The sequence below is a fragment of the Actinoallomurus vinaceus genome, assembly GCF_039542055.1.
Lineage (GTDB): Bacteria > Actinomycetota > Actinomycetes > Streptosporangiales > Streptosporangiaceae > Actinoallomurus > Actinoallomurus vinaceus.
In genome coordinates, this window is the sequence record NZ_BAABHK010000008.1 from 1 (window position 1) to 53164 (window position 53164).

At 68.2% G+C, this 53164-nt stretch carries 65 protein-coding genes, 1 tRNA gene and 2 pseudogenes (1 of these 68 cut by a window edge); 30 read left to right on the top strand and 38 right to left on the bottom strand.

What is annotated here, in order from left to right; genetic code table 11:
• Positions 1-382 (bottom strand): annotated as a pseudogene (locus ABEA24_RS26485) (hypothetical protein); the annotation flags it as partial.
• A 209-nt stretch (positions 383-591) separates the two neighbouring features.
• Between ABEA24_RS26485 and ABEA24_RS26490 the strand changes: the two are divergent.
• Complete coding sequence (locus tag ABEA24_RS26490; RefSeq protein WP_345433782.1) at positions 592-1290, top strand: response regulator transcription factor; 699 nt, start codon at positions 592-594, stop codon at positions 1288-1290.
• A 132-nt stretch (positions 1291-1422) separates the two neighbouring features.
• Here ABEA24_RS26490 and cphA read toward each other — a convergent pair whose 3' ends face one another.
• Complete coding sequence (gene cphA / locus ABEA24_RS26495; protein ID WP_345433783.1) at positions 1423-4077, bottom strand: cyanophycin synthetase; 2655 nt, start codon at positions 4075-4077, stop codon at positions 1423-1425.
• 3 nt (positions 4078-4080) lie between these two features.
• Positions 4081-4911, bottom strand: coding sequence for a cyanophycinase (locus ABEA24_RS26500; RefSeq protein ID WP_345433784.1), 831 nt, complete (start codon positions 4909-4911; stop codon positions 4081-4083).
• Positions 4912-5578: 667 nt separating this feature from the next.
• Here ABEA24_RS26500 and ABEA24_RS26505 point away from each other — a divergent pair.
• Positions 5579-6271, top strand: coding sequence for a hypothetical protein (locus ABEA24_RS26505; RefSeq protein ID WP_345433785.1), 693 nt, complete (start codon positions 5579-5581; stop codon positions 6269-6271).
• Positions 6272-6313: 42 nt separating this feature from the next.
• Here ABEA24_RS26505 and ABEA24_RS26510 read toward each other — a convergent pair whose 3' ends face one another.
• From ABEA24_RS26510 to ABEA24_RS26525, 4 genes are all read right to left on the bottom strand, one after another.
• Positions 6314-7519 carry an RNA polymerase sigma factor gene (locus ABEA24_RS26510; protein ID WP_345433786.1) on the bottom strand — a complete coding sequence of 402 codons (1206 nt, stop codon included), beginning with the start codon at positions 7517-7519 and terminating at the stop codon, positions 6314-6316.
• Positions 7520-7699: 180 nt separating this feature from the next.
• Positions 7700-8818, bottom strand: a complete 1119-nt coding sequence (locus ABEA24_RS26515; protein ID WP_345433787.1) for a glycerophosphodiester phosphodiesterase — start codon at positions 8816-8818, stop codon at positions 7700-7702.
• 119 nt (positions 8819-8937) lie between these two features.
• Positions 8938-10263, bottom strand: a complete 1326-nt coding sequence (locus ABEA24_RS26520; RefSeq protein WP_345433788.1) for a LuxR C-terminal-related transcriptional regulator — start codon at positions 10261-10263, stop codon at positions 8938-8940.
• 11 nt (positions 10264-10274) lie between these two features.
• On the bottom strand, positions 10275-10532 hold the full coding sequence (locus tag ABEA24_RS26525; protein WP_345433789.1) for a hypothetical protein: 258 nt from the start codon (positions 10530-10532) through the stop codon (positions 10275-10277).
• A 10-nt stretch (positions 10533-10542) separates the two neighbouring features.
• Here ABEA24_RS26525 and ABEA24_RS26530 point away from each other — a divergent pair, with 10 nt between their 5' ends.
• Both ABEA24_RS26530 and ABEA24_RS26535 read left to right on the top strand, forming a co-directional pair.
• Positions 10543-10785: a hypothetical protein gene (locus ABEA24_RS26530; RefSeq protein ID WP_345433791.1), complete on the top strand. Its 243-nt coding sequence runs from the start codon at positions 10543-10545 to the stop codon at positions 10783-10785.
• Positions 10786-10951: 166 nt separating this feature from the next.
• Positions 10952-11024 (top strand) — tRNA-Arg (locus ABEA24_RS26535).
• A 94-nt stretch (positions 11025-11118) separates the two neighbouring features.
• Here the strand turns inward: ABEA24_RS26535 and ABEA24_RS26540 are convergent.
• Together ABEA24_RS26540 and ABEA24_RS26545 are read right to left on the bottom strand one after the other, a co-directional pair.
• Positions 11119-12276 (bottom strand): tyrosine-type recombinase/integrase, encoded by a 1158-nt coding sequence (locus ABEA24_RS26540; protein WP_345433792.1) that lies wholly within the window; start codon positions 12274-12276, stop codon positions 11119-11121.
• 149 nt (positions 12277-12425) lie between these two features.
• Complete coding sequence (locus ABEA24_RS26545; RefSeq protein ID WP_345433793.1) at positions 12426-13196, bottom strand: helix-turn-helix transcriptional regulator; 771 nt, start codon at positions 13194-13196, stop codon at positions 12426-12428.
• On the opposite strand from ABEA24_RS26545, the gene ABEA24_RS26550 reads away from it, so the two are divergent.
• Both ABEA24_RS26550 and ABEA24_RS26555 read left to right on the top strand, forming a co-directional pair.
• Complete coding sequence (locus ABEA24_RS26550; protein ID WP_345433794.1) at positions 13123-13290, top strand: helix-turn-helix transcriptional regulator; 168 nt, start codon at positions 13123-13125, stop codon at positions 13288-13290. The genes ABEA24_RS26545 and ABEA24_RS26550 overlap by 74 nt on opposite strands.
• Positions 13287-13535, top strand: a complete 249-nt coding sequence (locus tag ABEA24_RS26555) for a DNA-binding protein (RefSeq protein ID WP_345433795.1) — start codon at positions 13287-13289, stop codon at positions 13533-13535. The genes ABEA24_RS26550 and ABEA24_RS26555 overlap by 4 nt, the downstream gene beginning before the upstream one ends.
• A 37-nt stretch (positions 13536-13572) precedes the next feature.
• Here the strand turns inward: ABEA24_RS26555 and ABEA24_RS26560 are convergent, their stop codons facing one another.
• Entirely contained in the window at positions 13573-13812 is a 240-nt protein-coding gene (locus ABEA24_RS26560) for a hypothetical protein (RefSeq protein WP_345433796.1), read from the bottom strand.
• An 18-nt stretch (positions 13813-13830) separates the two neighbouring features.
• Here ABEA24_RS26560 and ABEA24_RS26565 point away from each other — a divergent pair, with 18 nt between their 5' ends.
• The 9 genes from ABEA24_RS26565 to ABEA24_RS26605 all read left to right on the top strand — a co-directional run bounded on the left by ABEA24_RS26565 (position 13831) and on the right by ABEA24_RS26605 (position 18689).
• Positions 13831-13992, top strand: coding sequence for a hypothetical protein (locus tag ABEA24_RS26565; RefSeq protein ID WP_345433797.1), 162 nt, complete (start codon positions 13831-13833; stop codon positions 13990-13992).
• Positions 13989-15428, top strand: a complete 1440-nt coding sequence (locus ABEA24_RS26570; protein WP_345433798.1) for a DUF3631 domain-containing protein — start codon at positions 13989-13991, stop codon at positions 15426-15428. Before ABEA24_RS26565 ends, ABEA24_RS26570 begins: the two co-directional genes overlap by 4 nt.
• Before the next feature lie 202 nt (positions 15429-15630).
• Positions 15631-16188, top strand: coding sequence for a hypothetical protein (locus tag ABEA24_RS26575; protein WP_345433799.1), 558 nt, complete (start codon positions 15631-15633; stop codon positions 16186-16188).
• Positions 16109-16687, top strand: a complete 579-nt coding sequence (locus ABEA24_RS26580; protein WP_345433800.1) for a hypothetical protein — start codon at positions 16109-16111, stop codon at positions 16685-16687. Before ABEA24_RS26575 ends, ABEA24_RS26580 begins: the two co-directional genes overlap by 80 nt.
• A gap of 69 nt (positions 16688-16756) precedes the next feature.
• Entirely contained in the window at positions 16757-16942 is a 186-nt protein-coding gene (locus tag ABEA24_RS26585) for a hypothetical protein (protein WP_345433801.1), read from the top strand.
• Between the two features lie 189 nt (positions 16943-17131).
• Positions 17132-17482 (top strand): hypothetical protein, encoded by a 351-nt coding sequence (locus tag ABEA24_RS26590; RefSeq protein ID WP_345433802.1) that lies wholly within the window; start codon positions 17132-17134, stop codon positions 17480-17482.
• Entirely contained in the window at positions 17479-17721 is a 243-nt protein-coding gene (locus tag ABEA24_RS26595) for a hypothetical protein (protein ID WP_345433803.1), read from the top strand. Before ABEA24_RS26590 ends, ABEA24_RS26595 begins: the two co-directional genes overlap by 4 nt.
• Positions 17722-17737: 16 nt before the next feature.
• Positions 17738-18319 carry a sigma factor-like helix-turn-helix DNA-binding protein gene (locus ABEA24_RS53710; RefSeq protein WP_425551240.1) on the top strand — a complete coding sequence of 194 codons (582 nt, stop codon included), beginning with the start codon at positions 17738-17740 and terminating at the stop codon, positions 18317-18319.
• A gap of 4 nt (positions 18320-18323) precedes the next feature.
• The gene (locus tag ABEA24_RS26605) at positions 18324-18689 is read left to right on the top strand and encodes a helix-turn-helix domain-containing protein (RefSeq protein WP_345433805.1); all 366 of its coding nucleotides are present in this window, start codon (positions 18324-18326) and stop codon (positions 18687-18689) included.
• A 312-nt stretch (positions 18690-19001) separates the two neighbouring features.
• On the opposite strand, the gene ABEA24_RS26610 is transcribed toward ABEA24_RS26605, so the two are convergent.
• Together ABEA24_RS26610 and ABEA24_RS26615 are read right to left on the bottom strand one after the other, a co-directional pair.
• Positions 19002-19163, bottom strand: coding sequence for a hypothetical protein (locus ABEA24_RS26610; RefSeq protein ID WP_345433806.1), 162 nt, complete (start codon positions 19161-19163; stop codon positions 19002-19004).
• A complete protein-coding gene (locus ABEA24_RS26615) occupies positions 19160-19486 on the bottom strand; it encodes a hypothetical protein (protein ID WP_345433807.1) in 327 nt (108 codons plus the stop codon). The genes ABEA24_RS26610 and ABEA24_RS26615 overlap by 4 nt, the downstream gene beginning before the upstream one ends.
• Before the next feature lie 153 nt (positions 19487-19639).
• On the opposite strand from ABEA24_RS26615, the gene ABEA24_RS26620 reads away from it, so the two are divergent.
• On the top strand, positions 19640-20383 hold the full coding sequence (locus ABEA24_RS26620; RefSeq protein ID WP_345433809.1) for a helix-turn-helix domain-containing protein: 744 nt from the start codon (positions 19640-19642) through the stop codon (positions 20381-20383).
• Positions 20373-20867, top strand: coding sequence for an NUDIX hydrolase (locus ABEA24_RS26625; RefSeq protein WP_345433810.1), 495 nt, complete (start codon positions 20373-20375; stop codon positions 20865-20867). The genes ABEA24_RS26620 and ABEA24_RS26625 overlap by 11 nt, the downstream gene beginning before the upstream one ends.
• A 156-nt stretch (positions 20868-21023) precedes the next feature.
• Here the strand turns inward: ABEA24_RS26625 and ABEA24_RS26630 are convergent, their stop codons facing one another.
• From ABEA24_RS26630 to ABEA24_RS26665, 8 genes are all read right to left on the bottom strand, one after another.
• Positions 21024-23252 (bottom strand): FtsK/SpoIIIE domain-containing protein, encoded by a 2229-nt coding sequence (locus ABEA24_RS26630; protein WP_345433811.1) that lies wholly within the window; start codon positions 23250-23252, stop codon positions 21024-21026.
• A gap of 79 nt (positions 23253-23331) precedes the next feature.
• Positions 23332-23574 (bottom strand): hypothetical protein, encoded by a 243-nt coding sequence (locus ABEA24_RS26635; protein WP_345433812.1) that lies wholly within the window; start codon positions 23572-23574, stop codon positions 23332-23334.
• A gap of 179 nt (positions 23575-23753) precedes the next feature.
• Entirely contained in the window at positions 23754-24998 is a 1245-nt protein-coding gene (locus ABEA24_RS26640) for a DUF2637 domain-containing protein (protein ID WP_345433813.1), read from the bottom strand.
• Positions 24995-25195: a hypothetical protein gene (locus ABEA24_RS26645; RefSeq protein WP_345433815.1), complete on the bottom strand. Its 201-nt coding sequence runs from the start codon at positions 25193-25195 to the stop codon at positions 24995-24997. Before ABEA24_RS26645 ends, ABEA24_RS26640 begins: the two co-directional genes overlap by 4 nt.
• On the bottom strand, positions 25192-25356 hold the full coding sequence (locus tag ABEA24_RS26650; protein ID WP_345433816.1) for a hypothetical protein: 165 nt from the start codon (positions 25354-25356) through the stop codon (positions 25192-25194). The genes ABEA24_RS26645 and ABEA24_RS26650 overlap by 4 nt, the downstream gene beginning before the upstream one ends.
• On the bottom strand, positions 25353-25631 hold the full coding sequence (locus ABEA24_RS26655) for a hypothetical protein (RefSeq protein ID WP_345433817.1): 279 nt from the start codon (positions 25629-25631) through the stop codon (positions 25353-25355). Before ABEA24_RS26655 ends, ABEA24_RS26650 begins: the two co-directional genes overlap by 4 nt.
• Complete coding sequence (locus ABEA24_RS26660) at positions 25628-25927, bottom strand: RNA polymerase sigma factor (RefSeq protein WP_345433818.1); 300 nt, start codon at positions 25925-25927, stop codon at positions 25628-25630. Before ABEA24_RS26660 ends, ABEA24_RS26655 begins: the two co-directional genes overlap by 4 nt.
• A complete protein-coding gene (locus tag ABEA24_RS26665; protein WP_345433819.1) occupies positions 25927-26481 on the bottom strand; it encodes a hypothetical protein in 555 nt (184 codons plus the stop codon). Before ABEA24_RS26665 ends, ABEA24_RS26660 begins: the two co-directional genes overlap by 1 nt.
• A 211-nt stretch (positions 26482-26692) precedes the next feature.
• On the opposite strand from ABEA24_RS26665, the gene ABEA24_RS26670 reads away from it, so the two are divergent.
• Both ABEA24_RS26670 and ABEA24_RS26675 read left to right on the top strand, forming a co-directional pair.
• Positions 26693-26917 carry a helix-turn-helix domain-containing protein gene (locus ABEA24_RS26670; protein ID WP_345433820.1) on the top strand — a complete coding sequence of 75 codons (225 nt, stop codon included), beginning with the start codon at positions 26693-26695 and terminating at the stop codon, positions 26915-26917.
• A gap of 1006 nt (positions 26918-27923) precedes the next feature.
• Complete coding sequence (locus ABEA24_RS26675; protein WP_345433822.1) at positions 27924-28532, top strand: hypothetical protein; 609 nt, start codon at positions 27924-27926, stop codon at positions 28530-28532.
• 228 nt (positions 28533-28760) lie between these two features.
• Here the strand turns inward: ABEA24_RS26675 and ABEA24_RS26680 are convergent, their stop codons facing one another.
• The 6 genes from ABEA24_RS26680 to ABEA24_RS26705 form a co-directional block, all read right to left on the bottom strand.
• Positions 28761-29342, bottom strand: coding sequence for a DUF6461 domain-containing protein (locus ABEA24_RS26680; protein ID WP_345433823.1), 582 nt, complete (start codon positions 29340-29342; stop codon positions 28761-28763).
• A gap of 242 nt (positions 29343-29584) precedes the next feature.
• Positions 29585-30715, bottom strand: a complete 1131-nt coding sequence (locus tag ABEA24_RS26685; RefSeq protein ID WP_345433825.1) for a hypothetical protein — start codon at positions 30713-30715, stop codon at positions 29585-29587.
• A 619-nt stretch (positions 30716-31334) separates the two neighbouring features.
• On the bottom strand, positions 31335-31682 hold the full coding sequence (locus tag ABEA24_RS26690; protein ID WP_345433827.1) for a hypothetical protein: 348 nt from the start codon (positions 31680-31682) through the stop codon (positions 31335-31337).
• A gap of 64 nt (positions 31683-31746) precedes the next feature.
• Positions 31747-32073, bottom strand: a complete 327-nt coding sequence (locus tag ABEA24_RS26695; protein WP_345433828.1) for a hypothetical protein — start codon at positions 32071-32073, stop codon at positions 31747-31749.
• Positions 32074-32481: 408 nt separating this feature from the next.
• Entirely contained in the window at positions 32482-34008 is a 1527-nt protein-coding gene (locus tag ABEA24_RS26700) for an alpha/beta fold hydrolase (protein WP_345433829.1), read from the bottom strand.
• Positions 34009-34231: 223 nt separating this feature from the next.
• Positions 34232-34933 carry a hypothetical protein gene (locus ABEA24_RS26705; RefSeq protein WP_345433830.1) on the bottom strand — a complete coding sequence of 234 codons (702 nt, stop codon included), beginning with the start codon at positions 34931-34933 and terminating at the stop codon, positions 34232-34234.
• A gap of 214 nt (positions 34934-35147) precedes the next feature.
• Between ABEA24_RS26705 and ABEA24_RS26710 the strand changes: the two genes are divergently transcribed.
• Positions 35148-36410: an acyl-CoA thioesterase/BAAT N-terminal domain-containing protein gene (locus tag ABEA24_RS26710; RefSeq protein WP_345433831.1), complete on the top strand. Its 1263-nt coding sequence runs from the start codon at positions 35148-35150 to the stop codon at positions 36408-36410.
• A gap of 67 nt (positions 36411-36477) precedes the next feature.
• Here ABEA24_RS26710 and ABEA24_RS26715 read toward each other — a convergent pair whose 3' ends face one another.
• From ABEA24_RS26715 to ABEA24_RS26725, 3 genes are all read right to left on the bottom strand, one after another.
• A complete protein-coding gene (locus ABEA24_RS26715; protein WP_345433832.1) occupies positions 36478-36618 on the bottom strand; it encodes a hypothetical protein in 141 nt (46 codons plus the stop codon).
• Positions 36619-36736: 118 nt separating this feature from the next.
• Positions 36737-37681: a hydroxymethylbilane synthase gene (hemC, locus tag ABEA24_RS26720; RefSeq protein ID WP_345433833.1), complete on the bottom strand. Its 945-nt coding sequence runs from the start codon at positions 37679-37681 to the stop codon at positions 36737-36739.
• 380 nt (positions 37682-38061) lie between these two features.
• A complete protein-coding gene (locus ABEA24_RS26725; protein ID WP_345433834.1) occupies positions 38062-38649 on the bottom strand; it encodes a hypothetical protein in 588 nt (195 codons plus the stop codon).
• A 156-nt stretch (positions 38650-38805) separates the two neighbouring features.
• Here ABEA24_RS26725 and ABEA24_RS26730 point away from each other — a divergent pair, with 156 nt between their 5' ends.
• The 3 genes and pseudogenes from ABEA24_RS26730 to ABEA24_RS53715 form a co-directional block, all read left to right on the top strand.
• The gene (locus tag ABEA24_RS26730; RefSeq protein ID WP_345433836.1) at positions 38806-39435 is read left to right on the top strand and encodes a TetR/AcrR family transcriptional regulator; all 630 of its coding nucleotides are present in this window, start codon (positions 38806-38808) and stop codon (positions 39433-39435) included.
• 572 nt (positions 39436-40007) lie between these two features.
• Positions 40008-40478, top strand: coding sequence for a VOC family protein (locus tag ABEA24_RS26735; RefSeq protein WP_345433837.1), 471 nt, complete (start codon positions 40008-40010; stop codon positions 40476-40478).
• A gap of 327 nt (positions 40479-40805) precedes the next feature.
• A pseudogene (locus ABEA24_RS53715) lies at positions 40806-41222 on the top strand (class IV adenylate cyclase); the annotation flags it as partial.
• A 54-nt stretch (positions 41223-41276) separates the two neighbouring features.
• Here ABEA24_RS53715 and ABEA24_RS26740 read toward each other — a convergent pair.
• The 3 genes from ABEA24_RS26740 to ABEA24_RS26750 form a co-directional block, all read right to left on the bottom strand.
• Entirely contained in the window at positions 41277-41882 is a 606-nt protein-coding gene (locus ABEA24_RS26740) for a hypothetical protein (protein ID WP_345433839.1), read from the bottom strand.
• A 79-nt stretch (positions 41883-41961) separates the two neighbouring features.
• A complete protein-coding gene (locus ABEA24_RS26745) occupies positions 41962-42459 on the bottom strand; it encodes a cell division protein SepF (RefSeq protein ID WP_345433841.1) in 498 nt (165 codons plus the stop codon).
• Positions 42460-42497: 38 nt separating this feature from the next.
• Complete coding sequence (locus tag ABEA24_RS26750; RefSeq protein WP_345433842.1) at positions 42498-43166, bottom strand: class I SAM-dependent DNA methyltransferase; 669 nt, start codon at positions 43164-43166, stop codon at positions 42498-42500.
• Between the two features lie 214 nt (positions 43167-43380).
• Here ABEA24_RS26750 and ABEA24_RS26755 point away from each other — a divergent pair, with 214 nt between their 5' ends.
• Positions 43381-43644 (top strand): hypothetical protein, encoded by a 264-nt coding sequence (locus ABEA24_RS26755; protein ID WP_345433844.1) that lies wholly within the window; start codon positions 43381-43383, stop codon positions 43642-43644.
• 87 nt (positions 43645-43731) lie between these two features.
• Here ABEA24_RS26755 and ABEA24_RS26760 read toward each other — a convergent pair whose 3' ends face one another.
• Both ABEA24_RS26760 and ABEA24_RS26765 read right to left on the bottom strand, forming a co-directional pair.
• Positions 43732-44106, bottom strand: coding sequence for an STAS domain-containing protein (locus tag ABEA24_RS26760; RefSeq protein ID WP_345433846.1), 375 nt, complete (start codon positions 44104-44106; stop codon positions 43732-43734).
• A gap of 38 nt (positions 44107-44144) precedes the next feature.
• Positions 44145-44531 carry an ATP-binding protein gene (locus ABEA24_RS26765; RefSeq protein WP_345433847.1) on the bottom strand — a complete coding sequence of 129 codons (387 nt, stop codon included), beginning with the start codon at positions 44529-44531 and terminating at the stop codon, positions 44145-44147.
• Positions 44532-44880: 349 nt separating this feature from the next.
• On the opposite strand from ABEA24_RS26765, the gene ABEA24_RS26770 reads away from it, so the two are divergent.
• Positions 44881-45309: a hypothetical protein gene (locus ABEA24_RS26770; protein WP_345433848.1), complete on the top strand. Its 429-nt coding sequence runs from the start codon at positions 44881-44883 to the stop codon at positions 45307-45309.
• Positions 45310-45410: 101 nt separating this feature from the next.
• Here ABEA24_RS26770 and ABEA24_RS26775 read toward each other — a convergent pair whose 3' ends face one another.
• From ABEA24_RS26775 to ABEA24_RS26790, 4 genes are all read right to left on the bottom strand, one after another.
• A complete protein-coding gene (locus tag ABEA24_RS26775) occupies positions 45411-46574 on the bottom strand; it encodes an FHA domain-containing protein (RefSeq protein WP_345433849.1) in 1164 nt (387 codons plus the stop codon).
• Positions 46562-47233 carry a 4Fe-4S single cluster domain-containing protein gene (locus tag ABEA24_RS26780; RefSeq protein WP_345433850.1) on the bottom strand — a complete coding sequence of 224 codons (672 nt, stop codon included), beginning with the start codon at positions 47231-47233 and terminating at the stop codon, positions 46562-46564. Before ABEA24_RS26780 ends, ABEA24_RS26775 begins: the two co-directional genes overlap by 13 nt.
• Positions 47230-49041 carry an AAA family ATPase gene (locus tag ABEA24_RS26785; RefSeq protein WP_345433851.1) on the bottom strand — a complete coding sequence of 604 codons (1812 nt, stop codon included), beginning with the start codon at positions 49039-49041 and terminating at the stop codon, positions 47230-47232. Before ABEA24_RS26785 ends, ABEA24_RS26780 begins: the two co-directional genes overlap by 4 nt.
• Before the next feature lie 99 nt (positions 49042-49140).
• A complete protein-coding gene (locus tag ABEA24_RS26790; protein ID WP_345433852.1) occupies positions 49141-49698 on the bottom strand; it encodes a hypothetical protein in 558 nt (185 codons plus the stop codon).
• A gap of 177 nt (positions 49699-49875) precedes the next feature.
• Here ABEA24_RS26790 and ABEA24_RS26795 point away from each other — a divergent pair, with 177 nt between their 5' ends.
• From ABEA24_RS26795 to ABEA24_RS26815, 5 genes are all read left to right on the top strand, one after another.
• A complete protein-coding gene (locus ABEA24_RS26795; protein ID WP_345433853.1) occupies positions 49876-50574 on the top strand; it encodes a hypothetical protein in 699 nt (232 codons plus the stop codon).
• A gap of 30 nt (positions 50575-50604) precedes the next feature.
• Positions 50605-50820: a hypothetical protein gene (locus ABEA24_RS26800; RefSeq protein ID WP_345433855.1), complete on the top strand. Its 216-nt coding sequence runs from the start codon at positions 50605-50607 to the stop codon at positions 50818-50820.
• 33 nt (positions 50821-50853) lie between these two features.
• Entirely contained in the window at positions 50854-52170 is a 1317-nt protein-coding gene (locus tag ABEA24_RS26805; protein WP_345433857.1) for a flotillin family protein, read from the top strand.
• Between the two features lie 132 nt (positions 52171-52302).
• Entirely contained in the window at positions 52303-52977 is a 675-nt protein-coding gene (locus ABEA24_RS26810) for an NUDIX hydrolase (RefSeq protein ID WP_345433858.1), read from the top strand.
• Between the two features lie 35 nt (positions 52978-53012).
• A protein-coding gene (locus tag ABEA24_RS26815) for a DUF6401 family natural product biosynthesis protein (RefSeq protein ID WP_345433859.1) crosses the window boundary here: on the top strand, positions 53013-53164 show its 5' end (the start). The gene runs 154 nt beyond the window's last position; only the first 152 of its 306 coding nucleotides appear in the window; it begins with the start codon at positions 53013-53015; its stop codon lies beyond the right edge, outside the window.

Consider the following 53164-nt stretch of genomic DNA (forward strand, 5'->3'; position numbering starts at 1 on the left):
CGGGGTCGGCGTCCGCCCCGGCGCGGGCCGCGTCCGCCCGGGCACGGGCCGCGTCTGCTCCGGCGGGGGCGGCGTCCACCGCTCCGGGGTCGGCGTCCGCCCCGGCGCGGGCCGCGTCCGCCCGGGCACGGGCCGCGTCTGCTCCGGCGGGGGCGGCGTCCACCGCTCCGGGGTCGGCGTCCGTCCCGGCGAGGGCCTCCGGGGGTGCCGTGCCGCCTGAGCCGGCCGCCGCAGGAACGTCTGGCGCGGCGTCCGCTCTCGCCCGGCCGATGGGCGGTCCGGGACGAGGGAGCAGGGTGAGGTGGCCACTCCGCGTACGGCGGACCGTACGCACAAGCCGGACCCGCATGTCCCAGTAGAGGACGGGCCGGAGGACGTCCACGTCTACGGCCGGTCGACGAGGGCGCCTTCGACCGGCCGTAGACCGACGTGGCGGGCACTCCGGCGACCGTGCCCGAGGGGCCGCCGCGAGGTTCCGCCGGAGGCGCCGGGGCGTTCCGACGTCCGCCTTTACACGACATCACGCCATGTGCGGTTCATTTGCGATGTAGTGGGCAAAGTGCGGTCACGGCTGCCGTCAGGGGCGAAAAGATGAACAGACACGATCGCGGTTCGGAGCGATGGTCGGGTTCGCGGCATGGGCGGTGGGTCGCGCCGAGAAAGGACCCGCACCAGCCGGCCATCCGGACGCTCGTCGCCGAACACGTGCACATCCTCCGGTTAGGGCTGTCCGCCTGCCTCGACGACGAGCCTGACATCCAGGTCGTCGCCGACCCGCGGGACGCGGACGCTCTCGCGGCGGCGGTGGCGGAGCTACGGCCCGCGGTGGCCGTGATCGACGTGGACCTGCCCGGTACGGACGCGACGACCCGGTTCCATGGCGTGGCGTCCGAATGCGCCGTCGTGATGCTGGCCGACCAGGCCGATCCCGGCGGTGTGCGCCAGGCGCTGGCCGTCGACCCGCTCGGCCTGATCAGCAGGCAGGCGCCGACGGAGCGGTTGACGCGCTGTGTCCGCCACGTCGCGACGGGACGACGGGTGATCGATCCGGAGCTGGCGCAGACCGCCCGCGCCGTCGGGGAGAACCCACTGACACCCCGCGAACTGGAGGTCCTGGGGATCGCGGCGAACGGAGCCACGACCGCGGAGATCGCCGACATGCTGTCGCTGTCGGTCAAGACGGTCCAGAACCACCTGTCGAGCGCCATCACCCGGACAGGGGCCCGCAACCGGATCGACGCGATCCGGATCGCCAGCGAACACGCCTGGCTGTCGACTTCTCGGCAGTGAACGACTGAGCCGACAGGCTCAGTCGGCCACAGACGGGCGGTCTCCCGGCCGCCCGCCGACATGTCGGTCGCCGCCTGGACGGCCGGACCGCCGGCGAGGTGATGGTGCCGCCGGCCGGCCGCTCGTCGACGGTCACCACGTGCTCGACGCGCGGACCGCGCCGAGCGTGTGCAGCAGGTCCATCACCGGCTGGAGCTTCTCGTACAGCAGCAGGATCGGCTCGCCGGGCGCGGCGACGCCGAGGGCGATGCCGGCGGCGTCCTTGAGATCCCCCGCCGGGTGGCAGCGGACGTCCGGGCGGGCGTCGACCAGCCCTCGTACGATCAGCCGTGACATCTCGCCGGGCCGGCGACCGCGCAGGTCCTCGTCCTCGTACACGACGACGCGGCCGAACGACCGGGCGATCGCGCGGGCGGTGTCGATGACGAGTTCGTCGCAGCGGTCTCCGGGCAGGGTCACGGCGGCGACGCCGTCGCGTCCCCAGACCTGCCGCAGGAGTTCGCCGGCGGCGGCGACGGCCGCCGGGTTGTGCGCGTAGTCGACCACGACCGGGCGGTCGTCGATCAAGAAGGCGCAGCCGCGCCCGGGGTTCAGCTCGTGCGGTTCGAACGACCGGAGACCACGGGCCACCAGGTCGATCGGCACGCCGAGGGCGCGTGCGGCCGCCGCGGCCGCCAGCGCGTCGCCGATCACGTGCCGGGCCCTTCCCCCGAACGCCCCGGCCACGTCGGCGACCGGCAGTAGCGCGCGCCGCCGCGTCCCCTCGCCCTCCGTCAGCGCCCCGTCCTCGACGAAGTACGCGACGCCGCCATCGCCGAGGTGCCGGGCGAGGCACGGTGCGGTCGCCGACATTCCGAAGTAGCGGACGACCGGTTCGCGATCCCGTACGCGCGGACGCTCGGCGAGCGCGGCGGTCCGCGGGTCGTCGGCGTTCAGGACGAGGTGCCCGCCGCGGCGGATCTCCTCGGCGACCAGCGCCTTGATCTCCACGAGGTCGTCGACCGTGGTGATGTCATCGACGCCGAGGTGGTCGTCGGTGATGTTGGTGAGGACGGCGACGTCGGCGCGGTCGTAGCCCAGCCCGCGCCGCAGGATGCCGCCGCGCGCGGTCTCCAGCACCGCCGCGTCGACGGTCCGGTCCCCAAGCACCATCGCGGCGGAGCGGGGACCCGACGCGTCGGCCTTGTGGACGAGTTCCCCGCCGACGTACACGCCCTCCGTGGTGGTCATGCCGACGCGCCGGCCGTCCTGCGCCAGGATGTGGGCGATCATGCGTACGGTCGTGGTCTTGCCGTTGGTGCCGGTGACGGACACGATCGGCACGCGCCCGGACCTGCCGGGCGGATACAGCCGGTCGATGATCTCGGCGGCGACGTCGCGGGGCCGCCCCTCGTACGGCGCCAGGTGCATGCGCAGGCCGGGTGAGGCGTTCACCTCGATGACGCCGGACGCGCCGGCGTCGGCGGGCAGCGGTGCGGTGATGTCCGGTAGGCGCAGGTCGATGCCGCAGATGTCGAGGCCGACCGTCGCCGCGACGCGGCGGCAGAGCCGTACGACGTCGGCGTGGACGGAGTCGGTGATGTCCTTGCTGGTACCCCCGGTGGACAGGTTGGCGTTGCGGCGCAGCGTCACGGCCTGGCCGGCGTCCGGCACGGAGTCCGGCCGCAGCCCCTGCCGGGCCAGGTGGCCCAGCTCCGTGGGGCCGAGCGCGAGGCGGGTGAGCGGACGGTCGTGGCCCTCGCCGCGCGCCGGGTCGGCGTTGGCCGCGGCGACCAGCTCGGCGATCGTCGAGGTGCCGTCGCCCGTCACCCGGGCCGGGCTGAGCTCGGCGGCGGCGACCACCCGATCCCCCACGACGAGCACCCGGTGGTCCCGGCCGGGCACGTACGCCTCGACGAGCGCGGCCTCCCCCTCGGCGGCGGCCGCGCGGAACGCGGCGGCCACCTCGCCGGGGTCGGTCAGCTCGATCGAGACGCCGGCCCCGTGGTGACCGGCCGCCGGCTTGACCACGACCGGGGCGCCGATCTCGTGGAAGGCCGCGATCGCCTCCTCGGCGGTCGTCACGACGAGGCCCTCCGGCACCGGCAGCCCGGCCCCTTCCAGCAGCCGCTTGGTGAGCATCTTGTCTCCGGCGGCCTCCACGCCGATCGCGGAGGTCCGGTCGGTCATCGCCGCCCACACCGTGCGCCGGTACCGCCCGTACCCGAGGTGGAGCAGGTTGAGGTCGCCGACCCGGCGGACGGGGATGCGCCGACGCCGGGCCGCGGCGGCGAGCGCCGCGGTGCTGACGCCGAGTCGGGTCCGTTCGTGCTCCCCGGCGAGGGCGGCGAGCTCGGCATGGAAGGAGCCGCCCACCTCGCCCTCGTTCACCAGACCGGTCACCGTCCGGATGGCGAGGTCGATGAGGCCGCCGACGAGTGGCGTGTCCGCGGGCTCGTGCCAGGGGCGTTCGAGGATGACGTCGTACCATCCCGGCGCTCCGGCCCAGACCGTACGGCCGAAGCAGACGTCCCGGCCGATCATCGCGGACAGCTCGAGCGTCACGTGCTCGGTGACGTGCCCGAAGTACGTACCCCGGGCCATCGCGGCCAGCAGCCCGCCCGGCCGGCCCGCGGAGCAGTGGTGGTCGGCCAGGCCCGGCAGGACCGACTCGAGCCGCTCGGCGAAGCCGGAGACGTCGGTGGTCTCCCGCTCGGTCAGTTCTCCTAAATCGAGATGAGCGATCACCACCGGTCGCGCGGTGTACACGTTGGGACCGTTCAACCAGCGCAGATGCTCGAGGTGCACGGTTCACTCCTCTTCTGCGGGTAGTGGGCCGAACCACGGTTTGCGCTGTTCCATGTCGAACCAGCAGCCGGCCGGAAGGAGGTGGAGGCGTACCTGGAAGAGGGCCATCGGATCGTCGTCGCAGTCCGCGTACCCGACGGTCGCCTGATCGGCGTCCACGACGGTCACGACGCCGCTGCCGATCACGTCGAAGCGGCACTTGCGGACGACGATCGCGGTGTCCTCGTCGATGCCGACGCCCAGCCGCCGGGTGTCGAGCGCGATGCCGCTGAGCAGCCTCGGCAACCGGCCGCGTTCGGCGAAGTGCATGTCGATGAGCACGTCGTCGAGCAGCCCGAGGCCGGGGCCGAGCCGTACGGCCGAGGCGGAGACCTCGTGACCGTCACCGCCGAGGATCATCCAGCGGCCCATCGCGGTGGCGCCCGCACTCGTGCCCGCGATGACGAGCCCGTCGCCGCGGAGCCGTCGCCGGAGCAGGGCGTTGACCTTCGACCCCACGAGGCCGCGGATGCGCGACTGGTCACCGCCGCTGAACAGGACGCCGGTGGCCCGCCGGAGCACGTCGAGCGCCGCCTGGCTGTCGGCGGTGGCGCGGTGCGGGAGCCGGAGTTCGGTGACGGAGGAGACGCCGAGCCGCCGGAACACCCGGGTGTAGTCGGCGGCCACCTCCTCGGGCATCTCGGTGGCCGTGGTCACGACCACGATGCGCGAGTCCCGTGCGCCGGAGAGGGCGACGAACTCCTCGAGAGGCCCGGTGCCGCAGGTGCGGTCCTCCGCGCCGCCGATGACCAGGAGCCGGCCATCGCGGGGGCGCTCCTCCCCTATGTCGGTCACGACAGCTAGTTACCCTATTGTCACTTCAAGTAGTCGGATGGAGATGCTGCTCGTCCACGCTGTCCTGCGCCGATCGGACGAGGCCCCCGCCCGTCCGGGCGTCATCGACGTGTGGCGGGACGGCGGAATGGCGTCCCGAGGGCGACGAGCCGCCGGGAGAGAAGCGGCCCCGGAGCGTAAGGGGCAAGTGCTGGAGCGTAAGACCGGTGTAAGGGAGTACGGGGATGTAAGGCCGATGAAGGCCAGTGTGCGGGGACGCAAGGCCGATGGGGCCGGGTGTGCCGGGCGGTAAGGTCACGCGAAGAATTACCCTAAACACCGTAAAACCGGGACCAATGTGTAGCGCCCTTCACCGCCCTGACTGCCGCGAGCCCCTCCTGTCGAGACCGGCGGGCGGTCGTCGGCGACGTCGGCCACCTGACCAGCAAGAACAGATCCGGCCGCCGTCATGATCCGACAGGTCGCCTGCCTCTTCGGTAAGCTTTTTCTTACCTCGAGGATCCCCCTCCGGCCGTCGTGCGTCTAAGAGGCCGCTGGATTGACCGCACACCGGAAGGACATCGGGAAGGTAAGAAAAAGAGGCGCGCTGGTCCTCCTCTGAGAGGCACACTCTCTCCGGCAGTGGAGCGAATGGGGGCGCAAAGCCCGGTTTGCTTTGGAGGTGACCATGCCGCACACGGACGTTTATGCCGACGTTCGCCTTATCTACCGTCTTCTTCTGGCGGTCGACGTTGAGAAATATAGTGCGCGCGACGCGCGGGGACAGCTGCGCGCGCAGACCGATCTCCGCAACATCCTCAGCCTGGCCGCGCAGAACGTCGGCCTCGACCGCAGCCTGTGGTACGAGCAGGTCAGCGGCGACGGCGAGCTCGCGGTCCTGCCTGAGGACGTCGACGTCTCCCTCGTCGTCGGCGACTTCACGCACCAGCTCGAGACCGTCCTCGGCGAGTTCAACCACGAGCGGACCGGGGGGCGGCGGCTGCGACTGCGCGTCGCACTCCACCACGGCACCCTCACGCCCGGTCCGTTCGGGCCGGCGGGCGACGCCCCCATCGTCGTCAGCCGCCTGCTCAACGCCAAGCCGCTGCGCCGCGTGCTCGCCGACCAGCAGCACCGCGACGTCGCGCTGATCGTCTCCCAGACGCTCTACCAGGACGTCGTACGGACCGGGTTCTGCTCCCTCGATCCGCAGGACTTCCAGGCGGTGCGGGTCAACGCCAAGGGTGTGCTCTACCACGGCTTCGTGCAGCGGCGCGCGGTCGAGGAGGAACTCGTCCAGCCGGTGCTCCGGGCGATCGGGGAAGGCGGCGGAGGAGGGCACGGCGCGAAGCTCGTCGCTCTTCCCGGCGGCGGAGGCTGACCGGCCGCGGCACGGCACCCCGACGCAGGGCGGGACCGGTGGTCAGAACAGGGACAGGTCCCAGGTGACGGTGACCGGCGTGGAGTGGCCCGCCCCGTCGGTCACCGTCACCACGGTCTGACCGGGGGGCGTGATGCCCTTCCGGTCCAGGATGACCTGGACCGTGGCGTGCTCACCGGCCGAGATCTCGCCGGTCACGTTGGAAAGGACGATCTTCGGGTCGGAGTTGGAGGCGTTCCAGGAGACCTTGCCGTTCTTCGCGCTGAGGTCGATGTCGGCGATCTTGGTCATCGCCTGCAGGTGGACCGACACCGGGTTCACCACCAGCGTGCCCTTGGGCGGCTTCGGCGACTTCCTCGGCCGGGTCTTCGTCGGGCCGGGCGACGGGACCAGCTCCGGTCCCGGGAGAGCCGGCCTCGGCTGTGAGGTCCGAGGCTTGGCGACGACGGGAAACTCGGACCGATGCGTCCGGGAGGTCGGGGTCTTCGGCCGCGGCCTGCCCTGGCCGGGCCACTGCAGGTCAGGGATTGGCACGCCGGGGCCGATGAACATCATCACGACGATCGCGGTCGCCACCGCCGCGACCGATCCGCCGCTCGCGAACGCCCACCGCCGCGCCAGCCGGGACGGCGCGTCGGGCTGCCGGGGCATCCCTTCGGGGGTCAGGGCACCGCCACGCGCGGCGATCTCCGTCCGGTATCCGGCGAGCTCCGGATCGGTGCCCGCGTGCAGCACCCGATGCCGCAGCGCGGAGGGAGGTTCGGGCACCGGTACGGCGTCCACGACCTTCTCCCCGTCGGAGAACTGCCGGGTGGCGCGGTTCAGCCGTTCCTGGGCCCGGCGCGCCGTGACGCCGAGCGTCGCCGCCAGGTCCTCGCCGGTCAGGTCGTGGCGGTGAACGAGGAAGAGCACCTCACGGTGGAAGAAGTCGAGCCGGGCGAAGGCCTGGTCGTCCGCCATCGCGGCCGGTCGTTTGCGGAGGAGGCAGCGCCGCCGCGCCGAGGCGTACAGCCAGGCGCGGAGCTGCTCGCGTTCGCGCAGGCGGGGGGCTCGGCGCGCCGCGTCGATGAAGGTGTCGTGCACGACGTCCGCGGCGGCCTTGTCGTCGGCGAGAAGCGCCGAACAGTAGTCGTACAGGCGCTCGGCGTAAACGTCGTACAGCGTCGCCAGCGCCTCCTCGTCCCCCTCATGCAACGCCTTGACGAGACGCTTGTCGGCGGTGGGGGCGAACCGTGACCACCTTGCCATGCACGTGCTCCACGTATCGGACCGGACGGCGCGCTCCTGATTTACACCAGTGTCAAGGATAGGTCACAAGATCACCCGAATTACCGCAAAAGCCGTTAGGTAGTGCCAGGCCGGATCGGGCCTCCTGTCGCGGATGCACGAACGCCCCGTACCGACGGGCACGGGGCGTCCACGCGAGGGTCAGCGGCCGAATACCCGGTGCCGGGTCGACACCGCCAGCGCCGAGTCGTCGGAGAAGATCCCGTCCACGCCCAGCTTGTACAGGTCCGCCAGGAGCCGCGACGCGTCACCCTCCGCCCGCTTGAAGTTCGGCGAACTCGGGTTGCCCTGCTGGTACTCCACGGGCAGGAAGTTGTTCTCCGGCCGCACCGTCCACGGGTGCACCTTCAGCCCCACCCGGTGCGCGTCCCGTACGAGCGTCGTCGGCGCACCGGCATGGTTCGTCGCGTCCACCGGAATGATCCGCGTCGTCGAAGGCCCGATGCCGTCCGCGTACGACGCGATCCACTTCAGCCCGTCCGGCTTGACCAGATCGTCGTACGTCCGCGGGTCGTTGTTCGCCACGAAGTCGTACGGTTTGTTGCCCTGCGTGTCGATCAGCTGGATCAGCCGGATGCTGGTCTTCTTGCGCAGTTCCCGCAGGTTCGCCGTCTCGAACGACTGGATGAACACCTTGTCGTTCCGGCCCTTGAACCCGTACTTCGCCAGGTCCTTCAGCAGCTCGTCCTCCAGCGGCAGCCCGATCGACCGGAAGTACGTCGGGTGCTTCGTCTCCGGGTAGACGCCCACGTGGTGGCTGTGCGCGAACGCCAGCACCTCCTCCAGCGTCGGGATCGGGTCCAGGCCGTCGAACGCGCTGCTGCCCGGCCGGATGTCCGGCAGCCGCTCCTTCGTCCGCAGCGTCCGCAGCTGCGCGATCGTGAAATCCTCGGTGAACCAGTCCGTACGCTGCACACCGTCGACCGTCTTGGTCTTCTTCAGACCCGCGAACTCCGGATGGCTCGCCACGTCGGTCGTGTCGTTCAACCAGTTGTCGTGACGGGCGACCAGCACGTGGTCCTTCGTCGTGACGACATCCGGCTCGATGTAGTCGGCGCCCATCTCGACGGCGAGCTCGTACGCGTGCAGCGTCTCCTCCGGCCGGTACGCGCTCGCGCCACGATGCGCGATCACGATCGGCTCCCGCGTCCGCGGCTGCGCCGGGGCGGCGGCACTGCTGCTCGTAGCGGCCACGGCGAACGCCGTACCCGCCGTGGCGAGCGCCAGCCCACCGGCCAGCAGTCGTCGGGACAGTGACATCGGTTACCTCCTGAGTCGGAACGTGCGGAGGCTACTTCCGAGACATGACGACGGGGAGACCTCCCGCTTGCGGGAAGCCGTCCGGAACAGGCCGTACGCTCCCGGCTCAGCCGAATCCGTCAGCCGTCCACGCCGTTGATGAGCCTGCCGTCCGTCGACAGGGGAGGATCCGTCAGCTGGGGAAAGTAATGGTGGAAGAACAGATTCGCGGTGAGCTCCCGGCGGCTTCGCACACCCGCCTTGTCGAAAACCGACTTCAGATGATCCTGGACCGTGTACGGAGAAAGGTGCAGGCGCCGCGCGATCTCATTGGTCGAGTTGCCCCGGAGCACGTGCTGGGTTATCTGTCGTTCGCGGGCGGACAATCCGTAGACATCGAGGATGATGGCCGTGAGATCTCGCGCCTCCGCGGGCGCGATGGAAATGGCGGTCGCGGGCTCGCCGCCCTGATCGACCGTCCAGGCGTGCAACGTGAGCCAGCGGCCCGAGCCGATGGGCGCACGGGACCGTACCGGCGTGCCCGGCGTCGTCGTACGGGCGCGCGTGGCCAGCGCCTGAACGGCATAGGGGCAGGTGCCCTCGTCGGCCGATCCGCTCTCCTGGAGCCGGCCGACCCAGTGCCGGGCGGTGTCCGAGAGCGACCGGATCCGCAGGTCGGCATCGAGCATGATCAGCCCGGGCGCGTCGGGAAGGTCGCCCCGGTCGAGGCCCGACAGGAGCAGTGAACGCCGCAGCGCGTCCGAGGCGGGCCGGCTGACGGCCTCCGCCAGAGCCACGTCACCGGCGTCGAACGGCCGGCTGCCCTCGCCCCGGCACAGGACCAGCAGACCCCAGACCCGGTCGCCGTCGCGGAGCATCACCCGTAGCTCGTCCGAGAGTCCCAGCGGTTCGAGGATCTCCCGGTAGTACTTGCTGGTCGTCAGGTCATGGTGGGTGGACTCGCTGAGCACGCTGACCCGGGCGGCCCGCTGGGCCAGCGCGCGAATGTTGTCGACGTCATCCTGCTCGACGTGCTCGATCTGGAAGAGACGGCTCATGTACTCCGGCGGGAAACCGTGCGTGTGCTCGCCCCCGGTGTCCAGCATCGTCGACGGATCGAGCAGGACCCCACACCACACGTCCGCCGGCATGACCTCCGCCAGCGCACCGACGGCATGGTCGATTATCTCGACGGCCCCGGTATCGGACCGAAGCTTCGACCCAAATCGCCGGACCGAATCAGGTATAGATCGATTTCGGCGTGCTTTTGCCACGGTGGCATTGTAGTCAGCCATCCCACAAATCTGGGATGTTCTGCTTTCTGCCGCGAACCTACCCTGACAGCAATGGGGGTGAGATCGAACGATCTCTCTCGGGTGGGTTTCCGGAAAGAGGCATGTCCTATGGTTCAGTCGACGGGGAACACGCGAACCGAACAGCCGCCGCCTCGCGACCAGAGAAAGCATCCCTATCTCTCCTACTGGCTTACCGGCGGCATCGCATCCGTCATCGTCGCGATCATCGGAGTGGTCGCGAACTTCGCCTCAGGCTCGAGCTCAGGAACCGGCTCCGCCCAGGTGCCACTGCCGGTGTACGTCTCCTCGCCGTCGTCCCCGCTGTCAGCCTCGTCCCCGTCGTCACCGGAGTCATCACCGGCCTCATCGCCCGCCTCGTCCCCGTCGTCACCCGCCTCGGCCCCCGCCACGCCGGTGGTCGACAGCCCGGCGCCCGCCATCGGGACGATCATGGTGCCGGCGGGGTACACCGTGGCCCTGGTCCACGAGGGGCAGTGGCTCAGCACACCGGTGACCGCCAGACTGGTCCGGGGAACGAGAGTCCGGATCTACTGCACCGTCGAAGGAGGCACGGTCACGGGACCCACCGGTCACCAGAGCGGCCTCTGGGACAAGATCGACGGCGGCTACATCCCCGACGTCGACGTGAACACCGGAACACAGCAGCCGGTCCGCGGCAACTGCGGTCAGTGAGGGTCGCCAGACCCTGGCTCACGCGCGACGCCCGAAACGGCGCGTACCCCGCCGGATCGAGCGACGGCGGCCTCCGGCGCGAGCCCGCAGCCTGCCCGGCCCTCGGCGGGCGGACGGGCATTCGATTCGCGCGCTGAGGTCAAGTCCCGTACACTCTTGCAAGCCAGCAGCCGTAGCTCAACGGATAGAGCATCTGACTACGGATCAGAAGGTTGGGGGTTCGAATCCCTCCGGCTGCGCAGATAGAACGCAGGTCAGGGCCCTGATTCACTTCGGTGAGACGGGGCCCTGAGTGCTTTCAGGGGCCGTTTGTCTCACAATTTCTCACACGAGCTAAGCGATCTTGTAAATCTTGGCGAGCTTGACGGAGCCCTGGGCGAGGTCCTCGTCACCCGCGTGGACGTAGGTCTTCTGCGTGAACGCGGAGTCGTAGTGCCCCGCCCACTTGCTGATGACCGAGATCGGGACGCCGGCCTTCTCCATGAGGCTGAGCGTCGTGTGTCGCGAGTCGTGGAGCGTGATCCGGCGGAGCTTCGCGCAGCGGAGAATGCGCCCGAACTCGTCGGAGTACCACTCCGGATGCACCGGCCGGCCGAGCTCGTCGGTGACGACGTACTCGCTTCCCTCATACGCTTCGCCGGCTTCTTCGGCCTCGACCGCCTGCCGCTTCCGCAGAGCCCGCAGAGCGTCAATCAGCTCGGCGTCGAGCGGCAGCGTCCGGTTGCCGTTCCGAGACTTCGGTGGCTCGATGATGACCTTGTAGTCGACCAGGACCCTTGTCTGTACGACCTTCAGCGTGCCCGCGGTGAGGTCGATGTCCGACCAGCGCAGGCCGAGGACCTCGCCGCGTCGTAGGCCGTACAGCGACAGGCGCCATGCGACCTCAAGCCGATCGCCGGTGATCGCACGCAGGAACGTGTGGACCTCCGTTTTCGACCACGGCTCGCGCTCGGCCTGCTGGTAGGACACCGGATCGACGAGCGCGACGACGTTCCGCACGAGCTTGCCCTCCTTCACCGCCAGCTCGAACGCCGCCTTAAGCCGGCCGAGCGTGAGGTTCACCGACCGGCCCGACAGGGGAGTGCCGGGCTTGCCGCCGCGCTTCCGGCCGCGAGTGAGCATGTAGTCGACGAGGTCCTCGATGTCGTCCTTGCTGACGGTCTGGGCGACACGGTTGCCGAGCTGTCCGCGCACGCACCGGAAGGCGTCTCGGTAGTTCCGCGCGGTGTTCGCGCGCTTCCCGCGGGTCGCTCCCTTGAGGTAGCTGTCGATGACCTGGTTCACCGTGGCCTTCGACGGCTTCACATACGTGCCCTCGCCGGTCTGGTGACGGATCCGGTCGTACTCCCTCCGTGCCTCGCGCTGCTTGTCGAACGTCCGCGTGAGTTGCTTCCGCTTGCCAGTCTCCGGGTCGCGACCGATGTCGACGACGAACCGGTATCGGACCGAACCGTCCTTAAGCTCGATCCGCTTGATGGGATCTTTGGCCACTGGCGTCTCCCTTCTTGTTGGATGGAATCGGGCCGTCCCGGCGTGTGAGATCGCGTGAGACGGCCGTCTATCTGTGCTGGTCAAGGTGGGTACAAAACGCTGGCATCTGATCGAATGTCAGAGGGTTTCGAGGGCTATGTGTGTCCTTCCTACCGCTCAGGGTCGGCGGGCCCGGTGGCCGCGTCTACATGCTGTAGCTCGGGTGGGAGGTCTGGGGGTGTAAGCCCACGCTGTCGAAACCTCTCCCGGTACTTGCGTAGCGACTCACGTAGCACCCGTCCCGATCCCGGTGCGCTCTCGCGGATGGCTAGCTGAACGCCCTCGACGAGCCGGTCATGCTCTCGGTACAGCGCAATCGGCTTGGAAGCCTCGATCCATGCGTTGACCTCGTCCTGGTCTCCGCCAGGGAACGGCATTTCACCAGCGAACCACTTCACCGCCTCCCAGGTGTCGAGTTCGTGACCGGGCACCACCTCGACCCGATCCGCCTCACCAAGTGGGAAGACCAGCAAGATGGGCGGGGCCTTGAGTGCCCTAGCCAGCACGAGCAGTTCGGAGAGGTTCAACGTCGGTCGCCGGCCGTTCTCCAGGTTCGCCAGTACCGACCGCTGTAGCGGGAAGCCCAGCGTGGCGCATGCGTCAGCGAGCTGCTGAGCGCTCATGCCCCGGCGCTGACGATGACGTCTGATCTCGGCAGCAGACACCCGCACCAGGCGAGCAGACCAATCGACTTGTGTCACCGGAGCACAGTATGGCCTCCGCTTGACACCGCACAACCCCCTCTGACACCTTGTGCTTGTGACTACCGAAACAACCGCTACTTGTGATCCTGGAGCACATCTCTGGATGACAAGGCGCGAGTGGGCAGCGCTCGCGCGCATCAGCATCGCCACGGCGAAGCGGTGGTCCCGGCAGGGCATCGGGCCGGAAGCCGTCAAGGTCGGCCCGCGACTGGTGCGTTACCGCCGGGCGGACGTCGAGGCGTGGCTCTCACAGTCTGAGGAGACGCCGTGACCTCCGATGAGATCCGGGAAGACCCCACGCTCGACGAGATCCGGCGCTGGCCGGCGACCGTGTCCCCCGCGGTCGCGGCTACCGCGCTCGGTATCTCCCGCTCGTATTGCTACGAGCTCGTCCGACGCGGCCAGTTCCCCGTGAAGGTGCTCAGGGTGGGCGGTAAGACCCGCGTGGTCACCGCCGCCATCATCGCCGCCCTTGAGGCCGACAATCCCGCCACGGGGGGCGTCGATGCCGCCTAACAGAAACGGCCTCCCGGTCACCACACCGGAAGGCCGCTCAAACGATCAGGTAGCCGCGACAGCCACCAACACCACGAACAGGGTACAGCGCGGCCCTGTCGACGAGCGGCTGATCCACCTCGCCCGCGAGCTCGCCGAGGACATCGGCAACCGGGCTGCAGCCGACAAGGCAGCGTTCGAGCAGGCGTACCGGCTCGGCTTCGAGTCCGGCGTCATCGTCGGTCGAGGACAGCTTGAAGCGGAGATCCTCGCCGAGGAAGCACGCTTCAAGCAGCACATGAGCAGCATCACGAGGATGCGCAGCCACGCAGAGCTTGAGGCGCTCCGCTGGGGTCCGGGAGGCCGCGAGCACTTCGGCGACCCGCGACCCGGTGACTTCGAAGGGTTCGGCGCCGAGTACGAGCCGCCCACGACCAGCGACCGCGTCCGCGTCCGCGACGAGCGGGGGGCCGCATGAGTCGTCACCTCAAAGCGGTCAACGAGAAGAAGGCACCCGAGCCGCTCACTGCCGAGCAGCGCGCCGAGGGCGAACGTGTCCTCAACCAGGTAGCCGGCTTCATCGGCCAGTACGTGCGGTTCCCTTCGGACCACTGCCTGCCGGTCGTGGCTCTGTGGGCCGCGCACACGTGGGCCGCTGACAAGTTCTACGTCACCCCCCGTCTCGTCGCGGACTCCGCCGAACCGCAGAGCGGCAAGACCAGGGTGTTGGAGCTGCTTAACCTCGTATGCCGCAAACCCGAGATGGTGCTGTCACCGACTACGGCCGCGATCTTCCGCATGATCTACGACGACCACCTCACCCTGTTGTTTGACGAGGTTGACGCCGTCTTCAACCCCAAGAACGCGGGCAACTACGAGGATCTTCGCGCGCTGCTGAATGCCGGGTACAAGCGCGGCGCGACGATCCCGCGATGCGTCGGTGACGCCGCCAAGATGCAGGTGCAGCGGTTCAAGGTGTTCGCCCCCGTCGCCCTCGCCGGGATCGCCGGAAACATGCCCCCGACGATCACGACGCGCGCCATCACGATCCACATGCGCCGTCGCGCCATCGGTGAGCACGTCGAACCGTTCTACGAGGAGGACGCCGAAGAGGAAGCAGCACCGATCGCTGCGGCTCTTGAGAAGTGGGTCGTCTCGATCGCTGACCACCTGGGTAAGGCCCGGCCGGAGACACCCGCCGGCGTGGTCGACCGGCCCGCCGAAGTCTGGAAGGCCATCCTCGCCGTTGCTGACGCCGCCGGAGACGAATGGGCAAAGCGAGCACGGGAGGCGTGCAAGCACTTCGTTCTCGGACCCGGACAGGCGTCTCTGTCGCTCGGTATCCGCCTGCTGTCTGACCTCCGCGAAGCGTTCACTGTGCGGCGCCCGGACGGAACGATCGCCGAACACCGTCAACGCATGTCGACCGTCGACATCATCGACGCCCTGGTCGAGCTGGAAGAGGCGCCTTGGTCGGATCTCCGCGGCAAGCCACTCGACGCCCGCCGGCTGTCGTTCGAGCTGAAGAAGTACGACGTTTTGCGCAAGACCTTTAAGGACGGCAAGGCGACCGTAAAGGGATACATGGTCGCCGGTCACGAGGACAGCGAGGGCGTCAGTGCGGGACTCGGCGACGCATGGAGCCGCTACCTGCCACCGCAAGCCGAGAAAGTCGGTAACCCCGGTAATCCCGGTAACCCTGCAGGTCAGGCGGTTACCGAGCAAATGGCGGTTACCGATGAATCGGTAACCGGAAAATCTGCGGTAACCGCTCTGAGCAGGGAAGTTACCGAGGTTTCCGAGGTTACCGGTATCTGCGCGGGCTGCGGCGAACCGATGCGCATCAGCACTCCCGGGCAGACCTGTCACCCGAACGACGAGTGCGAAGCACGAGCAGCGCAGGGGGCGTCATGACCCGCGCGACCCGCGTGATGAAAGCCAGACGGTGCGGCGGCGTCTGCCCGGCCTGCCGGACGACGCTCATCCGAGGAACCTTGATCGCCCTCGTCGCCGGCCGATGGTGGCACGCCACGTGCGTCGTACAGCGGTCACGGGAGTCAAGGGCAAGCCCCAACCGGGCCGCCGCGGCAACGACCAACGCCAATCCGGAGACCCCATGACCACCCCCGGCAGACAACGCCCGCAGCCCCAGACCATCGCCACGCCGGGTGTGCTCATCCCCGCTGATGACGTCGCCCAGGTCGCCGGATGGCTCATGCTTCTGTGTGACTACCTCGCCGGCCGAGTCCCGCCCGGCACCGCTCGGCAGCCCCAGGTGGGCAGGGCGCTACTCGCGTACATCGACGTGATGAGCGAAGCAGCCCGCGAACACGAAGCTGCACAACACCGCGCCGCCGCGCGCTTGGGGACAACCAAAACGATCGTTGTTGGTCCCGCCCAAATCGCCGGATCGTGGATCTCGCAAGAGGAAACGATCACGACGACGGAAGCCGGCGCAATGCTCGGTGTTACTGCCGAGCGGGCCCGCCAACTCGCAGTCTCCGAAGAGATCCGGGGCTACAAGGACGACAGCGGGAGACGCCGCCTGTACCTCGTCGACGTGATCGCCTACCGGACCAAGCGGAGAGGCGCACATGACGGTGACGGACCCGGAGACGACGGATCTCGGGACGCGGCTATCGATGGCGCAGGCGGCGGTTGCCCCGCTGCGTGAACGCGTCTCGCAGCTCGAGCAAGACCTGAACGCCGCCCTCGAGCGTTCCGACTACGACACCGCGAGCAACCTTCAGGCCGAACTCGGCCCGGCCCGCCAGGAATACGGAGTCGCCGAAGCGACCGCGCGTGTCCTCGCCGAGATGCAGCAAGAGATCGAGAACACGCGGCAGGCCGAGCAGCGACGGATCGCCGAGCAGCAGCGCCGCGAAGAAGTACACCGCCAGGTCGAGGACATGCGAGCGACCGAAGCCGAGAGCATGGACGAGATGAACCGGCACCTCGCCGCCGCCCGCGCCGGCGTCGACGCCGTCAAGCAGAGCCTGCAAACCGCGCTGTCCCATCAGGGCGCTGTCGGTGTCGCCCGGCAGGAGATACAGAACCTCCTCGTCAGCATCGGCGAGGCGGAACCCGCCCGCGTGTTCGGGCCGAGCGAGGTGAGCGCCGTTCTGGAAGGCCGCAACCCGATCTTGCGTGCCATCTACTACGGCCAGATATGACCCGTGGACCAGCCGCGCGAACCGCGAAACCGGACAGAGGAGAACACCCCCATGAGCAGGAATTGCACCATGACACTCAGCGAGTTCGCCAACGCCGGCGCCGACGCACACAGGCCCGTGATCGAGAACACCGAGCCGAAGCCCACCGGCACGCCGGTCACGCTGCCCGACGGCGAAACGCTCCGCCGCATGGACCGGAGAGAACTCGCTGCACTGTTCGACGCCGCGACCCAGACCGGTTCGCCCGCCGCATGACCACCGGGCCGCGCGCCATCGGGCGTCAACGTCACCCGCACGCCGAATGTCTGGGTGGATTCCGCAGGCGTCGCGGGAGCTAAGGACGACGAGCCGAGGGCCTTCTCCCCGGCGGAGACCCGTCCTGCGCGCGGTGGCGCCGCGGCCCGGAACCCATCACCCAAACCAACCCCCGGAAGGACACGAACCATGGCGCAACTCTCCGAGAACTACCAGCGCGGCCTAGCCGAACGGAAGGCATGGCTGAAAGCCAACCCCGGGAAGACCTGGGCGGACGCCATCGAGGCATACAAGGCACGTCGCCTCGCTGAAACCACCACACCGCGGACCCACATCACCGAGACCACGCCGCAGCCCGCACAGCCGAGCCCTCCCACCGAGCCCGCCGTGCCGCTCCACAAGATGGATCCCGCCGAGTTCGCCAACCACTCCGCACAGCACTGGGCGGGCGTCTTCGACGACCTGAACAACCGCCGCCCCGACCGCGCCCCGTTCTTCGACGGATGGGACAGCCCCCTCACCCGAGGAGACACCCGATGAGCCGCCCACAGGAACAGATCGTCAACCCCCACACCCTCGCCGTACCAGCCGACAGCCACGACGCCACCACCACGCCCGCCTGGCAGGCCGCCCGCACCATCCGGCACCTCGCCGAAAGCGGAGACGTCGCCGCCGCACACCGGCACATCAACGGCCTGGTCCCCGCGGGCGTCGACCCCCTCGTCGTCCTCCGGAACCTTGCCGAACAACTCGCCAACCCGCCGGCGCCCGTCAACTAGCCACAGAGGCCCCTTGATGAGCCGATCCTCCGTCAGCGGCGACCTCGCCGCCCTCACAGCAGCAGAACGCCGCGCCAAAGTCGTCGCGTTCCGTCGACAGCGCCTCAGCTTCGCCGAGATCGGACGCCGTCTCGGTGTCAGTCCGCAGCGCGCACACCAGCTCTACACGCGCGCTCTCGCTGAGGTACCGGCCCGGCACGTCGACGAGCACCGTGCCGAGGAACTGATCCTCATCGACGACGCCATCGCCGACCTCCTCGACATCGCCCACGACCACACGCGGCCCCGTCCGGCTGTCGATGCCTGGAACGCCATCCGTGGATGGGCAGAGCGGAAAGCGCGGCTCCTTGGCCTCGACGCGCCCACTCGGATGCAAGTCATCACCATGGACGCCATCGACGCCGAGATCGCACGCCTCAACGCCGAACTCGCTGCCGACGACGCTGCGGAGATCGGTAGCGACCCCATGGAACCCCGCCAGATCGAGCAACCCCATGGAGAACAGCGCAACAGCGCCGCCGGCTCCACCCTTGGAGAACGCCGCAACAGCGCCACCCAAGGAGAACACCACGACGACGCGCCCGACAGGGAGCGGTGACCGCATGGCCATGGAGAACACCATTTCCGCTCGGGGCCGTGGCGAACGGCATCACGAGCCGCGCCGCACCCTCGATTCGGACACGGCGGCAATGCTTCGCCGCTACCGGCAGGCCCGGCGCTGGTCATACCGCCGTGCGAGCAAAGAGACCGGCGTCGCATACGGATACCTGGCCGAGCTTGAGGCGGCCCGGAGGGCTCCCTCAACGGTTGTCGCCGAGACACTCATCCGCGCATACCGGCTGAACCCTGCTGACGCCGGAGCGCTGCGGAGCGAGGCGCTGTCGGGCGTCGGGCGTGACTGGCGCCCCGGAAGAGGGGTCTCCGCATCTGACTTCCCATCCGATGCGACCATTCCGCATGGGGCGTGACCTGCAGCGGAGCGACGCTGTCTCACGCCGTCTCACCGGCCCGAGAGCTACAAAATCAGGACCAAGAGAAGGGGCCGCAGCGCTGGGATTCCCGTTCCGACGCTGCGGCCCCCGTCGTGCCCGCACGGCCGGCCATTGCTGGGGGCGCCGGACCGGCCGTGCGGAGTCTGGTGGTCGCGGCAGCGTCCCGCCTGATACTGCCGCGACCGGTCCCCGCATGGCCACCACGGAGCGAGGTGACCACACGGAGCATGGTGGGCGCGCCGCACCGGCCGGACCTTCCCCAGTAGGACAGGGACGACGCGCCCGGCTCTAGAGCGGCCCGAACAACTCCGAGTAGATCTGCTCGGACTCGTCTACGTACTCCTTGACGAGGTGCCGCAGCCGGTCGAGGTCGCCGGCCTGGCGGAGTCGTCCGACCGTGGGTAGCTCAAGCGCTTCGCGGAGGCCCTCGAGCTCTTCGGAATAGCTCATGCGTCGATCACCGAAAGCACGTTGCTGATGCGGCGCGCCGCTTCCTCGACGTCACCGACCGGCACCATTGGCTCGTGTTCCGGGGGTCCGTCGCGGGTCGGCCCCGACCATTGCCAGTGCCACCACGGGCCGCCCTGGTGCTCCCGGACGACGAGGGGCTGTGTCATGCGAGTGTCGCCGGGGTTGCGTACCTCGACGACGCCATCTCGGCGAACGGCGACGTTCAGGCCGGCGCGGATGAGCAGCGGGGCGAGCTGCAGCGTTAACGCCCGGACCTGGTCGAAGGTTGGTGCCGTCTCGGTGTTGGCCTGCTGCTGATCCATGACGTGTCCGCCGATTCACTCGGAGTCACCTGCAATCGCGGGATTAGCTTCGCCGCAGCTCACAGGGCAGGGCGATGACACCGCAAGACATCTACCGACATCTGTCCCGCATGTGTATGCCGCTAGGTGTCGGTAGATGGCACGCTGCCGGACATGGTGAATGAGCGTCTGCGCCGCGCGATGCTACGGGCCGGCTTCGACATTGACTCTCTCGCTGGCTCTGCGGAGGTCAGTGCCAAGTCGGTCGAGCGCTGGATCCGCGGCGACGTCGTGCCCTACCCGCGCACCCGGTACCGGGTCGCGGCGATTCTGCAGGAGGACGAGAGCTATCTGTGGCCGCAGTCCGTCGACCGGGCGTCATTAGCAGGCGCCGAACTGGTCGCCACATGGCCGCGCCGAAGCGAGGTCCCCCGGCACCTGTGGACCGAACTCCTACGGCAGGCAGAGCGCAGCGTCGACTACCTCGCCTTTGCGGGTCTGTTCCTCACCGAGGAACACCCGGACTGGATCCCGACGCTACGGGCCCGCGCGGAAGCGGGAGCACGAGTGCGGCTGCTCATCGGTGACCCGGACGGTAGACAACTGGCCTACCGGGACACGGAGAAGGAGATCGGCGGAGGTGTCGCCGGCCGCGTCTCCGCGGTGCTGGCCCAATACCGGCCCCTCGCCGGCCTGGCCGAGATCCGCCTTCACGACACCCCGCTCTACAACTCCATCTATCGCTTCGACGACGAGTTGCTCGTCAACACGCACGTGTACGGGATCCTCGCGGCGTACACGCCGGTGATGCACCTTCGGCGCGTGGACGGCGCCTACTTCAACACGTACCTCGAAAGCTTCGAGCGGGTATGGGCATCGGCCCGGCCCCTCGATGGAGAGCCCCACCATGAGCCCTAAGAAGACCCGCAGGGTCGACCACTGGCAGGACCCAGACGCACCCACACCGACGAGCCGTAAGCCCTCTGCGAGCGTCCTGGTGCGTGACGAGGCCGGTCGTGTGCTGCTGCTGCGCCGCACCGATAACGGGCTGTGGACGATCCCCACGGGAGGCCTGAAGAAGGGCGAGACCATCACGCAGTGCGGGATCCGGGAATGCCAGGAAGAGACCGGCGTCGAGATCGAGGTCACCGGCCTGGTTGGCGTGTTCACCACCCCAGATCACGTCATCGAGTACCGCAAGGGCAAGAAGGTGACCGAGGTACGGCAGCCGGTGAACGTCTGCTTGCACGCCCGTCCGGTGGGCGGGGAGATGACGACGACGGATGAGGCGTCGGAGGTCCGGTGGGTCGACCCGGCCGAACTCGGCGGGTATGAGATCCATCCGGCGTTGCGCCGCCGGATCGAGCACGGGCTGAGCTCGGACGCTCCGCACGTCGACTGACAGCGGTTCCGGGTACGGGAACGGCCCCCTCGACGAGTGCCGAGAGGGCCGTTTCGTGGCCTTGCCGGGCGGGAGGCGAAACCCGTAACCGCCCAGGTCGAGGCAGGGATTCAGCGATACCAGGGGCGAAACCGGTTTCGCCCCCGGTGAACCCGCTCACTCGTCGTCCGGATCGTCCTCGACGCCGCCGCGGCGCTCCGGCAGATCCTCGAAGCGGACGCCCTTACCGCCGCCGCCATCGCTCCGCTTGTTGATCTGGCGCGTGCGGACACCGAAGGGCCGCAGAGCGTTCGACAGCATCGTGGAGCGGGCGGAGCGGAGCTCCCGGAGCTCCTCCTCGCTCATCGCCTCGACCGGCCGATCGGTGGCCACCCACGCCCCGTACAGGTCGGGTCGCCAGTCGGCGAGCGCCTCGACGAGCCGGTGGGAGTGCATCGTGTCCTCCCCGGCCGGCCAGATCGCCCGCAGGTGGTCGACGAGCGTGCTGTCGTCGACCCGCTCAACGACCTCGCCCGCGGCCTCACCGGACAGCGTGCCAGCGGCCTTACGGAGGGCGTAGGCGCGCCGGCCGATGTCGTGTGACTCTTCCTGGGTGATGAACGCCGCCCGGACGATCTCGGTGTTCAGCGCCGAGCGGGCAAGCCACCCTGTGCCCTGCTCCTTGCTCGGGTCGAACATCGTGGCGCGCACGCCGCGCTGGTACATCGAGGTGCCCAAGATGAGGTCATTGGCGGTGTGGCCGGCGACCGCGAGGCAGAACCGCAGCATCGCGTTATCGCTGACGCCCTTCGGGATGCTCTTGGCGTCCGGCCGCTGCGTCGTGAAGATCAGAATGATCCCGTAAGCGCGGGCTTTGCGGATGAGCCGCGCGGCGATCTCGCCCGCTTCCTTGCCGTACTCCTCATGTTCGAACAGCGTGTGTGCTTCGTCGAAGATGGCGAGCAGCGGGTGTAGCCGCAGGTGCTTGCGCGCGGCAAGGTGCGGATACGTCTTGCGGCCGTTCGGGACCTGGTCGACCGGAAGCTCAGCGATGACGGCCTTCCGGCGCTTCAGCTCCTTCTCAAGCGCCTTGAGCCCGTCGAGGGCGGCGGCGCAGTGCTCGTCGTCGTCGCCGGAGACGTATCGGTGGCAGATCGGCTTGAGCCCTTCGAGGTCACCGGACCCCTTGAGTTCGTAGATCCACTCCTCGCAGGTGACGTCGAGGGCGCCGGCCGCAGCGATCGCCATCACGGCCGACGTCTTCCCGGATCCCGGCACGCCGCCCATGAGCACGTTGGAGTACATCAGCGGGAGCTCGACCAGGGCGCCGCGCGGGGAGAACCCGAACGGAACCGGGTCGAACAGCGAGCACTGACCGGACTTGAGCAGCGGCCACAGCCGCCGCGGCATCTTGCTCGGATCCTGCTTGGCGACCCACAGCACGAGCCGTCCGGGGTGCGCGTCGGTGTCGGTGCCCGGCCAAACGGTCGTCAGCGGCCGGCGCATAGCGCCCGCCAGCTCGGCCCGCTTCTCCTGCACCGTCGAGGCGAGAGCACCGGGCGGAAGGTCGAGCTCGGCGCGCCAACCAGGCCCGTCCGTCTGGATCGGCTCGGCCCAATCGGACTTGCCCTTGACGCCGATCGCCTCCAAAGCGCCCTCGACCTCCGGGGAGGACAGCGGACGCATGATGTGAATCGAGACGTACCGGGAAACGATCGGCTTGTCACCGTCACGGCCGGCCAACCCGAGCAGCGAGGCGACGCCGGCCGCTGCGGCGGCGAGCGCCCAACCGGGCAGCAGGAACGCCGCCAGCAGCACCAGCACGCCCGCCGGTACGGCCACCACAAGCGACTGACGCCGCCGCGGACCGGTCCTCTTGGTCTGCATGGTCGTGAGCGCCATCCACGCCCCAGGGTCGGCCTGAGCAGCGGCCTTAGCCATGACAGGGCGTGCCTCAGCGTCGGTGATCCACAGATACCAGCGGCGCGTCAGGCGGGCCGTTCCGCGCGGTGACTTGGACATCAGCCGCAGCGCGTAGACGGGAGTGCGGGCCGCGTGGAACGCCGCCTTGTGGCCGTAGTAGCGGGCACCGAGCTTGCTGTTCTCGACGAACTCGGTCTTGTTCCGCAGCCACGTCGGGATGACTGCGGGGGCGGTGTCGAGGTAGGAGCGCCGCTCCTGCAACCAGCCACCGCGCTCCCCAGTGACCACCGGGGAGTCGACGGGAACGGCCGGCGTCTCCTCGACGATGACCGCGTCGAGGATCTCGCCGTCCTGCTCCCGGATCACCGGGGAGCGGTGCTCCCGCTCGGGGGCGTCGTGCTCCCGGTGGTGCTCTCGGTGCTCCTCCGGTCGGAGCGGAACGACCTCCGCGCGGAAGTCGCCATCGTGGCTGTGAACCGTCATTCTGGAGTCTCCAGTCGCTTGGCTGGGAGCGGGCGGCGGCACTGGTCTTGGCGGACGGCCGCCGCCCGCGGCTTACAGGTCAGTTGCCGAGCTTCTTCCGCCAGTAGGCCGCCTGCTGACGGTCGAGCTCCTTGAGCGCGGCCTCGCGCTCCCGCTGCCCCTGCTCGTGGGCATCACGAGCCTCAGAGCCGAACGCGGAAGCCGCCTTCATGTGCCGCTTGTACGCCTTCATGTCGCCGCGGTCCTTCGCCTCGATGGCCTGGCGGTGCTGCTCGTTGGAGGCGTCGACCATCTCGCCGGCTTTCTTGCCCCAGAAACCCATCTCGGTGTTCCTTCCGTTCGGTTCGTGCAGGTCGGGGTTCAGTAGCCGAACCCGTTACAGGTCGAGCAGTTGGTTCCGGCGCCGTTGCAGTCCTTGCACGGCTTGACGCTGGAGTCGGTCGACTGCGCCATAACGAGCCAGTCGCTCTGGGCCATCTCGGTGTTCCTCCCTGTAGTGGGTCACTCGCCGGACTGAATCGCGCGGCGATGCCGCTTCACGGTCGCGGTGCTCATGTCGAGCGCCTTGGCGATCTGCTCGACCGTGGCGTTCGGGCGCCTGGCGATGTAGGCGGCGATCCGGGCGCGAGTCTGCTGCCCGCGGGCACGCCGCGTCTCCGCTGCTTTGAGCCGGTCATCATCGGCCGGTCCCTGCTCGTGTTCTCCCTGGTCGCTGGAGATTTGATCCGGTCGCTTCGCGGCCCGCGCGCTACCCTGCGGCCCGTCCGTGTCCGGGGGGTCGGTGGCCGATATGACCCCGTCGTCTGGGGGGTCAATGAGCCAGTCGGCGAGCGCCTCGTCAGACAGGTCGAGTCCGAACAGGACCGCGAACGCTTCGGCTTGCCGCTCGGCTTCGGTCGGTGCCGGCCGGACGATCGCGCCGTCGACGATGGCGAGGTGACCCGCCTTGGCGGCCTTACGGTCGGCGCGCTGCTGGCGGGCGAGGATCACGCGGGCGGTGCGCCGGTCGCGGCGAGTCGAGTCCGGGCCGATGCCGTACCGGTCGACCCACGCCGCCCGCCATGCCGCCTCGACGTCGAGGCCGCGCGCTGCGGCGATCGCAGTAGCGGCTATCGACAGACGCGGGTACCGGATCCGGCGCACCAGCCCGGTACGAAGCTCCGTAGCGGACCGGCCGCTGTTCTTGTGGCGACGTAGGGCGATCGTCAGCTCAAGCATCACAATGCCGAGCAGCGAGGTAAGCGCCAGGGCCACGCCGACGTCAGCGCCGTCCTTCGAGCCGTGCCAGTAGTTCAGCGCCGCCGCAATCGCGGCCTGTACCCACGTGGCCGCCCGGTACTTGCCGGCGGGCTTCCCGGCGTCGACGGCTTCGAGCGCCAGCGTGGCGGAGTACAGGACACCGCCCTCAAGCGCGACCGGCAGCAGCGGCGCCAGCACACCGAGATGCATCTTCTCGGCGCCGAAGCCGTACTGCCCGGCCCATGCAATGACCTCCGGTGAGCCGATCGCAGCCACCGGTACGGCGTACCGGCGTACCCGGCCGGCCACGGCCGCACGCTGGTCGGCCCACCGCTTCCGGCGCTCCTGCCGCCGCTCGGCCTTCCGCCGGTCGGCGCGGGCAGCGCGTTCGTCCTCGACCTGTGCCCGCGCGGCGTCGGTCTGTACGCGGATCGCTTCGGCTTCGGCCTGTGCCTTGGCGGCCTGCGCCTTGGCGGTGATCCGCTCGGATCGGACGTCCCAACTCATCGGCGATACCTCCGATCCGGTGAAGTCGTAGAGACGCTGAGGGGGATGGCGGCGAGTTCCGCACCCTTGTCGAGGACCATGGCGGCGAGCACCAACGGCAGGGCGAGCAGCCGCAGCACGACCACGACGAGGGTCAGCAGCAGCACCCACGTGACGGTCACGGCGCCGGCCTGGTGGATGAGCTGTGACGTGCTCACGCCGCACCCTGCTTCCCGTCGACGCCCAGGCGGACGCCGATCCGGTCGGTGATCTCGATGCCCTCGCGGAGCTGTCGGAGCGCCTCGCCGGTCGGGAGGGTCAGCAGCCCGTCGAGGGCGGCGTAGACCTCCGTGAGCGCCTCGTCGAGGATCTGGTTCATCGCTGTTCCTCCTTGCGGATGTCGGCCCGGAGACGCTCGATGACGCCGCGGCTCATGTGGGCGATCGTGGCCTCCCACGTGGTGCCGGCGCGCCGGTCGAGGTCGGTGTCCGGGCGGAGACCGTTGAGACGGTGCTGCAGCCGCAGCCAGACCAGGTCGAGCAAGTCGCGCTCGAGCTGGTCGAGCTGGCCCTCGCCGCGGCCGTGCCGGTTGACGTTCATCAGGGCGTTGGTGACCTCGTCGGCCCATTCGGGCAGCGGACGCGTGATCGTCATCGCGCGGCCCCTTCCGCGTACACGCCCATGTCCTCGCAGCAGACCTCGCGGCGGACGCGGGCGAGGCGGTAGTGGTCGACGACGCGCCGGCGGGCCATCGTGGCGAGCAGCGCCGCGGGGCACGTGACGTCCGTGCCGCGCAGCTGCGTCCGCCAGAAGCCCAACCAGACTTCCTGTGCGAGGTCGTCGGCGACGTGCTTGTCAGCGGGCTTGAGCTGCGCGGCGATGATGCGCCGGATCCGCTCGGCCTGCTCGGTGTACAGGGTGGTGACGTCGCGCTCGTCGAGGATCGTCATCACAGGTCGCCCCCCTCGTACACGTCGACGAGGTCGAAGAGCATGCCGATAGCACGGCCGGTGTGCTGGTCGTCTCCCTGCCGGTATCCGTGCTTGTGCAGGGTGTCGAAGACGTCCGTGATCAGCCCCCAAGTGAACCGGTCCTTGCCGGTCCGCTGCGGCGCGTCCTCGGTGACGACGTGCGGCTCTCCGTCGTGTTCGCGGTCCTCGTGCGGGGCGAGGGTTACGGCGCCGGCCGCGAGCATGGCCGCGAGCCACTGCACGCCCTCGCCCGGCCACAGCGCCGACAGCAGCTCGGAGAGCTCGGCGGCGTCGCGGGGGGTGAAATCGAGGCCGTTGGCCTCCGGCAGGCCGGTCGTGTTGATCGTGATGTGCGGCAGGACGCCGGTACGACCGTCGCGGTGCTCGGCCCACCGGGCGACCACAGTCACGGTCAGGGCGTCGCCGAACGTGCGCTCTCCGAGCGTCTTCCGGTGCCGGGCGATGGTGGGGGCGTCGTCGAGGTGGTCGCTGTCGCACCAAGGGAGCGAGCAGAGAGGCTTACGCTTCTCCATGAGGTTGGACTCCTCCGCGTAGGGGTTCGACCTAAGGGCCCGTTCCGGTGTTGCGAGCACCGGGCGGGCCCGTCCCGTTTGTGGGGGTCGTGCGCTACAGCCCTCACATTAGGGAACATGATGTTCCATCGTCAAGGGTGACTGACCTAGTAATCCATGCCATGGCTATGTAACCTCATGTTCCATGAGCGTGGATGGAACACTATGTGTCGTGGACAAGCGATCGTTGGCGCACCTGGCGAAGCGGTTCCGGGAGTCAGAGACCCGCACGAACGTCTTGCGGCGCGAACTCGCCGAGGCGATCCGGCAGGCAGACAAGGACGGTGTGCAGCAGAAGGAGATCTGCGACGCCACCGGGTACACGCGCCAGCAGATCAGGAGGATTGTCCGGTCGGAGGACCGAGAGCCTGATGCGGGGCCGGCGCAAGAGGGCTGAACGGTTGCAGAGCACGATCACGGCGGTGATGGTCTCTCACACATGTCTCACAGACTGACGAGCCGGGCACGGATCATGACGTCTCGGATGGACGTCTGACGGACCCTGACCTGCGTCTACGGACTGTGTGGACGCCGGAGGACGTTCGGCACTCCCCTACGGATCAGAAGGTTGGGGGTTCGAATCCCTCCGGCTGCGCCCAGGTCAAAGCCCCCTTGCGATCACGCGAGGGGGCTTTTTGCTAACGCCTTTGCTAACAGCGGCCTTCCTACGCCGCCGGTGTCCTGTTCGCCCGCATCGACCGCGTGCCCGACCACGAACCGGTAGCAGCTGATGGGTGGCGCGTCGCCGCGCTGCCCGAACGGGTCTACCCCGGACTGGTCCCCGGCGACGGCACCGCCCGCGGATTCCTCCAAAGCGGGCCGCCGGGGCAGCCGCCCGGCCCTCGGGCCGGGCATGCGGCCTCTGCGGACCGGTCCCGTCCCGAGACCGGTCGGCCACCCCAGCCGATGCGGAACACCGCTGAAAGCCGTAGGCCGGCCCACCTGCCAGCGGCCATCTGAAAGGGCTGGTAGATGGTCTTGAAAGTGCTGGGTGATGGCCGTTGTTTGTGCTGGTGGGCGGCCAAGGTGGGTGCTGTTGTGTGGGGATGGTCCATCCGCGATCGCGGCGGGCGAAGGTCTCGGCGGCCTTGACGCTCTGGGGTCGACGACCGCCGCGACCGGGTGGGGATGGCGGCCGGCGCGCAGCCGGATCTGGCGGCGCAACTGGTCGCAGGATCAGCTCCACCACCCCGGTCCGCGGAGAGTCGCGCCAGGGCGCGCCATTTCACACGGTTTGAAGATCAAAATCCTAGGCGATGTTTCCCCCTCTCTAGCAAACACCAGTGTCTGTAACTTAGGCTCCTGATCTGTCCCGCCAACGGCGGTTGATGAAGGTCCATCGCGGACGGGTTTAGTCGGATGGATCAACACCCTGCAAAGAGTGGGTTCCATTGGGAGGAAGCATGCGCGAAGGGGACATCGCAACCCACTCGGGAAGGGAAGCTCTTTTCCGGTCACGCAAGCTCCTTAAGCAAGCTCGTCAACAACTGGATGGCTTCATCACTTCTCGATCGAAGCCTCAGTGGGAGCCTGATGCATTCCGGGCGCGGCCAACGAACGCCCAGCTCGCTACGGTCTTCTCAGGCTCAAGTGATTTGGCGGAGCGGATAAAGGCTATCGAGACCGCCCAACCGGGTTTTGTGGACTATCTAATCGCTGAGTATCATCGGCGAGCAACGCCAGCGCATCTCCGTCCGATCTGGCGCTCCGACTGGGCCGCATCCGATGATGCTTCCGAACAGATGATATACACCTCATGGTGGGGTTCTCCTCGCCTCTACGAGCGGGAGGTGTGGATCTGGGAGGACATAGATCGAGACACTGAAATGACCCTTCGGAAGGAAACTGTCGGCTACCACTGGCGTTACGATCATGGCGAGGATCAGGGTGGAGCCTCGACCTATATCGAAATGACCGTGAACGCGGAGGGAAACGTCGAACTGACCTCCGCGCCCCCCTACTCCTACTTCCCGGCTACCCCAGAGGGCTTTTCCGCGCTGCTCGAACGGTGAGTAATTCCGAGTGGTAATAATCCGCATCGCTCGCACGTCAGCAGTACCGCCGTAAGGGTCATCGGCTGCCCTCACCTCATGTGTCAGCCTGAACCGGGGATGCGGCGGCGGCCAGTACTTCCAGACGATATGAGCGACCGGCCGCAGCGTGGTCGGCTTGGACTATTCCGCCGATCAGCTTCGGATCGCCAGGACGAGTTGCGGCATTATTGAGCCTCGGGGGCGCATCTAACGGCGGTTCACCTTCGCAAGCAGTTGAGGATGTGCAAACCAGTCAGGATCGAGTCGCTGGCCGGTCAACGACTCCAGGGTGGCCATCGCGGTCTCCCAGTCCGGGCCCGGGTCGGAACGATCGTGGAGGTCGCGCAACGCATCGAGGTGGTCGGTCAATGCCTCCGGGTCGGTACCCCACCGGTCCAGCGGGCGCAGCATGTCCAGTTCGGTGACCACCACGCCATCGACGATGTAGTAGAGCCTGTTGAAGTTGTTGATCGCCCAGAACACCGAATGAACGGTGGCGCTCTGGCTAAGCCGCCGCAACGCCTCCTCCTCGGCGGCGGCGGTGCCGAACCCCACGATGATGACCGCGTCGCCGCACTGCTCGAGGAAGACCGTGTCAGCTAGGTCGTCGTATTCGAGGTCAGAGACACAATCAGCCGGCCGGTCCGTCGTCATGGTGTCCGGTTCACCGTCCAACCGGCGTACCACTTCTTCCACGGTCAACCGCGCCTGGTGAGGGCGTACCACCGTCCAAGACAGGTTTTCCTCAATCGAAAAATACTCCGAAAGGTCGCTCAACTGCTCGAACATTCGCACATAGTGCTCAATCTGACCAGGTGTCGGACCCGCCATGATGCCCTCCAAGGCAGTCAACGGTCGCCTGACCGTACCGCCAAGGGTGACTGGCGGCACAGCAGCGCCAACCATGATCCCGCCGAGAGTTCGGGACGAAACGCCTCCTGGCTGACGACAACCGCGTCAAGATCAAAGACCCGTTCCTGACTCGGAACGGGCCTTTGATCTGATGCGGTACAGACACGCCGGGGATCAGGTCACGCCGGAACGATGTAGAGGTGGCTCATCGCCGATCGATGCGTCGAGGTGGAACCGCGCCGGTCGGGCAGGCCGACCGCCGTGCCCTGCACCGCGCCGGTCTCGCCGCGCAGCCAGTCCACCCGCACGTAGGCGTTGAAGACCGGGGCGCAGCCCGGTGCTTTCGACACCGCGAAGTGCGGGGTGTACAACGGCACTACGGCGTGGTGCACCCAGTACGGGATCGTCTTGGTGATGCTCGTCGAGGAGTTCGTGTGGCAGATCTTCTTGCCCGTCGCATTCCACTGGTTGACGATCAACGTGAACCGGGCGGTCGAGGAGCCGGCCTTGTTGCACGCGCCGGAGCGCTGACACACCTGGTAGTCCACGTCGCCGAAGGCGCTGAGTTCGCGGAACCCGGCCGGCGCAGTGGTGATCGGCAGCGCGGGCTGTCGCACGGTCCGGTGGGTTGGGTCCACCGGCAGGTCGCCGTATGGGATCTCGAAATCGAGCGGCTTGCCGTTCGCCGCGTTGGTGACCGACGTGTCGGCGAACCGCAATGAGCCGCCCACGATCTGCACCGAAGATGTCTGCTTGTAAAGCGAGGCGACCCTCGCGTACGTCGTGCAGGTGGCCGTCGTGGCCACGCCGGGGTGCAGCAGGAATTTGGTGACGATCCAGGTGTCTTCCCACTGCGGGTTCTGACCCGTGCCCGCGTAGACGTTCTGGCCCATCACCAGGTTCTTGCTGCCGCCCGGCCACGTGCAACGCACTTCGTTGTCCACCAGCGTTCGCACGGTGGCCGCGTTCGCGCGCAACCGCGAGACCACGTACGCGGTCTGGTTCGCGGCCATTGCCAACCGTGCGGTGCCGAGCGCTACGACGTTATGGTCGATCCCCGATTTCGGTGGCGGTGGGCCGGTAACCCGCTGCGGTTTGAACGTGCCCGACGGGGCGGCGGAAGCCCGGACTGGAGGGCAGTGGCCTGTCCGTTCTCCGATGCTGTTGATCTCTGCGTTGGACCTGGAGTCACCCGAATAGTCGTTCTGGTCGGTGCACTTCACCCCGGCCTTCACCTGCGTACCCACGGGAGCCCCCGCGCTTTTCTGGGCCGGAGTCGCGGTGCTGGTGGGAGACGAAGCGGCGTTCACCGCACCTCCTCGACAACCGGTCAGGAAAATGCCCAGTGTCACTATTGCGACCGCGCCGAAAGCAGCCCTCTTCGCAGGCAAGAGACTCTCCTCAGTTCGCTGTTCCATGCTCCCGTGATCGGGCCACACTCTTGTGACGCGGCGGGGGCCGGCAAGGTTCACGGATCGAAGACGGGCGCCTACCAACCGTGGCGTACGGACGACGGGCAGGCGTCGAGATGGCCCGGCTTCACCGGCGGAATCCTCACCGAGTTCACTGGCGATCCTCGCCAACGTGGCCGTTCTAGGAGTGGGAGTAGCCACATGCGCGATCTCTCCCAGGGGGTATCCGTGACCCCGGCGGGCGACTCGACATGCCACGCTCCGTCGACTACCGCCAACCAGGGGCCTGTGGGCTTGACGGCCAGGACTCTGCGCAGCGAGCGACTCATCACGCCGTCAGGATGGCACGCAACCGACAGACCTGTGACAAGGCTCCGTGGGGATGTCGTCGTGCCATTGGCGTGCCATTGGGCACGGTGATCAAGGGTCGACAGGGCCACTAGCGGACACATGCTCGCGCAGGTCAGAGGCTATACGGGCCAAGATCGGCATGATTTGCAAGCAGGAAGCCGGGAGTCTAGGCCGCCGCTTCAAGCGCATCAGCTCGATGGCGGAGGTCCGCAGCGATGTCGTCCCAGTCCGGGCCATGCAGATAGAGACTGTCCGCCGCCTCGCGCATCAGGGTTGGCTCGTTAGGCCGCTGCAAAAGCACGAGTCGGTAGGCCAGGTTGCGGATCCACACCGGAAGGTGACCGTCTACCAGGTGCGGAGACAGTTCATGGAGCATGGCCAGAATCGAGTCCGCATCGGCGAAGGTCAACTCCTCAACGAAGTAGTGCTCGTGGTGCTCAAGTGCGCACTCGGGTGTTGGTCGATACTCATCGCCATAGAGGCACCGAGCGTGCTCTGTGAGGGTGGCGTGCATGGTCAGTAGCCTACGGTCGCTGGTCTGGCGACATCCTGGCCCCGCCACACGTTCCTTGTGAGGGTCACTGGATTGGGGGGCAGTGGCCTGTCCGTTCGCCGATGCTGTTGATTTCCGCGTTGGACCTGGAGTCACCCGAGTAGTTGATCTGGTCGGTGCATTTCATGCCGGCCTTCTTCGGTGTGCCGGTCGGAGGTGTGCCCTGCTGGGCTGCGGGGCAGTGGCCTGTCCGTTCGCCGATGCTGTTGATCTCTGCGTTGGACCTGGAGTCACCCGAATAGTTGATCTGGTCGGTGCACTTCACGCCGGCCTTCACCTGCGTACCCGCCGGAGACGTCGTGCTTTTCTGGGTCGGAATCGCGGTGCTCGTGGGAGACGAAGCCGCGTTCACAGCACCTCCTCCGCAACCGGTCAGGAAGATGCCCAGTGTCACTATTGCGACCGCACCAAAGGTAGCCCTCTTCGCCGGCAAAAGCTCCCCATCAATTCGCTGTTCCGTGCCCCCGTGATCGGGTCACGCTCTTGTGATGCGGCGGGGGTCGGCAAAGTTCACGGATTGAAGACGGACGCCGGCGAACTGTGGCGTACGGACGCCGGACATGCGCCACCGTTGGCTAGGGATCAGAAGGTTGGGGGTTCGAATTCCTCCGGCTGCGGCCCAGATCAAAGCCCCCTTGCGATCACGCAAGGGGGCGTTTTGCTGACAGCGGCTGTCGGCTGGATCCTGATCTGTCGTGTCGGTTGTCGGTTGTCGGTTCCGGTGGAGTGGTCAGGTCCGGGACCCGGATTGCTGCGGGCCCTACGAGGTCGGCACCTTCGCTCCGTCGCAGCCGCCGTCGATTCGGCCGGTGGTGAAGTAGGCCGTCACGTCTGCGGCGCATTCGGGCACGCGTGTGGCCGATACGTGGACGTCGTCGTCGACGGTGTAGACCTTGCCGCCGATGGCGGCCTGCATCTGCAGGGTCCACTCGTAGGCGGACATCGTGTCGTAACGGTGCCCGGACAACACCAGCGATCCCGCGGTGCGGTGTACCCGGGTCTGTTGTACGGGCAGCGGCCAGCCGGCGCATCCGCCGCCGAAGTAGTAGGCCGTCACGGGGTTGCGCTTGAGGCGCTGCTGGTAGGCGGTCCAGGCGGCGGAGAAGCTGAGCCGGCTCTGATCTTCGTTGCAGATGGTCGCCCGGTTCATCGTCATGTTCTGCATCTCGGGTGCGCCGGGGATGGGCTTGGCCGGTTCGGCACCGAAGATCTTTTTGACGGTGGGCGGTGCTTGGGGGCCGGTCGCGTCCCGCAGCTCGGCGAGCGCCCGGCCGGCCTGCGGCCATTGGGGTGAGGTCGTGCCGGCCAGTTGGGCGATCGAGGCGCCGTCGATGGCTCTGTTCAGGTCGGTGAACGTCTTGGGGTTGGCGTCATAGTCGTGGCGCAGCTTCAAGACCGTGGCCCGTACCTGCTGTGCGGTGGTGCCCAGGCCGTACGTCGTGTGGTAGCGCGCGAGCCACGCCGCCATACGCGCGAAGTTCCGCTCTGTGGCCGCGGCGACCCCCTTGTCATGCTCGGCGAAGCTGGTGTACGGCGGCGCCGGGCTGTCCAGGAAGACGCGCCCCGTACGGCCGGCGAAGAGGCTGCGGTACACCGCGCCGAGCCAGGTGCCCCAGGAGAAGCCGAGGATGTTGAGCCTGCGCTCGCCGAGTGCGGCCCGCACGCGATCCAGGTCCCGGGCCACGTTCGCGGTGGTGAGCTGCCCGAGGAACGCCGGATCGGACCGCCCACAGGCGGCGTTGTCCGCCGCCTGAGCCTCGTAGATCCGCTTGGCCGACGCCTTGGTCAGCGGTCCGGGTCCCGTATTGGGAGGAGGCGTACCCTCGCAGTTGGTCTTGGTGCTGTAGTTCACCCCGCGGGGATCGAAGCCGATGAGGTCGTACCGGTCGTTGAGCCGGGCGATCTCCTTGTTCCTGAGCGTCATGGCGATGGGGTCGAGATATCCGCTGCCGCCGGGCCCGCCCGGGGCCATGGCCAGGGCGCCGAGCCGGTGCTCGGTGTCCGTGGCGCGCAGCCGGGTGACCGCGATGCTGATCTTCCGGCCGTCCGGGTGGCGGTAATCCAGTGGGACGCTGACCGTCCCGCACTCCAGGCGCTTCAGCTGCGCGCGGAACTGCGGTATCTGCTCTTTGGGGGCGCCCAGGCTCGTGATCACCTCATCGGAATAGGTGGGGCAGGGCCTCCAGGCGACGGCCGAAACCGACCGACTCGCCACGGCGGCGGCCGGCACGGCGATGCTCGGTGTCGCACTGCCCAGCGCCAGCGCCACGCAGGCCAAACCACCCACGCCACCGACTGTCGCACGTCTCATCAAGAACCCTCTCCTCGTGGGAAACGCGGATGCCGGGCAGACTGCCAAGGAGCCGGTCACAGCGACGTCACAGAATCCGTCAGGACCTGGAGGGCCCGGCGGCTACGAGGAGAACGGGAGGGAGGGGACTACAGCCAGAGCTCGTAGTCCTGAGCCAGTTCCTCCAAGGGGATCTCGCGGACACGCGACGTGGTGGGGGTCAGGAAACGTCCCGTGCACGGATCACAGTGCCGTCCTTCGTTCGGCACTCGACGATGTGCGAAAGCATATTCGCGTATGACTTGAATGCCGGGAAGACCGATTCAGTGCCTGCTCTGCCGGCATAGCGGTCGTCCATGACGTCTTCATCGCACAGGTCGACGATGTGTCGGTTCTCGGGATCGCTGAGGTCGGCGGCGAGCAGGTAGTTCACGCTTTTCGTGACGCAAAGGATCGGGTAGCACTCGGCCCCGTTCCTCAGCAGGTCGCGGTCTTCCTCTTGCAGATAGCCGAAGAAATTGTCCTCATACCACAGGTCGATGAACTCATCGTCGTCATCGATGCGATCCGCGCGCGGGTTCCAGATATCGAAGTCGTCGAAACGGACTTGAGCGTCCGGCCCTAGTCCGGACAGCACCTGCCGGATCTCCCGAAGCCAGGGCGGCAGTATCACCGCGTTGCGCTGCTCCAGGTGATCGAGCAGCACGGCGTCGTCACGATAGAAATCGGCTCCAGGGAACCTCTCCACGAAGACGCGTAGCGCGATTTTATCCTCGTCGGGCAGCAACGAGCGGTCGATCCAGCCAAAGGCCTCGGCGGACGAACCCACTACCCGGTGAGCCAGGTAATCGAAGGTGTCGTACAGAATATCCGGGATCTCGGCGGATGAAGTCCGTGGGCTGGTTTCTGAATATTCGGACATAGTGGACCTGTCTTGATAGATCGTCAGAACCCCGGAGAGGCTACTTCACCTGCGCGAGGCCCACCGGCTGTTCGGACGCCGCGATGATCTTGCGCGTGTCGCCCGAGTCGGAGCGCCCCATGGCATGGCCATCTCTGGCCGGACTGCTCCGATCGGATGGACGGCGTTATATGGTCGCGTCTCGCGGCGATCGTCGTGATCACGGGGAGACGAGATGCGATTGAGGAATCGCGCACTGGTGGCTCTTCTCCTGGTGGCCGGGGGTACGGCGGCGGGCTGTGGTCCGCGCCACAGTGATCGTGCGGTCATCACGGTGGATGCTCCGGTCGCTTTAGCCGATCGGCCGATTCACCTGACGATCAGCGGCCTCGTCCCGCATGACACCGTCGAGATGAGTGCGGCCGCCCAGGACTATCGCCGGGACGGATGGCGCGGCCGGGCCGTTTTTCGCGCGGACGGCCGCGGGATGGTCGATCTCGATCGTGCCCGTCCGCGTTCGGGCACGTACACGGGTGCGGACGGGATGGGGCTGTTCTGGTCGATGGTCCCGCCCAGTGGTGATCCCGATGCCAGCGCGTTCATCCCGTCGTACCCGGAGCAGCGGCCCGCCTATGACGTGCAGATCACCGTGATCGCGCACGGCCATCGGCTGGCGGGCCGGACGCTGACCCGGCAGTGGCTCACTCCCGGCGTCACCCACAAGAGCTTCACGGTCGCGGCCGACAAGGTCGACGGTGACCTGTTCCTGCCGCCCACGGGCCGGGGCCGTCACCCGGCGGTGCTGTTGTTCGGTGGTTCCGAAGGCGGCAACAGCGGGGAGTACGAGGCCGCCCTGCTCGCCTCCCACGGCTACCCGGCGCTGACGCTGGCCTACTTCCGCGATCCGGGCCTGCCGGCCACGCTCCAGGACATTCCCATGGAGTACTTCGCCAGGGCGGCACGGCTGCTCACGGCCCAGCCCGGCGTCGACCCGGCGCACGTGGTCGCCCAGGGTTACTCGCGGGGCACCGAGGCGGCCCTGCTGCTCGGTCAGCTCTACTCTCGCCTGGTCCACGGTGTCATCGTGTACGCGCCGTCGAACAGGGTGAACCGGGGCCTCGGCGCCCGCGGGCAAGGAGGGAACGCCTGGACGTGGCGCGGCCGCCCCCTCCCGCAGGGCGTGATCCCACTCGACCACATCGACGGTCCGGTCCTGGCGATCGCCGGTGCCCAGGACCAGCTCTGGTACTCCGAAACCTGGGCCCGGCAGATCATGACCGAACTCGACCGCGACCACGACCGCTTCCCGCACCAAGCGCTGATCTACCCGGGAGCAGGTCACGGCGTCGGCACCTTCCCTTACCTCGCGGCGGGCGTCCGGTTCCCCGCGAGCACCGGCGTGATTCTCGAGCACGGCGGCACCCGCGCCGGTGACGCCGCCGCACGGGCGCAAGGCTGGCCCAGGACGCTGGCCTTCCTGGCCGCAATGGGCGGCTGACACCCGGCGTGCCGGAGCTCGCCGTACGCGGTCCGTTGCACGAGGGACCGGCCGTCGCTTCCGGTCCTCAGGCCGTGGTGCCCAGCAGGCGTCGCCGTCGGCGGTCTCCTTGCTCCAGGAATCCGATCAGCGCCACACAGACGGCGATGAGCAGGAACCCGGCCAACGAGACCAGCCTGCGCCAACGCAGTGCACCTAACCTCCGCATGACCTCGATACTGCCTGCGGCCGAGACCGGCCGGGATGAGAATCGACGTGCTGGATGTGGCCAGTCCGGCGAGATGGAGCCGTGTCGGCTTTTCGGCGACGACCGTCAGGGGCGCCGTTCAGTGTGGGATGCCGGCGATGATGTCGCGGGCGCCCTTGCGGACGAGTGTCGCGGCGACGTACGCGCCGAGTTCGGGCGCGCGGTCGGGTTTGTCCCACTCGTGGGCGTAGGCGAATGTGTCGCCCTCGCCGGAGAACACCATGCCGATCATCGACAGTTGTCCGCCGGTGGTGGTGCAGTGCCCGGCGATCGGCGAATTGCAGTGTCCTCGCAGGCCCTGCAACATCGTACGTTCGGCTGTGACGTGGGTGCGGGTCTCGGCGTGGTCCAGCAGCCGTACGAGCTCCACGATGCCCTTGTCGGCGGTACGGCACTGGACGCCGATGACTCCGGCGCCGATGGCCGGGCACATCATCTCCAGCGGCAGGACCTGCCCGACGCGATCTTCCATGCCGATGCGGCGCAGCCCGGCTCGGGCGAGGATCATCGCATCGAACCGCCGCTCTTCGTCGAACCGGGCGAGCCGGGAGTTGACGTTGCCGCGGATCCGGTCGATCTGCAGATCCGGGCGGGCTCGCAGGAGCTGCGCCTTGCGCCGCACCGCGCTGGTTGCGATGCGCGCACCGGCGGGGAGTTCCTCGATGCTGCGGTACGGCGAACCGGTGGGGAAGACGACGACATCGTGGACGTCCTCCCGTTCGAGGTAGGCCGCGAAGGCCGTGCCCTCGGGCAGTGGGACGTCGCCGGGGACATCCTTCATGCAGTGCACGGCGATGTCGATGCCGCCCATCAGCAGGTGGCGGTCGATCTCCTTCAGGAACGCGCCCTTGCCGCCGAACTCGGAGAGGTCGCCCTGCCAGCGGTCGCCGGAGGTCTGAATACCGACGATCTCGGCGTCGAGTCCGTCGACCATGCCGGTGAGCAGGTCACGGACCTGATTGGCCTGGGCGAGTGCCATCGGCGAGGTCCGTGAGCCGATGCGAATCCGGGAATCGGGCAGCACCTGACCAAGGTAGGCCGTTAACGGGCCGCCTGCCTGGAGTTCGGTCGGCACATCGTCGTGATGAGGCCCACACCTCTTCTTCGCCGTTTCGACCGTCGTGCCCGCCGCGGCCCCAGACGGACATCGCCTGACCCGGGCCGCCCGCCAACATCAGACGACGCGGTTCTTCATCCTGCCGCCGATGCGCCGGGCCACCGAGAGGTCGCAACATCCAATGCCCCTCTCGGCGGCCGTCCTGGTGGTTCTGTCGACGAGAACGGGATCTGGCTCAAAAGTTCCTCGGCGGTCTTGGCGCGCAGGCCGGTCCGGCCTCATCCGCCAGCAGAGCCGGCCCAGCGGTTGCGGGGCTGGCTACGCACCCCGCGGTGTGGTCGGTCATGTCAGTTCCTCCCACTCTGGCTGACGTTCCGTCCGAGGCGCAGCGCGGAGACGAGGAAGAAGACGCCGCCGAGCAGGGCGTAGCCGGCCACATTGGCCAAAGAAGCTCCTGCGCTCGACGCCATGAGGAAGAACGACACGCCGGCCAGCACGGAGATGGCCCCGCTGGCGATCATCGCCCCCTGTCCCCCCAATCGGCGCCGCCGGATGGCCACCACGAGCTGCACTATGCCGGCCACAACGGCCCATGGCCCCCAGACTCGCAGGATGGCTGGGATTCCGGAGGTGAGGGCGACGGCGAGTCCGACGGCGGCGAGGGTGCTGATCGCGATGTTGACGTAGAGACCTGGGGCGGACGCGTTCGCGGATCCGCCGGCCACGTTGACCCGCGCGGAGCGGGCATCGACGACGGCGGCGGCCACGTCGAACACCGGGTACAGCACGAGCAGCACGGCGGTCAGCAGGTTGATGCCGGACGCGGTCAGGAACAGCAGGATCGCCCAGACGACGGCGAACCCGAAACGCACGAAGTAGAGGCGCCGAAGTGTCGGTGCGACACCGGTCGCAGCCGGGGCGGTGGCGGTGGTCATGACAGATTCCCTTCATTCGGGTGGATCATGCTGGTCGCGTCTCGGCTCGGCACGGTGTCTCCAGGTAGAAAGACTGTTCTCTCTCTTGCAGCGCCGAGCTTGGCAGACGTCGCCGGCAATTGCAAGACCGATCGTTCTTTCTGCTACGGTCGGTTCATGGCGACACCGATCCGTTCCGCGCCCGACAGCCAGAACAGCAACTCGGGGAGGCAGAGGCGGTCCGAGGCCCGAGAACGGCTGTTGTCCACGGCCAGCGCGCTGTTCTACCGCGAGGGGATCCGTGCGGTCGGGGTCGAGCGGATCCTCGCCGAGGCCCCGGCCACGCGAGCGACGTTCTACCGGCACTTCCCCTCGAAGGAAGACCTCGTACTTGCCTACCTGCGCGGCGTCGACGCCCACATCCGCGCCGACACGCAGGCCGCCATCGAAGCCGCGTCGTCGCCGGCCGACGCGCTGCGCACGATCGGCACCGCCGTCGCCGACGACCTGGCCAAACCAGAATTCCGCGGGTGTGCCTTCCTCAATGCCGCAAACGAGTACCCCGACCCCCACGACCCGGTGCGCCAGGTGGTCCTCGATCACCGAGCCTGGTACGTGACCACGCTCACGGAACTGTTCGCGCAGGTCTTCGGGGCCTCACCGCGGCGCGGCAAACCAGAGCACGCCGCAAGACACTTCGTCATGATGCGCGACGGAGCCATGACCGGCGCCCACCTCGACGGCGTCGAGAGCGTCGGCGCCGCGTTCCAACGCGGCGTCGAGGGCCTGCTCACCGTCCTTCACTGAGCACTCGCACAGCATCGGGCCACGAAGCAACACACAGCGGCCGCAAACGATCGTTGTCGTCTCCAAAGGGAACGCTGTGTGTGGTGTGCTCGACTTCGGCGAACTCGCTGGCGGTCACCCAGCGCATGACACAGGCCTACCTGTGGTCGGCCCTCCACGACGGTGACCCTGAGTGGCAGCATGCCACCGAGGCGATACGGAACTGGCTATGCCGCCGAGAAGCGGATCTGCAGATCCCGAGAACGAGCACCAGATGTCGATGAGTGCCGACACCAGCCCGCTCAGCCGCGAAGCGGTGTTGGTGAGTTCGGGCACCACCCCGCTGAGCGATGACCCCCGCGCGTCTCCGCACCTCTCGTGTCCTGTGACAGTTGATCTAAGGCAGGCAGGGCTTGTGACCTGGGGTGTCTCAGATCGAGTGGCAGGGGCGGTGGTCTGTGTCTGCCGTTGAATCTGCGGCAATTCGTCGGATTGTATGACTGAGCGTCTTAGCCGAGATCCACCGATGAGTTCCGTCGGCTGGGCCGGTCTACCAGGACGTAGGCCATCGAGCCATCGACTGGAGACCGACCATGACCAATCCCGCACACCCCGGCCGCATGCTGTTCGTGAACATCCCCGTAGCGGACATCGAGCGCAGCAAGGCGTTCTTCGCCAAGCTCGGGTTCAGCTACAACCCGATGTTCACCGACGAGACCGCCGCCTGCATGCTGGTCGGCGAGCACGCCTTCGTCATGCTGCTCGGCCGCGAGAAGTTCGCGGAGTTCGCGAAGCTGCCGATCGCCGATCCCACCACGCACACGCTGGCGCTGTACTGCTTCAGCGTGTCATCCCGCGATGAGGTCGATACGGTCAGCGCCGCTGCGCTCGCCGCGGGCGGCACCGAGGCCGATGACGCCGAGGACCACGGCTTCATGTACTCACGCAGCTTCTTCGACCTCGACGGCCACGGCTGGCAGGTCATGTGGATGGACCCGGCGGCAGCGGAGCAGGGCCCCGAGGCGTTCGAGGCCTCCACGCAGGACGCCGACGCCCCGGCCTGACCCACCACCACGTTCCGCACGCGCGCCGTCGTCGTGCGGTACGGGCAGCAGCGAGCCGCTTCGGCACAATCATCGGCCACCTACGTCGTGGTCGCAGGCCTTATCTGCGACCACGACGTAGGTGGCCGCCAGAGGTCCATCCCCAGGCCGTCCACGCCGACCGGCTGGGCCGTTGGATCCAGTGTCGGCGCGCCGGCGGCGACGAGCTGCGCGGCTTCGCAGGCCCAGGCTTGGCGTGCCGCCAAGCTCGACGGCCGCCGGGTTCCGTCGCCAATTCGACGAGATGTGGCGTCAGGCTCGCCATCTCCTGGAGGGAAGGGCGGAGCAGTGATCGAGGCCGAACTGAAGGCACACGTCCGTGAGCCCGATGCCCTACGCAAGCGTCTCCGCCGCCTGGCCGATGAGGAATGCAGCACCTACCGGGACACCTACTACGACCGCCCTGGCCGAGACCTCACCGCAGCGGGCCGAGAGTTGCGGGTGCGCGTCATAGAAGCCGGTGAGCTACGTCGTACGGTCCTGACGTACAAAGAACCAGCCGTAGACGCTGACAGCGGTTCCAAACCCGAGCACGAGACCGACCTCGCAGACGCGGAGACCCTCGACACCGTGTTCCGAGCGCTCGGCCTTGAGCGTCTCGTCGCATTCGAGAAGCGATGCGCCAACTACCGATTCACTGCGCATGGCCGCGACATGCTCGCGACCGTCGTCACGGTTCCCAAGATCGCGGGCACGTTCATCGAACTCGAGGCTGCAATAGGAGCCTTGGCCAGGCCGAACCCGGCGAGGCACTTTCTCTCAGGAGATGAATCCGCCCTGCGCAGCGGCTCGGAGGAATACTTCGAGGAAGTACACAGCCAGAGCACTTCCTGCGATTGCGATGGCGGGTGCTGTCCAGGCCGCGGTGCGGGAACGGCGGGCGAACAGGCCGAACACTACGATCAGCGCACCTGTCGACCACCACGCGATGTCGCTTCGCGCCCGGGCGGCGTCGGCCTTGACGATGCAGGCGTGGACCATCGGACGCCCGACGTAGGCACACAACTGCGCTGACGTGGGATCGAACGGCAGGCTTCCCGGGGCCGGGTACATCAGCCAGACGATCAGACCCGCCGCGACGCCGATCAGATGTAGTCGAGTCAGTTTGATGTCGAGTCGGCGACCGATCCGCCACTCATATGCCGTGAACGCACCGAAAAGTAAGACGGGAATGGCCAGCCCTGCCGCCATGACCTGCGGACTGCTCCGATGCGTCACCATGGCGATGATGAGGACGGCGAAAAGCCCTCCCACGGAGACGGCGGCTGCCTGACACGACGCCTGCCACGATCGGGCCATGCGGGGAAGTTGCTGCCGAGTGTCGAGCGACACGAACGCTTGAACCGATCCTCTTGAGGATTCCATGCGGCTCCCTCCCGTGGCCCGCAGCCATCAGATCATGAAAGCCGCCACCGCGCCTAGGTCACGGCCCCCGGGCGGGTCCCTAGATGGTCTGCTCGGTGTTGTTCGTGACGTCACTCGGCTTGGCCATCCCCGAGGGCAACAGCAGGAACACCTTGGGGCTCAGGCGTTCCATGTCGCCGCCCCGGGCGCAGATGAGGCCTGCTGCGAAGTCGACGAGTTGTTGCGCCTCGTCGTCTGCCATCGTCGTGAGGTCCATGACGACCGGAATGCCGTTGCGGAAATAGTGCCCGACATACAGCACCTCGTTGTAGTCGCGTGGGCGCAGGCGCTTGACGATGCCCGTCGTGGTGCCGGGCCTGGCCGGCGCCGAGGGGATCAGCAGGAAGACCTTGGGGCTCAGGCGCTGCATGTCGCCGCCTCGGCCGCAGATGAGGCCTGCTGCGAAGTCGACGAGTTGTCTGGCCTCGTCGTCCGCCATCGCCGTGAGGTCCATCACGACGAGAACGCCCTCGCGGAAATAGTGCCCTACACGCCCGACGTCGTTGTAGTCGCGGGGCCGCACTGTCTCGAGTATCACCGGACCAGTCTTCCCGAGTCGGCGCGGACATCAAGCGTTCATCCGCCGGGAGTCCGCAGCCCGGCGCGGGCGAGGAGGTAGCCGCGGCGTACCTTCTCGGTCGCGCCGGTGGGCTCGCGGGTCATCCGGGCGACTTCGGTGAAGCCGGCCTGCTGCAGCAGGGCGGCGACGCGGCCGATCGGCCATCGGTGGGCGACCAGCGACACGTCGTGGCCGAACGCGCGCTCCAGGTGCAGCGGCTTGTCGCCGATCTGGAAGACGAGCAGTATGTGCCCGCCGGGCTCGAGCGCCCGGTGGAATTCGGTGAACAGGCCCGGCAACCGGTCCGTCGGGATGTGGATGATGGAGTACCAGGCGACGATGCCGGCGAGCGCTCCGTCCGCCACGTCCAGCGCGGTCATCGAGCCTTCCGTGAACCGCAGGCGGGGATGGGTCCGGCGGGCCAGCGCGACCATGGCCGGCGAGAGGTCGACGCCGAAGACGTTCAGCCCGAGCGCGTTGAGATGTGCGGTCACGTGGCCGGGGCCGGCGCCGAGATCGGCGATGGGGCGGCCGGTGCCCTCGGCCCGTACGAGGTCGGCGAACGTGGAGAGCACGGCGCGGTCCAGCGGTCGGTCGTCGAGCCCGGCCCGGGATGCTTCGCCGTAGGTGGCGGCGACGGTGTCATAGGCCGTTTGGATCGTCCGCAGAAAAAAGGGCTCCGTCACCAGATCACCGTAACCGAATGGAGCCGTGCCTAGGAAGCCCACGCCTCATCATTTGAAATAGGTGATATGTCGGGGGTTGCCGCTGGAAGCGCCCGCAGTGTGCCGGACCGCGAAAGCGGCTGAGCTTGGCCAAAGCTTAATGGGCGATTACTTTGGGCGTCGCGCTGACGGGTAGGTCCGGTCCGGATTCGAGATTCCCGGAGTTAGGAGAATCATGAGACGTGGCCGGACTCTCATAGCCGCGCTTTTCGGGCGCCTGGGCATCATTGTCGGTCTCCTGGTGGGCGCGTCGCTCGTCGCGGGGCCGGCGATGGCGATCCCGCCCGCGTCGGACCCGGCCAGGGTTCCGCTGTTCCGTCTGTGGAATCCGGCGATCGGCGACCACTTCTACACGACTTCCGTCGAAGAGCGGAACAACGCCGTGGTCAGGTACGGCTACCTCAGCGAAGGCATCGCCTGCGAGGTCTTCTCAGCCTGAGTTCTCAAGCTGACTCCGCATCGAGATCCCTGGCGTTCACCGCTCCCTCGGGGTGGCGATCGCCGGGGATTTTCGTGTCGGTGGTCGTCACGACGCGTCGTCGGCGGCGCTCCGGGTCTCCGTGTCGGCGAGGGCGGCGGCGACGTCGTCGTACATGGGGAGGCGCTGGGCCAGTCCGGTGATCCACAGGACTCGCGAGGTGCGGTACTGGGCGCCGGCCAGGGCGAGGAAGCCGCCTTCGGTCGTGGTGAGGCGCTTCCAGTAGGAGACCACGGTGCTGAGGGCGCTGGTGTCCATGAAGTCCAGGCCGGTCAGGTCGAGGATGATCTTGCCGCCGTGCTGCTTGATGACCTTGTCCAGGCACGTGATGAGCTCGGCCCGGCTGATGATGTCCAGTTCACCGCTGACGTGCAGGACCGTACGGTCGCCATGCCGGCTGGAAGACAGTTCGAGCGCTGCCATGGTGCCCCCCCTCGGCCGTGGAGGACCCACGGTACCGGTCAGATGTACCGCGCTGTCGGAGAGAGTTCCAATCGTACGACTGTGCCGTTGATTCCCGTCCTGATGTTGACGGCCGAACAGATCTGACGGGCGACCCAGATCCCCATGCCGCCTTCCGCGTCGGGCGGCGGGGGGCTTCCGCCGGGGGTGTCGGCGGGCGTCCAGGTGCCGCTGTCGTGGATCTCGGCGATGACGCGGCTGTCCTCGGTCCACATGCGCAGCTCGGCGTAGTGCGACCCGTGGCGTACGGCGTTCGTCGCGATCTCGTTGACGGCGATGACCAGGTCGCCGATCAGGCCTTCGTTCATCCGGTATCGGCGGGCGTGCACCTCGGTGAAGCGACGCAGGATCGGCAGCTGTTCCGCCGTGAACTTCATCTCGCTCATGGGGCCGGCCGAATCGTTCGGTGGTCGCTGCCAGGGCCTTGCCATGGAGTGCGTAGCCACCATAACGAGCCCTCGCATGTCTGTCTCACCCTGCCCGTCATTCGAGGTCATACTCACCCGTGCCATCGCGACTCACTACCGCGCAGTGTCATATACCCATTTGACGTGCTTTGCTGCGTGCTGGTGCCGACTTCCGGGAATTCCGATCCGGCTGGGGCCGGCCGTATGCGGGCGCTGGGCCGCGTACGCGGGTCTGCCTGCGGTTCCGTCGATCCGGAGCCTGATGCCCCTCGGCGAATGATCGGATTTGGCCTACTTTGCCAGTAACCGGCACTTCTCGGGAGGACTGGTGGCGATCGTCGTGAGCCTCGCGGCAGGGGAGGACCAGCCGGTCGACCCCCGTGCCGACGCCTTCGTGCTGTTCCGTACCGAACTCTCCGACACCCACGGCCTGCACGGAGGCGACCTCTACTCGATCATCGTGGGAGGGGAGTACTGGGCGCTGTGCGACGCGCTCACCGTCATCACGGGACTGAAGGCGGACGACCCGGTCGATGTGGCCTGGACCCGGATGAACGCCCAGGGGACGTCCGTCGTCGACGACCCATGGCGCATCACGTACCGGGGCGACCCGGGAGGCGGCCTCCGCACATCGCACGGCGGCCAGTTCGGCCTCGACCGTACGGTCCGGCTCCGCCTCCGGGTCCATAATCCGAACGACTACCCGATCACCGTCGGCGCCGCGACGGCCGCCCGGGTCGCGCTGGTCGGCTACTGATCCACGCCGCTCGGTTGCCGACCGCCTGAGCCCGTCGGCTGCCGGTCCGCGCTGACCCGGCCCCGGTCCGCCGGGACGGGATCAGCGCGGAGGAGACCATCTCAGCGGCCGAACCGCACCTGGCCGCGGGCGTCGGCGGCGAGACGGATGGAGTCGCCGTCGCGGATCGGGGCCTGCTCGCCGGGTTGGAGTCGCCGGTCGTTGATGAAGGTGCCGTTCGTGGAGCGCTCGTCGCGCAACCACGGCTGGCCGCCCCCGTCGATGCCGACTGTGGCGTGCCGGCGCGAGACGTTGTCGAACCGCGAGAACGTGCTCGCCACCGGCGACTGCACCGGGTCGCGTCCCAGTATGAGCTCCTGGCCGGCACCGCACTGCACCTCGCCGGAGGAGAACTGGATGAACACTGTGAGCTGCTGCTGCCCGCCGGCGCCCGCCTGGTCGTGCAGCGGACGCAGACACGAAACGCAGACCGGGTTGCCGATGTCGGGGATGTCGGCCCCGCAGTGCGGACAGAACGGCGTGAACGCGGCCGTCGACTCCCCACCGGTCATGGTGGGCTCGCGCGGCGGCGGCGGCACGTGCGGCGCGCCAGGACCGCCGTAGCCGCCCCCTCCGTACCCCTGCTGCTGGGGCGGCGCGTACTGCTGCTGCGGCGCGCCGTAGGGCTGCTGCTGGTCGTGCTGCGGGGGCGCACCGTACGGGGACTGCTCCGGCTGCTGCGGAGCGCCGTACGGGGACGAGTCCTGCTGCGGAGGAGCGCCGTACCCAGACGGGTCCTGCTGCTGCGGGGGCGCGCCGTACGGCTGCTGGTTCTGCACCGGAGGGTACGACGAGTTGCGCTGCTGGTCCTGCGGCGCGCCGTAGGACTGCTGCGGGGGCGCGCCGTACGGGGACTGCTCCGGCTGCTGCGGAGCGCCGTACGGAGACGGGTCCTGCGGGGCACCGTAGGACTGTTGCTGGTCCTGCTGCGGCGGGTACTGCTGCTGCGGCGCGCCGTAGGGCTGCTGCTGCTGCTGGTAGTCCTGCTGCGGCCCGCCGTAGGGCTGCTGCTGCTGACCCCCGTAGGGCTGCTGCTGGTCCTGCTGCGGCGGGTACTGCTGCTGCTGCGGATAGGGCGACTGGCCCTGGTCCTGAGCCTGGTAACCCCCGGGCTGTTGGGGAGCCGGGGGCGCTTCCCGCCGGGCCAGGTTCGCTCCGCAGTTGATGCAGATGAGATCCCCTTGCCGTACCGGAGCGGCACAGACCGGGCATGTCAGGGGCGCCATGAAACCTCCCCGGCGTGTACCCCGGAGAGCGAGAGTCGCTCCGTCAGCCGCTCCATGTCGCCCCTCCGAGGAATCCCGATGTAGTAGATACGGTTGTCTTCCACCGAAACCTGCATATGGGGTGTTTCTTCGCCCCTCGCGTCACCATAGCGTTTCCTGCCAAGGTCACTGACAGCGATGATCTGTTGGTTCGACGATCCGCGCCACTGAAGCCCCCGATCTACTTGGTTCAGGCGTTCAATGTACGGTCCCGCGACGACCGCATCGCACAACTCGAGAAGTTCGCGGGTGCGGGCGGACCTCCGGAGTCGTGACGCTGCGTAGCCGCTGTACACCAGAATGTCCACCTCGGGCGGCGCCCAGGCACGGATGCCGAGCAGCAGGGCGCGCAGCGCCTCCGGCTGCTGGAAGGGCTCTCCGCCGGAGATCGTGACGCCGTCGACGCCGCTCAGGGACCTGAGCCAGCCCAGCACCGTGGCGACCGGGATGGCCGTGCTCGGGTCCGCCTCCCATGTGTCACGGGACAGGCAGCCCGGACAGTGGATCGTGCAGCCCTGCGTCCAGATGCCCGCGCGCCGGCCGGGGCCCAGCGTGGTGACCGGGAAGTGCGCCTTCGCCAGCAGTAGTGTCCGCTCCTGGTCACGAGGGTCGGCGTTCACCGCAGCTCCAGCCGGACGATGCTGCCGTCGCGGTGGATGCCCGCGACGGTCACGTCGGTGGCCGGGCCGCGGTCGAACAGCGCGCGGGCCAGCGGGTTGATGAAGTACGACTCCAGCGCCATGCCGATCCCCCGGCCGCCCTTGTCGAGCTCGCTCGTGCACCAGACGCGCAACTCCGCGACCACGTCGTCCGACAGCCGCAGCTTCATGTGGTGTTCGTCACTCACGCGACGGCAGATGTTGGCGAGTTGTAGATCGAAGATCTGGTCGGCCGCCTCCGGTCCGATGAAGTCGAAGATGACGATGTTGTCGCCGAACCGGTTGAGCAGCTCCGGGCGGTTCAGCGCGGTCGTGAAGTGCTCGGTGACGGCGCCGCGGACCTGTGCCTCGAGCTCCTCGTACGGCATGCCGGGGGTGATGCCGCGGGTGCCGAGGTTGGAGGTGAAGACCAGGATCGACTCGGAGAAGAACGCGGTGTTGCCCCGGCCGTCGGTGAGCCGCCCGTCCTCGAGGATCTGCAGGAACTTGTCGAGGATGCGCGGGTGCGCCTTCTCGATCTCGTCGAACAGGATGACGCGGAACGGGTCCTGGCGCACGGCGTTCGTCAGCTCACCGCCCGCCTCGAAGCCGACGTAGCCCGGCGGCGAGCCGATGAGCCGGTCGCCGGCGTGCTCGGCGGAGAACTCGCTCATGTCGAACCGGAGGTAGGCGTCCTCGTTGCCGAACACCAGCGAGGTGATCGCCTTGGCCAGCTCGGTCTTGCCGACGCCGGTGGGCCCGGCGAAGAACAGCACGCCGCGCGGGCGGCTGGAGGCGCGGGCGGCCTGTGCCCCCGACAGGCCCAGGACGGCGCGCTTGAGGATGTCGAGCGTCTTGGTGACCGCCTGCGGCTGCCCGAGGACGCGGGCGGGCACCCGCTCCTCCCCATCGACGATGCGCCGCCGCAGGTGCTCACGCTTCCAGGGGTTGTCGAGCACGCCGAGCTTGTACGTGCGGACGGCGTCGGGCAGGTCGTGCAGCGGGACGTCGCGCTCCTTGGCGAGCCGGGTGATCTCGATCATCGCCTGGAGCGTGAGGCCCTCCGCCTCCTGCGCGAAGTCGTCGGTGATGTCCAGCTCGGGGTCGGTCGTCTCGAACGCGCGGGCCAGCAGCCGCGCGGTCTGCTGCCGGTCGCCGAGGTGGGGGCGCGGGATGGCGATCTCGCGGATCGCGTCGTTGTCGGCGGTCAGCCACGGCGGCAGGTCGCCGGGGCGGCCGGCCAGCCAGATGACCGGGTTGTACAGCGGCTTCGGCCGGTCGCCGTCTCCGCGTACGGGCAGCGCGGTGCGGGAGAGCTTCTCGCAGAAGACGAAGAAGTCGCGCTCGGCCGGCTCGAGGTCGGTGGGGCTGCGCGCGATCCGGGAGGCGTAGTCGATGACGAACGCGGCGCGGATCGGCCGGGTGGGCCGGGCCAGCGCGCTCAGGAAGGCGCGGAGCCCCTCCAGGGAGGGGACCTTCCGCTCGTCGACGCGGCTGCCGAACAGGCTCGCGGCGGCGTCGGCGGCGGCCTTGTCGTCGGCGGGGTGGATCCGCAGCCCGTCGACGCGGTCGTAGCCGACCATGAAGGAGTAGCCGCTGCGGCGCAGGGCCTCCCACAGCAGCTCGCGGAGCGGGAAGAGCCGGCCTTCGTCGGGGACGAGGAAACTGTCGTGCAGGTTGCCCCAGAGGACGTACTGCGCGTGAACGGACAGGGTGGCGTCCAGCTCGCGGACGAACGCGGGCCAGCTCGCCAGTCGTGTGTCGCCCGAAGGGCCCGGCTGCGTTGTCACCTGCCTGAGCCTAACCGCTGCGGGCCCCGTCTTCCGGTGGGTGACGACCGCGTGGCCGGGGATGTCCCGGTATCACGCGATCGTCACCGAACGGTCAGTTCAGCCGCCGACGGCGCTCGCCGGCGGGGTCTTGTCCTGGAAGCCGGCGCCCGCGCCGCCGGCGTCCTTGCGGAACCCCTCGATCCCGTCGAAGACCCCCCCGATCTCCGTGGGGTCGGCGTTTCCGCCCTTGAGCTTGCCGGCCAGGTCCTTCATCGACGAGCTGAGCTTGTCGATCGGACTGATCAGCACCTTGCACAGGGTCGGGTCGGCCTGCGCGTTGGTCTTCGCCCGGCGGAGCTGGTCGAAGGCGAACACCGCGGCGACGGCCGCCTTGGCGATCGACCTCTTCCGCTTCGGCGCGCCGGCCTGGAAGGCGCCGCTCTTGAACGGCGTGTAGATGTAGCGCTTGAACGTGCCGGCCGCGAGACCGGCGTTCGTGATGAACCGGGTCTTGGCGAACTTCCTCGTCGCCTTGGTCGGGCACGCCGCCGGGCTGGCCGTCTGTCCGGAGGCGCCCTGCGCCCCCGCCGTGGCCTGCGGCGCGCCGGCGGCCGGTGCCTGCGGCTCCTGCCGGCTCTTGGTGCCGCCGCCGCACCCGGCAAGGGGTAGCAGCATTATCGAAATGATGATGAAGGATTTGCGGAGCATTCGTTTCCCCCGAATAGCCCACTGACTTGGACAATTTAGATGCGTCCTCGGCATCGCACTTCCCTTTTTACCGTGTGCGTTGCGTCGGCGTGAATAACGGGTCTTAGATAAGACGGAGGCGTGAGTGCGATATCGTCATTCGATGTGACATCGCGGACCTCATTCGCCCTCGTTCTGCTGCTCGTGGCCGCCGCAGGCTGCGGCCACGCCGAGCGGCCCGCTCCGGCGGCCACGACCCCGTCCGGACCGCCGGCCTCCGAGGCGTACAACGCCGATCAGCTGACCCAGGCGCTCCTCACCGACATTCCCGGATATGAGCGGTCAGGGGCACCACAAACAGGGCAGTACGGCTCGCTGACCGCCGTACGGAATTCCCTGCAGATGCAGCAGGCGGCGAAGCTCGACAAACCGCAGTGCGCGTCGTCCACCCGGGCCGTCTCTTCGGAAAAGGCGGTCTGGTCCGCGCCCTCCGCGCTGGTCGCGTTCGTCAAGGGCCGGGACCAGACCGTCTCGGAGACCTTGATGGCGGTCGGCCCGGACGTCGCCGCTCAGCAGGTGGGGCTCCGCGTGCCCGCCTCGTGCCGCAGCTTCCGCGTCAGCGTCGGCGGTCGCTGGGCGACCGGCTCGGTCGTGGACGGCGGCGACACGCGCATCGGCGAGGGCTCCCGGACCGTCGGCGTCTCGACGACCTCCGGCGCGGCATCGGTACGGACGTGGTTCGTCGTGCTGCGCTCGCGCGGATACCTCGCCACGGTCACGCTGTACGGGCCCGGCGCGACGCGGGACGAGGCCGAGCGCCTCGCCCAGCAGGCGTACCAGCAGGCCGAACGCATCCTGCCCTAGAAGGGATCTACGGGGTAACGTGCCGGTGGGGTGAAGGAGGACGCGGTGGTGGGCAGGCAGGGCCGGGTGACCGGCAAGATCGGTCCAGGCCTGGTCGGTGAGGTCATGATCCCGATTCGCGGCGGTGTCGAGGCGTTCTACGCCTATCCGGCCATTCAGGGGGAGGAGATCCCGGTGGGCTCCCTCGTGGTGGTGATGGATTACCACCCGCCGAGAACCGTTTACGTCTCCTCTGCGTCTATCTGACGTAAGAATCGCTGCGGCTCCCGAGGAGGAGCGATGCCGATAGTCGCCTTGGCGATCGGCGCGGTCGTCGCCGTCATCATTCTCATCATCATCTTCAAGGCGATCTGGCGGGTCGCCGAACCCAACGAAGCGCTGATCATCTCCGGTCTCGGAGCGAGGGCGCACAACCGGGACACCGCCGAGAGTCTCGGTTTCAAGATCACGACGGGTAAGGGCACCCTGGTCCTGCCCGGCTTCCAGACCTGCCGTCGGCTGTCGCTCGACACCCGGGTCTCCACGCTCGAGGTCACCTGCGTGACCTCCCAGGGCATCAAGGTGCACGTCCGCGGCGTCGTGATCTACAAGGTCGGCGACGACTTCACCTCCATCGCCAACGCCGCCCGGCGATTCCTCGACCAGCAGAAGCTCATGGACGACAAGACGCACCAACTGTTCGCCGGGCACCTGCGGTCCATCGTCGGCAACCTCACCGTCGAGGACCTCCTCCGCGACCGCGACCGGCTGACCAACCAGGTCCGCACCTCCTCCGCCGACGAGATGGGCAAGCTCGGCCTCGTCGTCGACTCGCTGCAGATACAGGACATCGAGGACGAGGTCGGCTACATCGACAACCTCGGCAAGCCCGACTCCGCCGCCGTCGCCGCGGCCGCGCGCATCGCCGAGGCGCAGCGCAACCAAGAGGCGACCGAGGCGGAGCAGCGCGCCGAGCAGGCCAACGCCGGCCAGGTCCGCGACACCGAGATCAAGAAGCGCGAGTACCAGGGCCAGGTCGACCAGGCCGCGGCCGAGGCCCGCCAGCAGGTCATCCTCAAGGAGACCAAGAACGCCGAACTCGAGGCCGACCGCCGGGAGAAGGCCCTGGAGGCCGAGGTCCGCAAGCCCGCCGACGCGAAGGCGTACGAGCGGGTCACGCTCGCGGAGGCCGAGCGACAGGCGGCGGTGGCCACGGCCAGCGCGAAGGCGGAGGCCACGAAGATGGCCGGTCAGGCCGAGGCCGAAGCGACCCGGGTGAAGGGCCTGGCCGAGGCCGAGTCGATCAAGGCCCGGGCCGACGCGCTCGCCGAGAACCAGGAAGCGGTCATCGCCCAGCAGCTCGCCGAGAACTGGCCCGAGATCGTCGCCGCGGGCGCCAAGGTCTTCGGCAACGTCGACAACATGGTCGTGCTCAACGGCGCGGAGGGCGTCGAGGACATGCTCGCCAAGGCGCTCACCCTGGGCGGCACCGGCCTGGGCGTCGCCCGGCAGCTGCTCGCCTCCATGAACGGGCAGAACGGGCAGCCGGACCTCGCGGTCCACAACGGCAGGCCCGCCTCCCCGGAGCAGGCCATCGAGCCCGGCGGCACCGCCTGAGAACGGTCCTGCGCGCCGCGGCCCCTCGCTCACACCTGAGAGCGAGGGGCCGCGCACGTCACCTGAGGCAGTGAGGGCCGGAGGGATTCGTTCCGGACCCTCATACGGCGTGCGGCCCGATAGCGTTCCGATATGACCGATGCACGGGTTGCCGTCACCGTCGATCTCGTCGTCCTCACGGTCCGTGAGCATCGGCTGTGCGCGCTCGTGTGGCGTCGTGACCGGCCGCCGTACGCGGGGGCCTGGTCCCTCCCCGGTGGCTTCGTCCAACTCGATGAGGACCTGCCCGTCGCCGCCCAGCGGCTGATGGCCGAGCGGGCGGGTCTGGCCGGGGTACGGGTGCACCTGGAACAGCTCGCGACGTACGGCTATCCGGACCGTGACCCGCGTCAGCGGGTGGTCAGCGTCGCCTACCTGGGGCTCGCTCCCGACCTGCCGGCGTCCAGCCGGGCCCAGGTGCTGTGGGAACCGGTCGACGACCTGACCCAGCGCGATCAGGCGGCGTTCGACCACCGTCGCATCCTGCTCGACGGGGTGGAGCGCGCCCGGGCCAAGCTGGAGTACTCGCCGCTGGCCGCGGCGTTCTGCCCGCCCGAGTTCACCGTCGCGGAGCTTCGGCGGGTGTACGAGATCGTGTGGGGGACGCCGCTCGATCCGCGGAACTTCCACCGGAAGGTGACGAAGGCGGAAGGGTTCCTGGTGCCGACGGAGCGGACGACGACGCGGGACGGCGGGCGGCCCGCGCGGCTCTACCGTCGGGGCAGCGCCGAGTCACTGCATCCGCCGATGATGCGCCCGGCCTGTTGATGAGGCATATGTCCGGTTTTGGTACCTTTCTGGCCATGCCCGAGGACCTTTCCCCAGAGCTCGTACGCCAGATGATCGACGAGGTCGGCGAGGAAGGCGTCGCGGCGATGGGGCGGATGCCGGGCCTCGCCGCCGCCGTCGACCAGCACTCCGCCGCGATCCGCGACGTCATCGCCGGGATGGGAGA

What these genes read in the sequence shown, in the direction of transcription:
- ABEA24_RS26490 (WP_345433782.1), top strand. Translation starts at nt 592, where the DNA reads ATGAACAGACACGATCGCGGTTCGGAGCGATGGTCGGGTTCGCGGCAT.
- ABEA24_RS26505 (WP_345433785.1), top strand. Translation starts at nt 5,579, where the DNA reads ATGCCGCACACGGACGTTTATGCCGACGTTCGCCTTATCTACCGTCTT.
- ABEA24_RS26510 (WP_345433786.1), bottom strand. Translation starts at nt 7,519, where the DNA reads ATGGCAAGGTGGTCACGGTTCGCCCCCACCGCCGACAAGCGTCTCGTC.
- ABEA24_RS26515 (WP_345433787.1), bottom strand. Translation starts at nt 8,818, where the DNA reads ATGTCACTGTCCCGACGACTGCTGGCCGGTGGGCTGGCGCTCGCCACG.
- ABEA24_RS26520 (WP_345433788.1), bottom strand. Translation starts at nt 10,263, where the DNA reads ATGCTTTCTCTGGTCGCGAGGCGGCGGCTGTTCGGTTCGCGTGTTCCC.
- ABEA24_RS26525 (WP_345433789.1), bottom strand. Translation starts at nt 10,532, where the DNA reads ATGGCGGGCGCCGGGCTGTCGACCACCGGCGTGGCGGGGGCCGAGGCG.
- ABEA24_RS26530 (WP_345433791.1), top strand. Translation starts at nt 10,543, where the DNA reads ATGGTGCCGGCGGGGTACACCGTGGCCCTGGTCCACGAGGGGCAGTGG.
- ABEA24_RS26550 (WP_345433794.1), top strand. Translation starts at nt 13,123, where the DNA reads ATGACAAGGCGCGAGTGGGCAGCGCTCGCGCGCATCAGCATCGCCACG.
- ABEA24_RS26545 (WP_345433793.1), bottom strand. Translation starts at nt 13,196, where the DNA reads ATGCCCTGCCGGGACCACCGCTTCGCCGTGGCGATGCTGATGCGCGCG.
- ABEA24_RS26565 (WP_345433797.1), top strand. Translation starts at nt 13,831, where the DNA reads ATGCGCAGCCACGCAGAGCTTGAGGCGCTCCGCTGGGGTCCGGGAGGC.
- ABEA24_RS26570 (WP_345433798.1), top strand. Translation starts at nt 13,989, where the DNA reads ATGAGTCGTCACCTCAAAGCGGTCAACGAGAAGAAGGCACCCGAGCCG.
- ABEA24_RS26575 (WP_345433799.1), top strand. Translation starts at nt 15,631, where the DNA reads ATGACCACCCCCGGCAGACAACGCCCGCAGCCCCAGACCATCGCCACG.
- ABEA24_RS26580 (WP_345433800.1), top strand. Translation starts at nt 16,109, where the DNA reads ATGACGGTGACGGACCCGGAGACGACGGATCTCGGGACGCGGCTATCG.
- ABEA24_RS26585 (WP_345433801.1), top strand. Translation starts at nt 16,757, where the DNA reads ATGACACTCAGCGAGTTCGCCAACGCCGGCGCCGACGCACACAGGCCC.
- ABEA24_RS26590 (WP_345433802.1), top strand. Translation starts at nt 17,132, where the DNA reads ATGGCGCAACTCTCCGAGAACTACCAGCGCGGCCTAGCCGAACGGAAG.
- ABEA24_RS26595 (WP_345433803.1), top strand. Translation starts at nt 17,479, where the DNA reads ATGAGCCGCCCACAGGAACAGATCGTCAACCCCCACACCCTCGCCGTA.
- ABEA24_RS53710 (WP_425551240.1), top strand. Translation starts at nt 17,738, where the DNA reads ATGAGCCGATCCTCCGTCAGCGGCGACCTCGCCGCCCTCACAGCAGCA.
- ABEA24_RS26605 (WP_345433805.1), top strand. Translation starts at nt 18,324, where the DNA reads ATGGCCATGGAGAACACCATTTCCGCTCGGGGCCGTGGCGAACGGCAT.
- ABEA24_RS26610 (WP_345433806.1), bottom strand. Translation starts at nt 19,163, where the DNA reads ATGAGCTATTCCGAAGAGCTCGAGGGCCTCCGCGAAGCGCTTGAGCTA.
- ABEA24_RS26615 (WP_345433807.1), bottom strand. Translation starts at nt 19,486, where the DNA reads ATGGATCAGCAGCAGGCCAACACCGAGACGGCACCAACCTTCGACCAG.
- ABEA24_RS26620 (WP_345433809.1), top strand. Translation starts at nt 19,640, where the DNA reads ATGGTGAATGAGCGTCTGCGCCGCGCGATGCTACGGGCCGGCTTCGAC.
- ABEA24_RS26625 (WP_345433810.1), top strand. Translation starts at nt 20,373, where the DNA reads ATGAGCCCTAAGAAGACCCGCAGGGTCGACCACTGGCAGGACCCAGAC.
- ABEA24_RS26630 (WP_345433811.1), bottom strand. Translation starts at nt 23,252, where the DNA reads ATGACGGTTCACAGCCACGATGGCGACTTCCGCGCGGAGGTCGTTCCG.
- ABEA24_RS26635 (WP_345433812.1), bottom strand. Translation starts at nt 23,574, where the DNA reads ATGGGTTTCTGGGGCAAGAAAGCCGGCGAGATGGTCGACGCCTCCAAC.
- ABEA24_RS26640 (WP_345433813.1), bottom strand. Translation starts at nt 24,998, where the DNA reads ATGAGTTGGGACGTCCGATCCGAGCGGATCACCGCCAAGGCGCAGGCC.
- ABEA24_RS26650 (WP_345433816.1), bottom strand. Translation starts at nt 25,356, where the DNA reads ATGAACCAGATCCTCGACGAGGCGCTCACGGAGGTCTACGCCGCCCTC.
- ABEA24_RS26655 (WP_345433817.1), bottom strand. Translation starts at nt 25,631, where the DNA reads ATGACGATCACGCGTCCGCTGCCCGAATGGGCCGACGAGGTCACCAAC.
- ABEA24_RS26660 (WP_345433818.1), bottom strand. Translation starts at nt 25,927, where the DNA reads ATGACGATCCTCGACGAGCGCGACGTCACCACCCTGTACACCGAGCAG.
- ABEA24_RS26665 (WP_345433819.1), bottom strand. Translation starts at nt 26,481, where the DNA reads ATGGAGAAGCGTAAGCCTCTCTGCTCGCTCCCTTGGTGCGACAGCGAC.
- ABEA24_RS26675 (WP_345433822.1), top strand. Translation starts at nt 27,924, where the DNA reads ATGCGCGAAGGGGACATCGCAACCCACTCGGGAAGGGAAGCTCTTTTC.
- ABEA24_RS26680 (WP_345433823.1), bottom strand. Translation starts at nt 29,342, where the DNA reads ATGTTCGAGCAGTTGAGCGACCTTTCGGAGTATTTTTCGATTGAGGAA.
- ABEA24_RS26690 (WP_345433827.1), bottom strand. Translation starts at nt 31,682, where the DNA reads ATGCACGCCACCCTCACAGAGCACGCTCGGTGCCTCTATGGCGATGAG.
- ABEA24_RS26705 (WP_345433830.1), bottom strand. Translation starts at nt 34,933, where the DNA reads ATGTCCGAATATTCAGAAACCAGCCCACGGACTTCATCCGCCGAGATC.
- ABEA24_RS26710 (WP_345433831.1), top strand. Translation starts at nt 35,148, where the DNA reads ATGCGATTGAGGAATCGCGCACTGGTGGCTCTTCTCCTGGTGGCCGGG.
- ABEA24_RS26715 (WP_345433832.1), bottom strand. Translation starts at nt 36,618, where the DNA reads ATGCGGAGGTTAGGTGCACTGCGTTGGCGCAGGCTGGTCTCGTTGGCC.
- ABEA24_RS26725 (WP_345433834.1), bottom strand. Translation starts at nt 38,649, where the DNA reads ATGACCACCGCCACCGCCCCGGCTGCGACCGGTGTCGCACCGACACTT.
- ABEA24_RS26730 (WP_345433836.1), top strand. Translation starts at nt 38,806, where the DNA reads ATGGCGACACCGATCCGTTCCGCGCCCGACAGCCAGAACAGCAACTCG.
- ABEA24_RS26735 (WP_345433837.1), top strand. Translation starts at nt 40,008, where the DNA reads ATGACCAATCCCGCACACCCCGGCCGCATGCTGTTCGTGAACATCCCC.
- ABEA24_RS26740 (WP_345433839.1), bottom strand. Translation starts at nt 41,882, where the DNA reads ATGGAATCCTCAAGAGGATCGGTTCAAGCGTTCGTGTCGCTCGACACT.
- ABEA24_RS26755 (WP_345433844.1), top strand. Translation starts at nt 43,381, where the DNA reads ATGAGACGTGGCCGGACTCTCATAGCCGCGCTTTTCGGGCGCCTGGGC.
- ABEA24_RS26760 (WP_345433846.1), bottom strand. Translation starts at nt 44,106, where the DNA reads ATGGCAGCGCTCGAACTGTCTTCCAGCCGGCATGGCGACCGTACGGTC.
- ABEA24_RS26765 (WP_345433847.1), bottom strand. Translation starts at nt 44,531, where the DNA reads ATGAGCGAGATGAAGTTCACGGCGGAACAGCTGCCGATCCTGCGTCGC.
- ABEA24_RS26775 (WP_345433849.1), bottom strand. Translation starts at nt 46,574, where the DNA reads ATGGCGCCCCTGACATGCCCGGTCTGTGCCGCTCCGGTACGGCAAGGG.
- ABEA24_RS26790 (WP_345433852.1), bottom strand. Translation starts at nt 49,698, where the DNA reads ATGCTGCTACCCCTTGCCGGGTGCGGCGGCGGCACCAAGAGCCGGCAG.
- ABEA24_RS26805 (WP_345433857.1), top strand. Translation starts at nt 50,854, where the DNA reads ATGCCGATAGTCGCCTTGGCGATCGGCGCGGTCGTCGCCGTCATCATT.
- ABEA24_RS26810 (WP_345433858.1), top strand. Translation starts at nt 52,303, where the DNA reads ATGACCGATGCACGGGTTGCCGTCACCGTCGATCTCGTCGTCCTCACG.